Origin of the sequence: Streptomyces sp. NPDC055955 (assembly GCF_042270245.1) — a bacterium.
Lineage (GTDB): Bacteria > Actinomycetota > Actinomycetes > Streptomycetales > Streptomycetaceae > Streptomyces.
The window spans coordinates 1-56,158 of sequence record NZ_JBHJYS010000004.1 but is presented as its reverse complement, the minus strand read 5'-3'; the positions used below and the strand labels follow the sequence as shown (position 1 = coordinate 56,158).

Here is a 56,158-nt window from a genome sequence, read left to right as displayed (position 1 = left end):
GCAGGTCGAGGACGATCTCGCGCCAGCGGACGTGGACGCCCTTCTGGCCTTCCCTGAGGGTCGGGTCGAGGATGGCCTCGTTCCACGACTGCACCCACACCGACCACTCGTCGGCGTCCTCGTCGGTCGTCGTCAGCTGTACCTCGATCAGCCGGCGCAGCTTCTCGACGGTGGTGTCGGCCGTCCTGAACTCCTCTTCGAGGCGCGCGTGGAAGCGGTCGGCGTAGAAGACGAGGGCGGCCCGCAGCGCGTCGTCCTTCGTCGGGAAGTGGTAGTGGACGGTGCCGGTGCTGGTTCCGCACGCGCGGGCGATGTCGGCGACCCGTACCTTGTGGAACCCGCGGCGGGCGATGAGGCGGGCGGTGGCTTCCAGGATCTGGGCGCGGCGGAGGTCGGCGTCCACGGCGTCGGCGCGGCGGCGGGCCGGCTGCCCGCCACCCGCACCGCCGCGCGCGACGGGCGGCTTTCCCGCGCCGGTCCGCAGATACCGCTGCGACACCTTGCCCACCTGCGCGATCGCGGCGACCTCGTGGTCCTGGAGACGGCGGTTGCCGCGCAGGGCCTTGGACAGCGCGGTGGGATCCATGCCCACGCGGTCGGCGAACTCCCGTTGGCTGATGGGCGCCGAGAGCACCACGAGCCGCGCCCGGTCCGCCAGGGTCGCGGTGTCGTCCGCGATGTCCTCCGTCCCGCCTTGGATCGACGTCATTGCGCTGGGTCCGTTCAGCCTTCCGCTTGCGATGAGAGTGCCGACACGACCTCGTCGGCCGCGCGCAGGCCCGACGAAAGGGCACCGTCGATGTAGCCGTTCCACACACTAGCCGTCTCGGTTCCGGCCCAGTGCACCGTCCCGGCGGGTTCCCGCCAGCCGCGACGGCCGTATCCCGTCCAGCCGCCGGGAGTCACGTACGCCTCGTAGCCGCCCTTCGCGAAGGCGTCCCGTGACCAGATTTTCTCCGTGTAGTCGAGCGGACGTGCCGCGCGCTCCCCGACGACGGTGGTGAAGCTCGCCAGTACGGCCGCGCGGCGGCCCGCGTCGTCGAGTTCGCTCCAGTCGGTGACCCGGTCGCCGTACACGAATCCGACGAGCACGCCACGGGAGGCGTCGTCCGGCGAGTTGTCGAACACGACGCCGACCGGCCCGTCGTCGTAGAGCGTGGCCACGCCCGAGAGTCCGGCGGCCCGCCAGAACGGGGTGTCGTACACCGCGTGGACCTTGGCGACGCGTCCCATCGGGCTGTGGGACAGCCAGCCGTCCCTGCTGACGGGGAGCCCCGGGGTGAAGCCGATGGTGCGGACCGCCTGGGGCGGCAGCGCGACGATCGCCCTGCGGGCCTCGTACACGGTGGACGCCGTCCTCACGCGGACGCCGCCCTCGTCGTACTCGATCGACTGCACCTGCTCGCCGAGTCGGACGCGCGCGCCGAGCAGCTCGGCGACGGCGTGCGCCGGGCCCGCCGCACCGGTGACGAAGCGGCTGTCCTGGGCGCAGTCCCGCGTCTCCATGAGCTGCTCGTAGCCGCCGGCGGCGGCGATGTAGAACAGCACGTGGAAGAGGGAGATCTCGTACGGCTCCGCGCACCACAGGCCCTGCACGGCGAGTGCCAGCCGGCGCCGGGCGTCCGGATCGTCGGTCTGCGCACGGAAGAACGACTCGGCCGTCTGGGCGTCCCACTCCGCGCATCGCGGGGTGCGCCAGGGCTGTCGGGTGTCCACGGTCCGGGCGAGTTCGTCGAGGACTTCGCTGACGCGGGTGTACTCCGCGATGCCGGGGCCGTCGGCCGGTGCCGCGCCGAGGTAGGGGACGGTGCCGCCGTCGTGCCACACCTCGACATGCTTGCCCGTCTCCCAGGTCGGGAAGGTGGCGCAGCCGAAGCGGTCGGCGAGGGCGAGCAGATGTGTCTGGGTCGGGCCGACCCACTGGCCGCCGTGATCGAGCGTCACGCCGTCCGCGCGGATCTCGGTGAGCACACGGCCGCCCACCCGGTGGGCGGCCTCGACGAGTGTGAAGTCGACGCCCGCGTCGTGGAGTCGAAGAGCTGCGGCCAGTCCCGCGTAGCCGCCGCCCACGACGACCACCTCGGATTCGACCAGGTCCATTTCGGTCTGTTCCCACATGGCCGCAGAGCATGTCGCAAGACTGATCGGTGAGTCAATCGTTGCGATGAATCTGTCCGGAAACCTTGACACGCCTTTCCTCGCCAGCATCATTGACCCACGCATCAATCTTGCGATTCGCCGCCCACCCCGGACAGGGGGTTCACCCATGGCAACGTCACCTGACACCACTTCGGAAGCCGCACCCGACAGCTCGCAGGAAAAGGGCCTGCGCACCGGTGCCCTCGGCATGACCACGAGCCTGATCCTCTCGGTGGCGTCCGCCGCCCCCGCCTACAGCCTCGCCGCGACCCTCGCGTTCATCGTCGCCTTCGTCGGATTCCAGGCGCCGTCGATCGTCGTGCTCGCGTTCGTCCCGATCCTGTTCGTCTCCTTCGGCTACGCCGCCCTCAACCGCCAGGAGCCGGACTGCGGAACCATCTTCACCTGGGCCACCCGCGTCCTCGGCCCGCGCGTCGGCTTCATGGGCGGCTGGGCGATCATCACCTCGTTCACCCTGGTGATGGCCAGCCTGGCCCAGGTCGCCGGCCAGTACGTGTTCATCCTCTTCGGCGCGAAAGGCATCGGATCCGACCCGTCCAGCCCCTGGGTCCTCCTGGTGGGACTCGGCTGGATCGCCCTCATGACGGCCGTCTGCTACCGCGGCATCGAGGTGGCCGCCGCCGTCCAACGCGCCCTGCTCTTCCTCGAGTTCGCCATGCTCGCCGTCTTCTCCGTGGTCGCCCTCGTACGCGTCTACACCGGGAACGCCGCCGCCGGCGCACGCCATCCGCACTGGTCGTGGCTCAACCCGTTCGAGATCTCCTCACCCAGCGCATTCGTCAGCGGCCTCGTCCTGATGCTGTTCATCTACTGGGGCTGGGAGACCGCGCTCACCGTCAACGAAGAGACCACCGACCGGCACCGGACACCCGGCGTCGCCGCCGTCTCCTCCACAGTCATGCTGCTCGTGCTCTATCTCGTCGCGACCGTGGCGACCCTGGCCTTCGCCGGCATCGGCACGACCGGCGCGGGGCTCGGCAACCCCGACAACTTCGGTGACGTGTTCTCCGCCATCGGCAAGGCCGTCTTCGGCGACAGCGGCCTCGGCTCCTTCCTCTGGCATCTGCTCGTCCTGATGGTGCTGTCCTCCGCCGCCGCGTCCACCGAGACGACCGTGCTCTCCCTGGGGCGCACGCTCCTGGCCATGGGCGGCCGCGGAGCCGCGCCGCGCATCTTCGCGAAGGTCCACCCGCGCTACTCGATCCCGCAGTTCAGCACCATCGCCACCGGAGCCGCGGGAGCGATCTGCTATGTCGTCATGAACTTCCTGAGCGACGGCCAGGTCATCGGCGACGCCGTCTCCTCCTGCGGGCTCATGATCGCGTTCTACTACGGCCTCACAGGCCTCACCTCGGCCTGGGCCCACCGCGCCGAGTGGCGACAGGGTGCCGCCGACTTCTGGCTGCGCCTGACCTTGCCCGCGATCGGCGGCCTGACCCTCGTCGCGGCCGGTCTGTGGAGCCTGAAGAACGACTGGGACCCGGTGAACAGCTACACGTCCTGGACCCTCCCCTTCGCACCCCACTGGCGCATCGGCGGAGTCTTCATCATCGGAGTCGGGACTCTCCTCCTCGGCTACCTGCTGATGCTGGCGTACGGGCGCGTCGCGCCACGGTTCTTCACCGGCACGCCCCAGGAGAGCGCGGCCGTCGCCGAGCACCGACCCCCGCGCGAGCGCCTCCCTCAGTGAATGTCACAGCCCCTCAGCAACCCTCCCACCACGGAGTTCGTCATGCCCTTCCCCGTACGTGACGCACTCGGCCTCTCCGCCGAGCAGCACGACTTCATCCGGCTCGCCCGCGACTTCGCCGCCGCCGAGATCCGCCCCCGCGCCCGCGCCGTCGACGACGCCCAGACCGAGTCACCGCTGGACCTGTGGGACAAGGCCGCCAGGACGGGCCTGGCCGCTTTCATGATCCCCGCGGAGTTCGGCGGCGGCGGAGTGACCGACATGGTCACGCAGGTGCTCGTCCAGCAGGAGCTGTGCCACGGCGACATCGGCATCGGGAACCTGCTGACCTCCAGCGGCTTCTTCGCCGACCCCGTCCTCGAGCTCGGCACACAGGCGCAGAAGGAGCGCTGGCTGCGGCCGCTCACCACCGACACGCCCCCGTTGACCGCGCTCGCCGTCACCGAACCTGACCACGGCTCGGACGCCGCCGGCATCCGCACCCGCGCGGTGCGCGACGGAGACCACTACGTGCTCAGCGGCCAGAAGGCGTGGATCTCCAACGCCCCTTACGCACAGCGGTTCGTCGTGTTCGCCACGGTCGACCCGTCGCTCCGCGCGCGTGGCGTGACCGCGTTCGTCATCGACCGGGACACGCCCGGACTGACCGTGGGCAAGCCGATGCGCAAGATGGGGCAGCGCGCCATCGTCAACGCCGAGGTGTTCCTGGACAACGTACGCGTCCCCGCCGCGGACCGGCTCGGCGCAGAGGGCCAGGGTTTCTCCGGGCTGATGCGCACGTTCGACGCCTCCCGGATCCTGATCGGCGCCTCCTGCGCGGGCCTGTGCCGTGCCGCTCTCGACCTGGCCGTGGAGTACGCCCAGGAGCGCGTGCAGTTCGGCGTGCCCGTCATCGAGCACCAGGCGGTCGCGTTCCGTCTCGCCGACATGGCGACCCGCGCCGACACCGCCCATCTGGTGACGATGCGCGCGGCGCGCCTCTTCGACCAGGGCGAGAAGGTCACCGTCGAGTCGGCGATGGCGAAGCTGACCGGCTCGGAGAACGCCATGTTCAACACGTGGGCCGCCGTGCAGACGCTGGGCGGCTGGGGCTACTCGCAGGAGTTCCTCGCCGAGAAGTGGATGCGTGACGCGAAGCTGGAGGAGATCGAGGAAGGCACCTCCGACATCCAGCGGCTGGTCATCTCCCGGGCGCTCGCGAAGTCATGACCGCACTCGACGTCTTCCGCGCCCCGGAGTCGGTCGCCGTCGTCGGCGCCACCGACAACCCGGCCAAGTGGGGCCACTGGCTCGCCCGCGGTGCCGTCGCGGGCGCCCACCGGCGCCGCGTGCACCTGGTCAACACGCGCGGCGGCCAGGTCCTCGGCCGCCGCACCCTTCCGGGCCTCGACGCGCTGCCCGAGGTCCCCGACCTGGTCGCCTTCGCCGTCCCCGCCCCCGTCCTCGCCGACGGTGTCTCCCGAGCCGTCGCGCTCGGCGTACCCGGCCTGCTCGCGATCACGGCGGGCGTCGAGGACGAGGCCGCGATCGGTGACGTCGTCGCCGCGAGCGGGACCCGGCTGCTCGGGCCGAACTGCCTGGGCCTCTACGACGCGTCGAGCGAACTGGAGCTGGCCTGGGGCCGGTTCACCCCCGGCAGCCTCGCGATCGTGTCGCAGAGCGGACAGCTGGGACTGGAGATCGCGGGGATGGCCGCGAGCGCGGGCATCGGTGTATCCCGGTTCGTCTCCGTCGGCAGCCAGCTCGACGTGTGTGCCGCCGAACTGCTCGCCGACCTGGCCCACCACGAAGCCACTCGCATCGTCGCCGTCTATCTGGAGAGCTTCGGCGACGGCGAGCGGCTCCTGGACGCCCTGGACCGTCTGCGTGAGGCGGGCAAGCCGGTGCTCCTGCTGACGGTCGGCGCCAGCAGGGCCGCGCGACAGGCGGCCCGCTCGCACACCGGGTCCATGACGTCAGGCATCGACGTCGTGGACGCAGCCTGCCGCACGGTCGGTGCCGTTCGCGTCGACACACCGGCCCAACTCGTGGACACAGCAAAGCTGTTGACCAGTTGCGGGCCGGTGCGGGGGCGTCGGGTCGCGATCGTGGCCGACAGCGGCGGACAGGGGGCCGTCGCCGCGGACACCGCGTCACGACTCGGCCTGACCGTCGCCGAGTTCCCCCCGGCGGTCCAGGAGCGCCTCGCGGAACGGCTGCCGCCGCACGCCGCGGTCGCGAACCCCGTCGACCTCGCCGGCGCGGGTGAGGACGACATCTCCACGTACGCGTCGACACCGGCGGTCCTCGCCGACAGCTCGGTCACCGACGCCGTCGTGCTCAGCGGCTACTTCGGCAGCTACGGTCGCGACATCCCCGAACACCAGGCGGCCGAGTCGCAGGTCGCGCGAGCCATCGGCTCCCTGGCCGCCGAGCGGGCGATTCCGGTCGTGGTCCACTCGATGGCCGAACACACCAGAACAGTACGGGAGTTGAACGCGGCGGGGGTCCCGACCTTCGCCGACGTCGAGGCGGCGCTGCGGGCGGTGGCGACGGCGCACCGCTTCACTCAGGCACCCCGTCCGCGCGCAGGCCGTACACCCGCGCAGGGGCGTCAAGCACCTCCAGGCAGCGGGTATCTCGCCGCCCGGCGCGTGCTGTCCGACAAGGGGATCCCGTTCCCGCCCGCGGTCGGGATCGCGCCGGGTGCGCCTGATCCCGGCGGCGCGATGCGGTCCCTCTCGCCTCCGGTCGTACTCAAAGCCGACTGGCTGGAGCACAAGACGGAGCACGGCGGTGTCGCGACCGGGCTCGGCGACACCGCCGCGCTCGGCGTCGCGTACGACGACATGGTGGCGCGGCTCGGGTGCCACGGGTACGTGGTCGAGGAGATGGACCGGCGCACCGACGTGGTCGAAGTGATCGTCGCCGCTCGGCGCGACCCGTCGTTCGGTCCGGTCGTCGTGGTCGGCGCCGGCGGAGTCCAGGCGGAGCTCACCCAGGACGTCGCGCTCGAACTCGCCCCCTGCTCCCACGCGACCGCGCGCGAGATGATCCGCCGGCTCCGGTCCTGGCCGCTGCTGGCCGGCTGGCGCGGCAGACGGCCGGTCGACGTCGACGGCTTGGCGGCGGTCGTCGTCGCCGTCTCCGAGCTGATCGCCGACCGCGGCGACCTCGGCGAGATCGAGCTCAACCCGGTCCGCGTCTCACCGGAGGGAGCCCTCGCGGTCGATGCCCTCGTCATCGGGGTACCGGTCCCCGACAGCCCTTGCCCTGCCTGACCGGGTTCCGGCCGGCGACCACCGGCCGGAACCCGGTGTTCACAAATTCGACCACGTAGAGGTCTAGCCGCAGACCATTAAGTGTCGGCACTCTTGCGCCCGTTGTGTCAGGACGTACGCGTGAGACAAGGGTGAACCGATGACACCGATCAGCCGCAGAGGTTTTGTCGCGCTGGGCGCCGGGATCGCGGCCGGCGCCGCGCTGCCCGCCACCAGAGCGGACGCAGCCACCACGGGCACCGTCAAGGACGTCAAGCACGTGGTGATCCTCATGCAGGAGAACCGCAGTTTCGACCACTACTTCGGCCGCCTCAAGGGCGTCCGCGGGTTCGGCGACCGCAGCGGCATCACGCTCTCCGGCGGGCAGCCCGTCTTCAACCAGCCGAACGGGACGGGCCGCCAGTACCCGTGGAAGCTCAGCTCCACCCCGGCCGCGGGCGGCGTGGACGGCGAGACACTCGCCCAGTGCAACGGCGATCTTCCGCACAGCTGGACCTCCCAGCACTCCGCGTGGAACAAGGGCCGGCTCGACCACTGGGTCGCCGGCGTCGGCAACGTGCGCAGCCTCGGCTACCTGGACCGGGGCGACATACCGTTCCACTACGCGCTGGCCGACAACTACACCGTCTGCGACGCCTACTTCAGCTCCACCCTCAGCGCCACCGGGCCCAACCGCACCTATCTGTGGAGCGGCAAGGTCGACGGCTCCAGCTACGACGGCGGCGACGAGTCGGGGCTGACCTGGGAGACGTACGCCGAGGCGCTCCAGCGGGCCGGTGTCACCTGGAAGGTCTACCAGAATGCCAATGACAACTACGGCGACAACGGTCTCGCCTACTTCTCGAAGATCGCCGGCGCCGCGCCCGGTGACCCGCTGCACGACCGCGGCATGGCCTCCGTCCCCGCGGTGACCGGTTCCACGCCGGACGACATCGCCGCCGCGATCAAGGCGGACGCGCTGGCCGGCAACCTCCCCCAGGTCTCCTGGGTCGTCGCCAACCAGGCGTTCTCCGAGCACCCCTACGCCCCGCCCGGCGACGGAGCCCACTTCGTGGACCTCGTCTACCGCGCCCTGGCCGCGTCCCCCGAGGTGTTCGACTCCACCGTCCTCTTCCTCAACTACGACGAGAACGACGGCTTCTTCGACCACGTGCCCCCGCCGTCCCCTCCCGCCGGCACAGCGGGTGAGTTCCTCGACGGAACCCCCTTCGGTCTCGGCTTCCGTGTCCCGATGGTCGTCATGTCCCCGTGGACCAGGGGCGGTTGGGTCTCCTCGGAGGTGTTCGACCACACGTCCGTCCTGCGGTTCATGGAGACCTGGACGACCGCGCTCGGCACCCCGGCGACCTGCCCCAACATCAGCGCGTGGCGCCGCAGGGTCACCGGCGACCTGACCGGCGTGTTCGACTTCACCCGGCCCGTGTACGGAATGCCGTCCGGCCTGCCCGCCACCAAGGTCATCGGGTACGACACCTGCGGCCCGCTGCCCAACCCCGCGCCGCAGACGAACGCCCTGCCCAGCCAGGAACCCGGCACCCGCCCCGCGCGCGCCCTCCCGTACCAGCCGAACGGCAACCTCGACCACTTCGAGTTCGGCGCCGCAGGCAAGATCCTCGCGTGGTTCTCCATGGCGAACCAGGGCTCCCCGGCACGCAGCGCCGCCCACCTCTCCATCCACCCGAACGCCTACCGCGACACGACGCCGTGGCAGTACACGGTCGACGCGGGCGGCACGGCCACGGACTTCTTCAACATCGGCACGGGATCCGGGGCGGGCGCCTACGACATCACGATGGCGGGACCGAACCGTTTCCTGCGCCGCTTCACGGGCGATGCCACGAAGGCGGGCAAGGCGATCGAGGTCGCCGCCCGGTACGCCGTGGAGTCCGGCACCGGCAAGATGGCCATCTGGTTCAAGATGGTCAACTCGGGTTCCGCGTCAGCCCAGTTCACCATCACGTCGAACAACTACCGTACGGACGGGCCGTGGAACTACACGGTCCCCGCCGGCGGCTCGACGGAGGACTTCTTCAACGCCGTGGCGAACCAGAACGGTTGGTACGACTTCACGATCACGTCCAGCACGGACACGACGTGGTCCCGCCGCTACACGGGCCACATCGAGACCGGCGCGGCGTCCGTCAGCGGCTGATCCCCCGGCCGCGCCCGCGGCGAACGACGCGGGTGGCGGGGCGGCGGGGCGGTCGGTCAGATGGCCGGTCGGCGGGGCAGTCGGCCAGATGGCCGGTCGGCGGGGCAGTCGGCCAGAAGGCGGGGCGGTCGGTCTGACGGCCGGTCGGCGGGTCGGTCGGTCAGCCGTCGATCGGCCGGTCGGGAGCATCCAGCCCGGCCGGCCCGCTCCCCTTCACCGGCTGACCGATCACCAACTGATACTGATCGCTTTTGACCGTTTCTCGCGAGGGGGTGGGGCCGCGCGCAGCCGCACGGCAGGATGGGCGCGTGGTAGGCAACCTCCCCGTCATGACGACCAGTTTCGTCGGCCGCGACAGCGAACTGACCGCTGTCGCACGGTCGTTGGAGGAACACCGGCTGGTCACGCTCACCGGCAGCGGCGGTGTCGGAAAGAGCCGGCTCGCGCTGCGCACCGCCGAGGAGGTGCGGGGCGCGTACGCGGACGGGGTCTGGTGGGCCGATCTCTCCCATCTCTACGACGACCGGCTGTTCACCGCCACGGTCTCCGACGCCGTCGGTCTCTTGGACCACAATCCGCGTGCCCCCATCGAGGCGCTGAGCGAGTGGCTGGCCGGACGACGCGTCCTCCTCGTCCTCGACTGCTGCGAGCGCGTCCTCGACGCCTGCTGGGGCCTGGTGACCGAACTCCTCACCGTCGCCCCGAACCTGACCGTCCTCGCCACCAGCAGGGAGCCCCTCGCGGTCCGGGGCGAGCACTGCATCGAGGTGACCCCACTGTCGACGGGCGGCGAGGAGGGCGGTTCCGACGAGGCGGTGCGCCTGTTCCGCGAGCGGTGTGCCACGGACGCGCCGGACGTCGCGCTCGACTCCGCCCAGGCCGCCGACACGATCTCCCGCATCTGCCGCCGCCTCGAAGGCATCCCCCTGGCCGTCGAGCTGGCCTGCGCACGACTGCGCGAGAACAGCCTCGACGAGATCGCCGAGCGGCTGACCTCCCGCCTGGACACCCTCGTCGACGACACGATCTGGCCCAAGCGCCACCGCGCCCTGCGCACCGCGATCGGCTGGAGCCACGAACTGTGCGCGCCGCTCGAACGCCTTCTGTGGGCCAGGCTCTCCGTGTTCCACGGCCCTGTCGACGAGGCGGACGCCCAGTCCGTCTGCGCGGGCGGCCCCCTCGGCGCGGACGAGATCCCCACGCTCCTGGAACGGCTCGCCGACCAGTCGGTCCTGCAACGGGACGGCACCCGCTTCCGGATGCTCGACACGCTGCGCGAGTACGGTGCCCTGTGGCTCCACGAACTGGGCGAGCAGCACGCCGTGGCCGAGCGCCACGCCGCACATTTCGCCGGCATCGTCGAGCAGGCCGAGGCCGGCTGGCTCAGCGACCGGCAGGTCGCCTGGTACAACCGCATCTCCGACAGTCACGCCGACGTACGCGCCGCGCTCGACCACCTCTTCACTCAGGACGCGGACACGGCCGTCGAAATGGCGGGACGCACCGGCCTGTTCTGGCCCTGCTGCGGACACCTGTACGAGTCCCGTGACTATCTGGAACGCGCCCTGCGACTCGACACGCCCCAGGGTCCGTCCCGCACCCGCGCCCTGTGGGCGCTCGGCATCACCCTCACCCTCCAGGGCGACCACCAGACCGCCCTGCGGGTCGGCGAGGAGTGCGCCCTCGCCGCGCAGCAGGACGACACCCCCGAATCCGTACTCTTCGCCGCCCACACCCTCGGCCTCACGCACCTCATGACGGGGCACCCGCAGGACGCGTACGACGTCAGTGAGCACGCCCTGAGCACGTACGCCCGCACACCGCCGACCGGTGCCCCCCAGCTCTGCTGCTTGGTGATCAGAGCCTTCGCCCTTTCCGCCCTGGGCCGCCTCGACGAGGCGCACGAGAAGGCCAGCAGCCTGCGCCGCCTCAGCCACGAGTACGGCGAACACTGGGCACGGTCCTACGCGGACCACCAACTCGCCTTCATCAACCTCCTCCAGGGCCGCCCGCACGAGGCCGAGATCCACGCCCGCGCCATGCTCACCAGCAAGCACAACCTCAACGACAACCTGGGGATCGCCCTCGGCCTCGACCTGCTCACCGGCGCCAACGCGGCCCAGGGCAACGGTCTCGAAGCCGCCCGCACCTCCGGTACCGGCCACGCCTACTGGCGCATGCTCGGCCACCCGAACCGCGGCACCCCGGAGCTCTCGGAGATCCGCGACCAGTGGGAGCAACAGGCCCGGAAGGCGGCAGGTGACACCGCGTACGACACGGCGTACCACCGCGCCTTGACGGACGACGCCGAACACGGTCTCGCCCACGCGCTCCAGGGACACGCCAGTCCCTGACCCCGCCGCACGAGACGGAGCACGCCGTTCGCCGACCGTAGGACCATTTGTGTACCCCGGCCCGCCGACACGTCCGCAGGCTCGAACGGTGGCACCGTCCGCCATACGCTCACGCAGTGTTCAACATGCCCGCTCTGGTCAAACGCCTGGTCATCGGCCGCGCCATGCGCAGCGAGGAGCTGAGCGAGACACTCCTTCCCAAGCGCCTCGCCCTGCCCATCTTCGCCTCCGACCCGCTCTCGTCGGTGGCGTACGCGACCCAGGAGATCCTGCTCGTTCTCACCCTGGGCGGACTCGCCTACCTGCACTTCACGCCGTGGATCGCCGCGGCCGTGGTGGCGCTGATGGCGGTGGTCGTGCTCTCGTACCGGCAGGTCGTGTACGCGTATCCGAGCGGCGGCGGCTCCTACGAGGTCGCGTCCACCAACCTGGGGTCCTCGGCCGGTCTCGTGGTCGCCGCCTCGCTGCTGGTCGACTACGTGATGACGGTGGCGGTGTCCGTCGCCTCCGGTGTCGACAACATCATCTCGGCGCTCCCGGCACTGAACGACTACCGCGTCCTGCTGGCCGTCGGTTTCGTCGCCCTTCTCACCGCGATCAATCTGCGGGGCGTACGCGAGTCGGGCAAGACCTTCGCCGCACCCACCTACCTCTTCGTCGGCGGCGTACTGATCATGGTGATCACCGGCCTGATCCGGTACGCCCTGGGGGACGCGCCCGTCTCCGAGACCGCGGCGTACGGCATCACGCCCCAGAAGTCCGACACACATCTCGCGGGCCTGGCCCTGGTGATGCTCGTGCTGCGCGCCTTCTCTTCGGGGTGTACGGCGCTGACCGGCGTGGAGGCGATCTCCAACGGCGTACCGGCCTTCCGCAAGCCCAAGTCCAAGAACGCCGCCGCGACTCTGGTGGCCATGGGCGTCATCGCCGTCGTCATGTTCGTCGGTGTGACGGCGCTCGCGCTGATCAGCAAGGTGCACATCACGGACGACGCGTGCCGGCTGACGGGACTCGACGGGGACTGCGGGAGCTACACGCAGCGCACGGTCATCGCGCAGGTGGCGGCCGCCGTGTTCGGTGGTGAGCACAGCGTCGGGTTCTTCTTCATCCAGGCCGCCACGGCTCTCGTCCTGATCCTGGCCGCGAACACCGCTTTCAACGGCTTCCCGATGCTGGCCTCGATCCTCGCCAAGGACCGTTTCCTGCCGCACCAGTTGCACAACCGGGGCGACCGGCTGGCCTTCTCCAACGGCATCCTCGCGCTGGCCGTCGTCGCCGCCGCGCTGCTCTGGGGATTCAAGGCGAACGTCACCAGCCTGATCCACCTATACATCCTGGGCGTGTTCACCTCGTTCACCCTGTCCCAGCTGGGCATGGTGCGGCACTGGAACCAGGAGCTGGCGACCGAACACGACCCCGCGGCCCGCCGCCGCCACCACTCCGCCCGCGCGATCAACACCGTCGGCGCGTGCGTCACCGGCCTCGTCCTGCTGATCGTGCTCGTCACCAAGTTCACCGAGGGAGCCTGGCTGGCCGTGCTCGCCGCCACGGTGCTGTGGCTGATGATGCGCGGCATCCGCCGCCACTACGACACGACGTCCGCCGAACTGGCCGTCGAGGACCCGCACGCCGAACTCGTCTCCCCCTCAAGGGTCTTGGCGATCGTCCTGGTCTCCAGGCTTCACAAGCCCACGATGCGCGCCCTGGCCTACGCGCGGGCCTCCCACCCCGACCGGCTGGAGGCGCTGACCGTGTCCGTCGACCGCGACGAGGCCGCCGCCCTGCGCGAGAGCTGGGACGAGTACGGCATCGACGTACCGCTGAAGGTCATCGACTCCCCGTACCGCGAGGTGACGAGGCCCGTCGTCGAGTACGTGCGCGCCATCCGCCGGGACAGCCCCCGCGACATCGTCGCCGTCTTCATCCCGGAGTACGTGGTCGGTCGCTGGTGGGAGAACCTGCTCCACAACCAGTCGGCGCTCTGGCTCAAAAGCCGTCTTCTGTTCACGCCCGGCGTGATGGTAACGAGCGTGCCCTGGCAGCTCACCTCGTCCGCGCACGCCAACCGCCCGGTGCGCCGGGCACCCGGTTCCGTGCGCAGGGGCGAGCCTCAGCGCCCGTGGGCCGGTGCGGGCCGATCGCGCGGCACCGGGCACGACTGACGAACCGAGGTACGCCATCGATTCGGTGTCGCACGGCGCCCCACAGACGGCATTCCGCCAAACCTGACGCAAATGGGCATTGGACCGGCACCCATCAACAGGTAAGCAGGGGGCATGTACCTTCTGCCGATGAAATTTGGACCGCTCAACGCAAAAATCGAAGTCCTAGTAGTGGCCCTCATCCTCTTCGCCGTCGTCTTCCTCTGGTTCAAGCGCTTCCTGCCCCGCATCAACGAGGTGCTGGCCGAGCGCGCCGACCGTACCGAAGGCGCCCTGGAGCGCGCCGAGGCGATCCGGGCGGAGGCCTCCGCCGAGCACGCCGGCGCCCAGGCCCTGCTCGCCGAGGCCCGTCGCGACGCCGCCAGGATCACGCAGGCGGCACGTGAGGAAGGTGCGGCGCTGATAGCTGCCGCCCGTGAGGACGGACTGCGCGAACGCGAGACGCTCCTCGCCGACGGCCAGACCCTGATCGAAGCCGAACGGGCCGCGGCGGAGGCCGAACTGCGCCTCACCGTCCCCGAACTGGCCGCCGAACTGGCGAGCCGCATCATCGGGGAGCGCGTCCCGGCGAAAGCTCCGACGAACCCCTGAAACGCGCTCGCCGCACGGAGCCACCACGCACCAGGGCCCGGATCCATCGGATCCGGGCCCTGGTCGGCAGTAGCGGGGACAGGATTTGAACCTGCGACCTCTGGGTTATGAGCCCAGCGAGCTACCGAGCTGCTCCACCCCGCGTCGGTAGACACCACCGTACGCCATCGGAGCAGCTACTTCTGACCACCACCTGCCAGGACGGCAGGCACCGCCACCGCCAGGGGCTACGCGCCACTCGCCCTGAGCATGTCCTCACGCTCGACGATCTTCACGCGCGCACGGCCCTCCGGCTCGCCCAGCGCCTTCTCCGCGGCGTCGAGGCGGTACCAGCCGTCCCATGTCGTGTAGCGCACGTTCCGCTCCTCGAGGAACGCGTCCACGGCCTCCGGGTCGGGCGCGGAGGGGGTGCTCAGGCGGCCGTTCTCGCGGTCGTCCAGGAGGCTGGCGACCGTCTCGTTGGCGTCGCCCTTGGTGTGGCCGATCAGGCCCACGGGGCCGCGCCGGATCCAGCCGGTGACGTAGGTCGACTGCAGGTGCTCGCCGGACTCCTCGATCACCCGGCCGGCCTCGTCCGGAACGGTGCCCGACGCCAAGTCCCACGGCAGCTTGGGGAGTTCGTCGGACAGGTAACCCACGGCGCGGTAGACGCCCTTGACGTCCCAGTCCTTGAACTCGCCGGTTCCCTTGACGTTGCCGGTGCCGTCGAGCGCGGTCCGCTCGGTGCGCAGGCCGGTCACTTCGCCGTTCTCGCCGAGGATCTCGGTCGGGGACTCGAAGAAGTGCAGGAACAGCTTGTGCGGCCGGTTGCCGACGTCGCGGATGGCCCAGTTCTCGAGGGTCTTGGCGACCATGTCGGCCTGCTTGTTGCCGCGCCGGGTCGCGATCGAGCCGTCGTCGTAGTCGATGTCCTCGGGGTCGACGATGACCTCGATGTTCGGGGAGTGGTCGAGCTCCCGCAGCTCCATCGGGCTGAACTTCGCCTGCGCCGGACCGCGGCGGCCGAAGACGTGGACCTCCAGGGCCTTGTTCACCTTGAGGCCGTCGTAGACGTTCGGCGGGATCTCGGTCGGCAGCAGCTCGTCCGCGGTCTTGGCCAGGATGCGGGCCACGTCGAGCGCGACATTGCCGACACCCAGGACCGCGACCTTCTCCGCTTCGAGCGGCCAGGTCCGCGGCACATCGGGGTGACCGTCGTACCAGGAGACGAAGTCGGCTGCGCCGTACGAGCCGTCGAGGTCGATGCCCGGTATGTCGAGCGCGCGGTCGGCCGTGGCTCCCGTGGAGAAGATCACGGCGTCGTAGAACGAGCGCAGGTCGTCCAGGCTGATGTCGCCCGGGTAGTCGACGTTGCCGAAGAGACGGATCTGCGGCTTGTCGAGGACCTGGTGCAGGGCCGTGATGATGCCCTTGATCCGCGGGTGGTCCGGCGCGACGCCGTACCGGATGAGACCGAACGGGGCCGGCATCCGCTCGAAGAGGTCGATGGACACACCAGGGTCTTCGGCCACCGCGGATTTCAGCAGCGCGTCAGCGGCGTAGATACCGGCGGGGCCGGCTCCCACAACGGCTACCCGCAGAGGGCGAGGCATGATCAGGTTCCCTTCGTGGCATGGGCACTCATCGGGAATCCTAAACTAAGGCAAACCTTAGTTAGTAGTCGGGCTGGGTCTATGACCCCATAAGGCGACCTTATGGCTTCCTGCGGGTGCGCCTTATGGCCCGCCTCGCGCATCCACGGGGTTGTCCTAGGGGTACCACCCGGCAGGGTGCCCGCAAGAAGTGGCCCGGCGTCGCCGGAAAAACGGCAACCGCTGGCGCGAGGGCCGGCAGGTGAAGCGGCAGTATTGCCGCCGCGGCCGCCCGGCCCCGAATTCTGTTCCCGCGCAGCGAGGTCGACTGGTAGCGTCCCGTGCACGTATTCGACCGAGGAGGTGAGTCCCGTTACCGCTGTATCAGGCTGGGTGCTCTCCTCCCGCGCGGTGGTGCGGTTCACCTGACATAGGTGGCTCCGGGAGTGCCCGCAGGCATCCCGAAAGGCAATGAACCTATGCGACAGCTCCCCCTCGACGACGTCACCACCTTCTCCGCGCACGACGGCACCAAGCTCGCGTACCGCACCTTCGGCGACGGAACTCCCTTGATCTGCCTGCCCGGTGGACCTACGGATTCCGAGTATCTGGGCGATCTCGGAGGCCTGGGCGCGCACCGGCAGTTGATCAGGCTCGACCTTCGGGGCACGGGCCTGTCGGGCGTACCGGAGGATCCGACGTCGTACCGCTGCGACCGGCTCGTCGACGACATCGAGGCCCTGCGCGAGCATCTCGGTCTGGAACGGATGGATCTGCTCGCACACTGCGCCGGCGCGAATCTGGCCGTCCTGTTCGCGGGCCGCCACCCGGAACGCATCAGCAGCCTCGCGCTGATCACGCCCAGCGTCCGGGCGGTCGGCCTCACGATCACGGGCGATCTGCGGACCGAGACCGCGCGGCTGCGCCGGGGCGAACCATGGTTCCCGGCGGCGTTCCGGGCCTTGGAGGCGGTCGTCGCCGGCAACGCGACCGATGAGCACTGGAAGGCCGTCGCCCCGTTCTCGTACGGCCGCTGGGACGCAGCGGCGCAGGCGCATCAGGCCGCCGGGGACGAGCGGATGAACGGGGAGGTGGTGGCGGCCTACGGCGCCGCGGGTGCCTTCGACCCCGATGCCGCGCGCGCCGCGCTGGCGCGGTTCACGGCTCCGGTGTTCCTGCTGGCGGGCGAGGTCGACCTCGGGGCGCCTCCGCGCACCACGGCCGCGTTCGCGCGGCTGTTCCCGGACGCCGAGTTCGTCGTCCAGGCCGGAGCCGGACACTTCCCGTGGCTCGACGACGCGGACCGGTTCGTGACGGCCACGGCGGGCTTCTTGGGGTAGCCGGAGAGGGGCGTCCGGACGTCCGGGGCCTACGGCCCACGGACCAGTGACGCGAACGCACCCCTCCGCAGGTCAGTTGTCGGAGTAGCTGAAGTCGCCCACGGTCCAGGCGCTCACGTCCTGGATCGCGACGCGGTACATGCCGCCCGTCTCGGGGATGCCGACGGTGCCCTGAAGGATCCGGGCCACATGGAAGTGCAGATGGGTGGGGGCGAGGCCGTCACCGGCCCCGCCCCGCTTCCGTTCATCGGGCTTCTCGCCGGCGGTGAAGATCTCCGAGAAGGAGCCGAGGCGGTCCGAGTCCGTCAGGACCTCCGAGACGCGCTGCCTCCACACGGCCTCCGGGGCGAGGCGTCCGGTGATCACAGCACCGCTGGTCACCACAGTCAGGGACATCTGATTGCTCTGCCCGGACTCCACCATGCCGGCGATATCGACGAGCAGTTCGTCAGGGTTCGACATGAGAGCGGATTCTAACGGCAGACACCTCCCGGGAAGGCTCCGACGCCCCAACTTCCCCGGGGGCAGGGCATCAGCGGTTCGGGCTCACCTGCTCCGCCTCACGCGCTCCGCCGCACACGTCACGGCCGGGGCCACGGCCGGCCGCCCAGGCGTTCGATGTCCATGTTGAAGCGCCTCAGGTAGGTGGTGAAGGCCGCGATGTCCTCGTCCGCCCAGTCGGCCATGACGCGGTCCAGGCTGCCCACGATGTGGTCGCGCTCCTCGTCGAGGACGCGCGCGCCCTTGTCCGTGATGCGGAACTTGCGGGCCATGCCGCCCTCGGGATCAGGGATGCGCTCCACCAGTCCGGCACGCATCGCGGCGGCGGTCTGCCGGTTCAGGGTGGAGGCGTCGAGCCCGAACGCGTCGCTGAGCTCGCCGATGGACATGGGCCCCTGCATGCGAATGCGACTCAGCAGGATGTAGGCGCTGCGCTCGAGAGTGCCGTTCTCGGGGCGCCCGCCTTTGTGGTGAACGAGTCCGTGCCGGCTGAGCAGCATCTGCTCGTACTCGAGCTCGTACGTGGGCCTGGCCATGCGTCCGCTGCCTCCTGCTGTCGTTCCGCGGCGTCGCACCGCGCGTTCGTGCACACCCCCGCGCCCATCGTCCCACAGCCAAATGTATCCACCACACAATGTGCTCCATGCATTCAATGTGTACGATGCACAACGCGCCTCGGTGACCCGACGGACCTGCCGACCGGCAGCCGACCGACCTCACCGCCGACGCCCCAGATCCCTGCAGACGCCCACCCCACCGATGCCCCCGCAGGCACCCGAATCCCGCAGACACGCAAGGAGCCCCTTGATGGACGCCCCCCAGCCGACGGCACGCGCCGGCGGCGTGGTCGCCACTCTGGCTTTCGCCGGTACCACAGCCGCGATCATGCAGACCCTGGTCACCCCGCTCATCGCGGAGCTGCCCAGGATCCTTCACACCACGTCGTCGAACGCCGCCTGGGTCATCACCGTGACCCTGCTGGTGGGAGCCGTGTGTGTGCCGGTCACCGGACGACTCGGCGACCTGCTCGGCAAGCGCCGCATGCTGCTCGTCTGCTCGGTCCCGCTCATGGCGGGCTCCGTGGTGTGCGCGCTGTCGTCGTCCGTCGTGCCCATGATCGTCGGACGCGGCCTGCAGGGCATGGGGATGGGCATGGTGCCGCTGGGCATCGCCCTCCTGCGGGACGTGGTGGCGAAGGAGAAGCTCAGCTCCTCGATCGCCCTGGTCAGCGCGTCCATGGGCATCGGTGGCGGCCTCGGCCTGCCCATCGCCGCCGCGGTGGCCCAGTACGCCGACTGGCGCGTGCTGTTCTGGGGTTCGGCCGTCCTGGCCGCACTGATCGCCACCCTGATCTGGTTCCTCATCCCGGACGTCCCGGCGAGCGCCAAGGGTCAGCGCTTCGACACACCCGGCGCGCTCGGCCTCGGCGTGGGCCTGGTCTGCCTCCTCCTCGCGGTCTCCAAGGGCGCCGAATGGGGCTGGGGATCGGCGACGACGCTCGTACTCTTCGCCGCGGCCGTCCTCGTACTGCTGGGCTGGGGCTGGTGGGAGACACGTACCCGTGACCCGCTGGTCGACCTGCGCACGACGGCCCGGCCCCGCGTGCTGTTCACGAACGTCGCCTCGATCTTCGTCGGCTTCAGCATGTACGCGAGCATGCTCGTGATCCCGCAGCTGCTGCAGTTCCCCGAGGCCACGGGGTACGGCCTGGGTCAGTCGATGCTCGCGGCGGGCCTGTGGATGGCGCCCGGCGGCATCATGATGATGATCGTCTCCCCGCTCGGCGGGAAGCTCACCGATGCCCGGGGCCCGAAGTTCACGCTCATCAGCGGTGTCCTGGTGATCGCCGCCGGATACGGTCTGTCGCTCGTGCTGATGGGCTCCGGCCTGGGTCTCATGGTGGTCTGCATGGTCATCAACAGCGGCGTCGGACTCGCGTACGGCTCCATGCCCGCGCTCATCATGAGCTCGGTCCCGCTCTCGGAGACCGCCGCCGCCAACGGCTTCAACACGCTGATGCGCTCCCTCGGCACCTCGGTCGGCGCCGCGGTGATCGGCGTGATCCTCTCCCAGATGACGACCACCATGGGCGGCTACAGCTTCAGTTCCGAGGCCGGATTCCGTACGGCTCTGATGGTCGGCGGAGGCATCGCGCTCGTCGCCGCGCTGATCGCCGCGGTCATCCCGGCCGTCCGTGCCACCCCCGTCGGAGCGGGCACCGAACCGGCTGCCGCACCGGCCGAGGCCAAGGCGTAGACGGGGTCGGAGAAACTGGACTTGCGGGTCCAATTTCATCGGAGCACAGTCGGCCCCACGGTCCGCCGAACGGACCGCCGAGCCAGGTCGGGCGGTGTTCCCGACCGGCTCGGTCAGCGGGAGAACCAAGACCGAGGAGAGCCGGCCATGACTGGACGACTGCAGGACAAGACCGCACTCGTCACGGGGTCGACCAGCAACATCGGAAAGGCGATCGCCGAGGCGTTCGCCGCCGAGGGGGCCCACGTCGTCGTGTCGGGGCGCGACAGGGAGCGCGGCGAGCGCGTCGTCGAGGGCATCCGTGCGGCCGGAGGGCGGGCCGACTTCGTCGAGGCCGACCTCGACGGCAGCGCGGACGCCTCCCGCCGCCTCGCGGAGCGGGCCCGCGAGGCGGCGGGCGGGCGCCTCGACGTGCTGGTGAACAACGCGGGCATCTACCCGCCCGGAACCACCACCACGACGGACGAGAAGACCTTCGACCAGGTCTACGCGGTGAATGTGAAAGCGCCCTTCTTCCTGACCGCGGATGTCGCCCCGGAGATGGCACGGAAGGGCGGCGGAGTCATCGTCAATCTCGGCTCCTGGATCGCCCGCCTGGGCATCCCCGTGGGGTCGCTCTACAGCTCCACCAAGGGAGCCATGGAGACGCTCACGCGCGCGTGGTCGGCGGAGTTCGGCCCCCAGGGGGTGCGGGTGAACGCGATCTCGCCGGGCGTGATCGTCCCCCGCGCCCCCGAGGGCGGCGAGCCGCATCCGGGCGAAATCATGATGAAGGGGACGCCGTTCGGCACGATCGGCACGCCCGATGCCATCGCGTACGCCGCGGTCTGGCTGGCGTCGGACGAGTCGGCGTTCGTCCACGGTACGGTCGTGGACGTCGACGGCGGCCGCGTCGGCACCGCCGTGATCGCCGCGTAGCACCGGCCGGCACCCGTTCCTGGCGGAACCGTCCCGTCCGCGTATCGTCAATGGCCTAGCGTGGCCCCACAGTTCGAGTGGGCGCCACGCTCGCTCGTTGTCCGCCCCCGGCGATTGAGACGTGATCACGGCATGCCCCTCCGCCCCCACACCCCCCGCCCCGTGCCCTCCCAGGGCGAGCGCGCCCTGCAGGCCCACATGGGTACGAGCGAGCGCGCCGACGACTTCTACGACCGTCAGGTCCAGCCCCGTCTGACGCCGGCGATGAGTGATTTCGTCGCCCGGCAGACCATGGTGTTCCTGTCCACGGCGGACACACGTGGTCACTGCGACGCCAGTTTCCGCGCCGGACCGCCCGGGTTCGTCGCGGTCCTCGACGACCTCCACCTGGCCTACCCGGAGTACCGGGGCAACGGAGTCATGGCCAGCGCGGGCAACATCACCGAGAACCCCCATGTGGGCCTGCTCTTCGTCGACTTCACCCATGACCACATAGGGCTGCACGTGAACGGATCGGCCCGACTGGTCGGCGATCGTGAGCTACGGGCCGCCTTTCCCACGCTGCCCAGGGATCCGGCCCCCGGGCGGCAGGCCGAGATGTGGATACACATCACCGTGCACGAGGCGTACGTCCACTGCTCCAAGCACATTCCCCACCTGGAACCCGCCCACCAGCCGAACCGAAGGGCCCCTGGACGCCCCAAGGACGGCGACTACTTCACCGAGCAGATGTCCCACGCCTACCTGGGACAGAGATAGGTCAAGTCCCAGTCGGTCCACGCCGCTTCCACCGATGGAAGGCATATCGGGAGCGGGCGAGGGCACACGCTCTCCACGGGGCCGACACGAAAGGCAGGGACATGACGGCAAGTTCGGTGCACGCTCATGAAGATGCGCGAGCGCAGGCCACGACGACGCACGACGCCGACGAGACCGTCGGCGCGGGTGAGCTTCCGTGGGTCGAAGACGCCGGCAAGGTCGCGCCCAAGGACGCACGGGATCTCTCCAAGGTGTTCTTCGAGCAGCTCCAGGTACTCGAAGAGGGCACCGAGGACTACCAGTACGCCCGTAACACGCTGATCGAGATGAACCTGTCCCTCGTCCACTTCGCGGCGTCCCGCTTCCGTCACCGTGGCAGTGGCGAGATGGAGGACATCGTGCAGGTCGGAACCATCGGTCTGATCAAGGCGATCGACCGGTTCGACCTGTCGCGCGAGGTCCAGTTCACCTCCTTCGCCGTTCCGTACATCGTCGGCGAGATCAAGCGCTTCTTCCGCGACACCAGCTGGGCCGTCCACGTGCCGCGCCGCCTCCAGGAGTTGCGCGTCGACCTGGCCAAGGGCAAGGACGAACTGGCCACCGTCCTGGACCACGAGCCGACCCCCAAGGAACTCGCCGAGCACCTGGAGATCAGCGAGGACGAGGTCATCGAGGGCATGGTCGCCTCGAACGGCTACACCGCGGGGTCCATCGACATGCCGAGCGATCCCGGCGAGCACCCGACCGACGCCTCGAGGACGTTCGCCGACGTTCTCGGCGAGCCGGATCCGGCCATGGAGACCGTGGAGGACCTCCACACACTGGCGCCGCTCCTGGAACAGCTCGACGGCCGTGAGCGCCGCATACTCGAGATGCGGTTCGGCCAGGAGATGACCCAGGCGGAGATCGGCGCCGAGATCGGCGTGTCCCAGATGCACGTCTCCCGGCTCCTGACCCGCACCCTCACCAAGCTCAGAACAGGCATGTTCGCCTGACACGGAGGGGCTCGACCATGATCAAGGTCGCGGATCTCCGCGAGTGGCGCTCCTACGACGTCGTCGACCCGGACGGCCGCAGGATCGGCACGCTCGAGGCGGTCTACGTGAACACCCGGACCGACGAGCCGGCCATGGCCACGGTCCTGATCGGCCTCCCCACGCGGCACAGGCTCGTCTTCGTACCGCTGGACGGCGCGGTCGTCGGGCCGACCTACGTCAAGGTCGACCACGCGAAGGCGCTGGTGAAGGAGAGCCCGTCGATCGGCACGGACGACGTGCTGCCCGCAGGGGACGAGGAACCCCTGTTCCGGCACTACGGACTGCCGTACGAGCCAGGGGCGAAAGGGGAGCGGCAGCTCGCCCGTCGCTGAGGCGCGCCGCCCCGCACCCATCCGTTCGGCCCGCGGCTACGGATTCGTCATGATGGCCTCGCGGCGCCGGGCCGCGGCCGGCACGACGAAGGGGAGACAGCGTGCTCGTATGGGACGACGATCCGCGATCGGCACTCACGGCACACGTGGGCGCCGAACCGCCGCGGGCCGCGGTGCTCCTCCTGCACGGTGGCCGCTCCGAGGGGACGGAAGCGGTGCCGTGGCTGAGTCTCGCGAGTGCGCGCATGCGTCCGTTCGCCCGGGCCGTAGAGCGGGCGTGCGAGGACCAGGGGCTGCTGGTGGGGAGCGTCCGCTATCGCTGCCGGGGCTGGAACGGTGACCGGGAGGATCCGCTGCGGGACGCGCTGCGGGCGCTGGACGAACTGGCCGTGCGCGCCGGAGACGTGCCGACCGTGCTGGTCGGTCATTCCATGGGCGGACGTGCGGCGCTGCGCGCCGGCGGGCATCGGCTCGTCCGAGGCGTGGTGGGACTCGCTCCGTGGTGTCCGGAGGGGGAGCCGGTGACGCAGTTGCGCGGCCGGCGCGTGGTGCTGCTCCACGGCGACCGGGACCGCACGACGGACCCCGCGGCCTCCGTCGACTACGCCGACCGGGCCTCCGCCGCGGGTGCCGAGGCGTGCACGCTGCTGATGCCGGGCGGCGACCACGCGATGCTGCGGCAGGCCGGTTCCTGGCACCGTCAGACCGGCCGGATCGTGAGCGGTCTGCTCGGGTTCGCGCCGCTCCCCACCGACGTCGACGACCGTCTCGCCCTCGACGGCCGTACGCCGTGAACGTTCTCGCCCGCATGACGTCGCAGGTACACCTCGGGGCGTTCCGCCGAACGGGCGGCAGTGAATCCTTTCGGCTTCTGTCACCGGCGTGACGGGAAGGTCCATCGGCGAAGCTGCCATGGACCTTCCCCGAGCACCGAATGATGAGGCCGTCCATGCGCCGTCGCTCCGCCGTTGCCGCTTCCCTCGCCGCGTTCGCCCTCGCGCTGGCCCTTCCGACCTCCGCCGACGCCGCCACCGGGGACTTCTCGTACCAGTTCGTCGGGCTCAACGGCCGGCCGCAGTCGGTCACCCTCCACGAGCTGCCGAGCCGTCAGTGCGTCACCCTCCCCGAGGTCGCGGACCCGAGCTCCTCCGAACCGGCGTTCGCCCCGCACAACGACACGGACGAGTGGGCCCTGGTCTTCACCGGGCCCGACTGCGAAGGAGACTCCTGGACGCTGCGTCCGCACGGCAGGCCGGCCACCGACGACCTCGAGCTGCGCTCGGTGTTCCTCACCGCTCCGCTCCAGGACTGACCGGTCGGGCAGGCGGAGAGGGGGGCCGCGCCCTGCACCCTCTCCGCCCGCTGGGTCTACGCCGACTGCCGGAGCACCAGTTCGGGCTCGAGGCTCAGAGACGTGGGCTCGGTCCGCGTGCCCTGGACGCGTTCCTGGAGGCGGCGGGCCATCGCTCCCACCGTCTCCTCCACCGGCCGGCGAACGATGGTCAACATCGCTGCGTTCAAAGGGTGTTGGAGCACCGAGGGTGACTGCGTGACTTCACGCGAGCCCCAACAGGCTCACGCTCGCCACTAATTTCTGTGATTCTGGATTTAAGTCTTGACGCATCGTTCACACAGATGAAGCATTCGACCGCAAGAGAGCGCTCCCACCCCCACCATTCGTTCATTTACTGAACTAGGAGAGTCGCCCCTATGCTCACACCCCCCACGGACCCTTCGGCCGCCTCCGGTTCGTCCGCAGCCGGCTCCGCCTCCCCCTCGCGACGCACCGTTCTCGGCGCCATGGCGGCGACCGCGGCCACCGTCCCCGGCCTCCTCGCGCTCGGGTCCCCCGCCTCCGCGGCGCCGGCCGCCGATCCGCTGCCCGGCGGCGGTGACCTGGGCCCGAACGTGATCGTGTTCGACCCCTCCACGTCCGGCATCCAGGCCAAGCTGGACGAGATCTTCAAGCAGCAGGAGTCCGCCCAGTTCGGCACCGGCCGCTACGCGTTCCTGTTCAAGCCCGGCACGTACAACGGCCTCAACGCCCAACTCGGCTTCTACACCTCGATCGCCGGTCTCGGTCTGTCCCCCGACGACACCGCGATCAACGGCGATGTCACGGTCGACGCAGGCTGGTTCAACGGCAACGCCACCCAGAACTTCTGGCGCTCCGCGGAGAACCTCGCCCTCACTCCCGTCAACGGCACCAACCGCTGGGCCGTCGCCCAGGCCGCGCCGTTCCGCCGCATGCACGTCAGAGGCGGCCTCAACCTCGCCCCCGACGGCTACGGCTGGGCCAGCGGCGGCTACATAGCCGACAGCCGCATCGACGGCACCGTCGGGCCGTACTCGCAGCAGCAGTGGTACACCCGCGACAGTTCCGTCGGCGGCTGGACCAACGCCGTCTGGAACATGGTGTTCTCCGGCGTCGAGGGAGCCCCCGCCCAGAGCTTCCCGGACCCGCCGTACACCACCCTCGACACGACGCCGGTGTCCCGCGAGAAGCCCTTCCTGTACCTCGACGGTGCCGACTACAAGGTCTTCCTGCCCGAGAAGCGCACCGACGCGCGCGGCACCACCTGGGGCGGGGGCACGCCCCGGGGCACCTCGCTCGCCCTGACCCAGTTCTACGTGGCGAAGCCCGGTGTCACCGCCGCCACCCTCAACGCGGCGCTCGACCAGGGCCTCAACCTCCTTCTCACACCCGGGATCTACCACCTGGACGCGGCGATGGAGGTGAAGCGCGCCAACGCCGTGGTCCTCGGCCTCGGTTACGCCACCCTCATCCCGGACAACGGTGTCACCGCGGTGAAGGTCGCCGATGTCGACGGTGTGCGCCTGGCCGGATTCCTCATCGACGCCGGTGCGGTCAACTCACAGACGTTGCTGGAAGTCGGCCCTTCCGGGGCGTCCACCGACCATTCCGCCAACCCCGTCCGGCCTTCGCAGCAGGTCGTCGAAGGTCAGGGTGACGGGGCGGGTGACGCCCTTGCCGTGGATCCGCAGCCGCCACTTCATCGCGTCCACCATCGGCACCACCAGGGCGGTGTCGACCCGGTAGAACTCCTCGTTCGGCGTGATGAACGCGCCGATGCCGGGGATCGCCAACTGGGCGCCCGCCGGCGTGGGTTTTCCCGGAGACGCCGGAGCGGGCAGTCTGACGCCGTTGCGCGAGGACACGGCGTTCACGTCCTGCGTGCCGCGAGCCGACCGGGCCAGCAGCCCGGCACCGGTGGAGATGACGGCGGCGGCCGACGCGAGCGTGATGAACCCGCGCCGGTCCCATCCGGGTTCCGTGCTGCCCTCGGGCGGCTCCTCGGTCGGCATGGAACGCACGCGTCCGCTGAGCGCGTACAGGAGCCAGGCACCCACCAGCGCGCCGACCACGGACGGCGCGGCGTCGGCGATGCCCGTCGAGTCGGGACGCGTGGTGGCCGCCAGCGCGCCGATCGCGCCGAACAGCAGGACGCCGGCCGATCCGACGCGACGGTGGCGGACGGCGACGAGTCCCAGGACCATCGCGAGGACGGCCAGCACGGCGACGATGCCGAGCTGCAGAACGACTTTGTCGTGCGTCCCGAAATTCCGGATCGCCCAGTCCTTGAGCGCGGACGGCGTGCGGTCGATGGCCGCGCCTCCCACGGCCACCACGGGGCTCGCCTGGGGACGGACGACGGCCGCCGCCAGCTCGGCGGCGGCCAGGGCGGCGTAACCGGCCAGCAGTCCGCTCAGCGCGCCGAGGCAGTCGCGCCGCCGCGCACCGCGCCGGCCCCCGACATTCCGGTTCTCGCCCGCTCCAGAAATGGGGAAACCTTCCTCGCGGCGTGCCGCCGCACCTCGAGCTTCGTCAGCCCGACCATGCTGGAGGCGATCCCGCACGCATTCAAGCGGACATGCGCGAGCGTACGGGCACAAAAGCCGCGGGAACGCGTCAGGCCGCGTTGCCCCTGAGCCCCCTCCCCTGCCGGTGCCTTCGGACGATGTCCGCGTAGCGGTGACCGCTGCCCTTGATGGTGCGGCGCTGCGTGGTGTAGTCGACGTGGACGAGGCCGAAGCGCTTGTCGTAGCCGTAGGCCCACTCGAAGTTGTCGAGCAGGGACCAGGCGTAGTACCCGGCGAGCGGTGCTCCCTTGCGGGCGGCGGAGGCGCAGGCCGCGAGGTGGTCCTCGAGGTACTCGATGCGTCCGGGGTCGTCGACGGAGCCGTCGGGCCGTACGACGTCGGGGAAGGAGGAGCCGTTCTCGGTGACGTACAGCTTGCGGGCGCCGTACTCGTGGGTGAGACGCAGGAGCAGGGTCTCGATGCCGCCGGCGTCGATCTCCCAGTCCATGCCGGTGCGCGGGACCCCGAGGCGGCGCACCTCGCGGGCGTACGGGGCGGGGCCCGTGGGGTCGTCGGCGACGACGGCCGGCATGTAGTAGTTCAGGCCGAGCCAGTCCAGCGGGGCGGCGATCGCCTCCGAGTCCCCTGCCTGTTCCGGGAGTTCGACTCCGTAGACGTCGCGCATGTCGGCGGGGAAGCCGCGGCCGTGGACGGGGTCGAGCCACCAGCGGTTGGTGTGGCCGTCCATGCGGTGGGCCGCCGCGAGGTCCTCGGGCCGGTCGGTGGCGGCCTGGACGGTGGAGAGGTTGTTGACGATGCCGATGCGCGCGTCGGGCGCCGCGGCGCGGATCGCCCCGGTGGCGAGGCCGTGGCCGAGCAGCAGATGGTACGAGGCGCGGACAGCGGCGGTCAGGTCGGTGAATCCGGGGGCCATGCGGCCTTCGAGGTGGCCGATCCAGGCCGAGCACAGGGGTTCGTTGAGGGTGGCCCACTGGGTGACGCGGTCGCCGAGGCGTTCGGCGACGACGGTGGCGTAGTCGGCGAAGTGGTGCGCCGTGTCCCGCTCGGGCCAGCCACCACGGTCCTGGAGGGTCTGCGGGAGGTCCCAGTGGTAGAGGGTGACGGACGGCTCGATGCCGGCTTCGAGGAGGCCGTCGATCAACTGGTCGTAGAAGTCCAGGCCCTTGGCGTTGACCGGGCCGTCGCCGCCGGGCACGATCCGTGGCCAGGCGAGCGAGAGCCGGTATGCGTTGGTGCCGAGCTGCTTCATCAGCGCGATGTCCTCGCGCCAGCGGTGGTAGTGGTCGCAGGCGACGTCCCCGTGGTCGTCGCCTGCGACCTTGCCGGGGGTGTGCGAGAAGGTGTCCCAGATCGAGGGGGCGCGGCCGTCCTCGGCGACGGCTCCCTCGATCTGGTAGGCGGAGGTGGCCGTGCCCCAGGCGAAGTCCTTCGGGAGAGCGGCGAAGTCGATGGGCTTGGACACTGACGTCCTTTCGGGCGAGGGGTCGGCGGCACGGTCCGGTGCACCGCTCATTTCACGGCTCCGGCGGTCAGACCGGCGACGAGGTAGCGCTGGAGCAGCAGGAATCCGGCGACCACGGGGATGCTCACGACGAGTGAGGCGGCCATGATCTGGTTCCAGTACACGTCGTTCTGGGTGGAGTAGTTCTGGAGGCCGACGGCGAGGGTGCGGGTGGCGTCGGTCGTCAGGACGGACGCGAAGAGCACTTCTCCCCAGGCGGTCATGAAGGCGTACACGGCGACCGCGACGATGCCGGGGATCGCCGCCGGGACGACGACGCGGAACAGCGCCTTGAGCGGTCCGCAGCCGTCCACCATCGCGGCCTCGTCGAGGTCCCTGGGGACCGATTCGAAGTACCCGATGAGCATCCAGATCGAGAAGGGCAGGGAGAACGTGAGGTACGTGAGGATCAGTCCGCCGCGCGAGCCGAACAGGGCGATCCCGGTGGACTGGCCGATGTTGACGTAGATGAGGAACAGCGGCAGCAGGAAGAGGATGCCGGGGAACATCTGGGTCGACAGGACCGTCACCGTGAAGACGCGCTTGCCGCGGAACTGGTAGCGGCTGACGGCGTAGGCGGCGAAGACGGCGATCACGACGGAGCAGACCGTCGCGGCGCCGGCCACGATCAGCGAGTTCCAGAAGTACTTCGCCAGCGGGACCGTCTTCCAGATGTCGAAGTAGGGCTGGATGGTGAGCCCGCTGGGCATCCAGCGGAACTTGCCCGACACGTCCTCCAGCGGTTTGAGCGAGCTGGAGATCATGACGTAGACGGGCAGCAGGACGAAGCCCGTGAGCAGGGTCAGGAAGATCCGGCGGGACCAGATGAAGGAGCGCGGGGACGCCATCGGCGAGCGCGGCGCGCCGCGGGGGACGGTGGGGCTAGCCACGGGAGACCTTCCTCCCTCGTGAGGTGAGCGCCAGGTAGATCCCCGTCACCAGGAGCAGGAACAGCAGCAGGAGTACGGACATGGCCGCGCCGGTGCCGAAGTTCCAGGTGGCGAAGGACGACTGGTAGATATGCACGGAGATGAGGTCGGCCGCCTCGGGCGCCGCCCGCCCGAACAGCACGAACGGTGTGTTGAAGTCGTTGAACGTCCACAGGAACAGGACGAGTACGAGGACCTGGTTGACCGGGCGCAGCGAGGGAAGGGTGATGCGCCGGATCTGCTGCCAGATGCCCGCGCCGTCCATGGCGGCGGCCTCGTAGAGCTCCTTGGGAATGTTCTGGAGCCCGGCCATCACGATGAGGAAGGCGAACGGCCAGCCTTTCCACACCGACACGGTCAGCAGCGCGAAGAAGCTGTTGTCGCCGATGAGCCAGAAGGGATGTCCGTCGGTGAGTCCGAGTTGGTCGTGGAGCACGTGGTTGACCAGACCGTTGTCCCTTTGGAACATGAACGCCCAGGTGATCACCGCCGCGTAGACGGGCAGCGCGTACGGCACCAGGAACAGGGTGCGCAGGAAGCCGCGGCCGGTGAACGTCTCCTGCATGAAGACGGCCGCCGCCGTGCCGAGGAGCCAGCACAGGCCGACCGACATGAGCGTGAAGACGCAGGTGACCCAGAAGGAGTGGAGCAGGGCCTTTCCGACGGGCTCGTTGAAGTCGACGGCCACGTCGAAGTTGGCGAGGCCGGCCCAGGGAGCCGTGCCCCAGTCGTGCAGGAAGTTCTGGGTCAGCTGCTTGAAGGCCATGACGAAGCCCATGGCGATCGGCAGCAGGTGGACGAGGATCTCGAGCAGCAGCGCCGGGAGCAGCAGCAGGTACGGAAGCCCCAAGCGGCGGATGCGCCCGGGGCGGCGCGGCTTGCGCGTCGCCCCGGGGGTGTCCTCACGCACCGCCGGATCCCCCTTCGGGGAGTTCACGATGGTGGTCATGGGCACGTCGCTCACTGACTGGCCATCTGCTGCTGAGCCTTGGTCAGCTCGGCCTTGACGTCCGCCGTGGAGAGCTTCTTGCCGTTCGCGGCCTGGGCGAAGAGGTTCTTGACGGCCGTGCCGACCGAGGTCTCGAACTGGGACTCGTTCGACACCTGGGGCAGCGCGGTGGCGCTGGTCGCGAGGGTGTCACGCAGCACCTTGAGCTCCGGCCTGTCGAACGCCGGGTCGCTCTGGGCGGCCTTGACCGGGGGGATGGAGCCGTAGGTCTTGCAGAGCAGTTTCTGCTCGGCGTCGCTGGTCATGAACTTCACGAACTTCAGCGAGCCGTCGATGTTCTTGGTGTTCTTGAAGACGGCGAGGTTGATGCCCGCCACCATCGAGTTGGTGGCCTTGCCCGGGCCGGGCTGACCCGACTGCACCGGCACCGGGGCGACGCCCCACTCGTCGTCCTTCATGCCCTGCGACTTGAACGTGGTGGCCGCGGCCTGCCACAGCACCATGGCGGTCTTGCCCTTGGAGAAGTCGCTGAGGGACTGGTTCTTCGCGTACTCGGCGTTGCCCGGCGCGATGATCTTGTCCGTGGCCATCATGTCGACGTACTGCTTGACGGCCGCGACCGCGGCGTCGTTGGTGAAGTCGGCCTTGCCGTCCGCGGTGAAGAAGTCGCCGCCGTGCTGCTTGGCGAGGACGAACACCTGGTGGATGTTGTTGGAGAGGTTGGAGCCCTCGGCGCCGAGTCCCCACTTGCCGCCCTTGGATATCTTCGCGCCGTCGGCGGTGAGTTCGTCCCAGGTCTTCGGCGGCTCGGTGATGCCGGCTTCCTGGAACATCGCCTTGTTGTAGTAGAGCGCGTAGGCCATCGAGTACAGCGGTACGGCGGCCGGGTCCTTGCCCGGCGCGCCCGTCGAGCCGAGCGCCGATTCGACGAAGCGGTCCCTGCCGCCGACCTTGTCGAAGTTCTTCTGGTCCCACGGGAGGAGGGCGCCGGTCGCCTGGAGCGAGGACGACCAGGTGTTGCCGATGTTGAGGACGTCGGGACCCTCACCCGAGGTGGTCGCGGTGAGGATGCGGGTGAGCAGGTCCGACCAGGGGACGACCTCCAGCTTGACCTTGATGCCGGTCTGCTTCTCGAACTTGGCGAGTTCGGGCTGGAGGATCTTCTTGTCGGCCTCGATGTTCGGCCCCTGGTTGGACGCCCAGTACGTCAGGGTCTTGGGCGACTCGTTCGACCCCTCGTCGGCTGAACCCCCGCCGCAGGCGGTCGCCGCGGCCAGCAGGGAGACGACGACCGCGCTGCTGGCGACTGCTCGAATTCTTCGCATGGCTCCAGGTGTCCCTTCCTCAGGAGCGTCCAAGCCGGGGCGCGGGTCTGCAGGCCGAGACGCTCGGCGTTCAGTTCCTGAAGTCACCCACGACTTAATTTAGGCTGTGAGTTAAACCGCGCGGAAAGGTCGCGTCAAGGGTTTGTGCAGGGGTACGTTGCGTCTGTCGCAGGTCGGAGAGGAGCCCAGATGGATCGGCGGAGCAGACGCACGGTGAGTGACCTGCGGAGAGCCAACCGAGCAGTGATACTGCAACAGTTGTATTTCGACGGCCCTACAAGCCGCCAGGCGCTCGGCCCTCTCACGGGTCTGAGTTCAGGATCCGTCAGCAACGTCGTGGCCGAACTCGCCGCCGACGGGCTGGTGGAGGAGGCCGGCAGCCTGGATTCCGACGGCGGCCGGCCGCGCATCCTACTCCGTGTCAGCCCGCGCAGCGGCAACCTGATCGGCATCGACGTCGGCGAGACCCGCGTCCGCGTGGAGGTCTTCGACGTGACCCTCACCGAACTCGCCCGCGCCGACATACCGTTGACGGGCGACGGGTACGACGTCGCCGTCATCGTGGAACACATCCGCAGCGGCATCGAGCGGGTACTCGCCGAGGCCGGCGTGCCGGCGGACGACCTTCTCGGGATCGGGATAGGCGTTCCCGGCGTCGTCGAACGGGTCCCCGGGTCCGGGGCCGTGGTCCACTGCCAGACCATCGGCTGGGACGCGGTCCCCCTGGAGTCGCTGCTGCGATCGTCCTCCCAACTCCCGCCCGGCGTGCCGTACTTCATCGACAACGGCGCCAAGACGCTCGGGCAGGCGGAGATGTGGTTCGGCGCCGGGCGCGGAGCGCGCAGCGCCGCGATCGTCCTCTTCGGCACCGGGGTCGGCGCCTGCCTCTTCGCGGACGGCAAGGGGCGGGCGCTGGAGTGGGGCCACCTGACGGTGCAGGCCGGCGGGCGGACGTGCCGCTGCGGCGCGCCGGGCTGCCTGGAGGCGTACGCGGGGGCCGAGTCCGTACTGGAGCGGTGGCGCGAGGCCGGTGGACGGCCGCCCCGGCACGCCGACGAGGAGACCCGGCTGGCGACGCTGCTCGCCGCCGCCTGCCCGACGGACGGGACCGATCCCGACCCGGTGGCCTACGAGGTCATGGCGAAGACGGCCGAATACCTGGGCGCCGGGCTGTCCGACCTGATCAACCTCTTCCAGCCGGAGCGCATCCTGATCGGCGGCTGGGCCGGGCTCCAGTTCGGCTCCCGTTTCCTCGACGACGTCCGGAGGCACACGACGAAGTACGCCCTGTCCTACCCGGCCGGCAAGGCCACCATCGAGCTGGGCAAGCTGGGCCCCGACGCGGTCACCGTCGGTGCGGCGACCCTTCCCCTGGAGGACTTCTTCGCCCGCGGCGGCCGCCGCGACACCCCGGCCCAGGAACCGACACCGCCCGCCTGGCGCACGGCACTTGAGGGCCGCGTCCTCGGGTGAGCCGGGTCCGCTTCGTCACACGACGGCCGACCGGCGCGCGAGGTCTTCCAGCAGCGCCACCGCCTCTTCCGCCCGCTCGTGCGGGACGAAGAGGTGGTCGTGGTGGAAGCCCGCCACGACGTTGCAGCTCAGGCCCGCGGCGGCGAGCTCCTGAGCGACGGCCGCGGTCAGGCCCACCGCCTCCAGCGCCGAGTGGACGCGCAGGGTGATCCACCCCGCCACGTAGTCGTGGGCGAGACCTGCCGCGTCGGCCTGCTCCAGGGGGACCACCAGCGTCAGGGCCTCCCGCTCGGCGACGGTCACCGCGGGGGTGACGCCGGGCGGAACCGCGCCGTCGACGGTGGTGAAGACGTAGCGCCCCGGGTTCAGCTCCGGCCGCATACCGCTCAACAGCGCCCGCAGATCTCTCTCTCCACTCATGATCACCAGAGTAGGCGGCGCGCACGACCGCGCAGCTCGCACGCCGCGATCCACCTCATCGAGGGCACGACCGACGGCCAGGCACTTCAAGGACACCCGCATCGACGGAGCGGGCAATTGCGCCCTGTAGATCCAGGCACCGGGCACCGCCACCTTCGAGAACGGGACGGCCACACCACATCGCCCAGAGCAACCCGTGCCGCGCAGCTCTCCGAACCGCAGGCGCACACAGGTCGGTGACGCAGGACGCCCAGGACCGGCCCCACCGAGGTGACGTCAGGCCGCCGGTGGGGTCGGCAGGGGCCGGTTGGGCGCCATGGCCCAGCGCACCAACGAAGTGACGCCGCGGCCGAGCGGACGGACGGCCACGGTGTCGACCAACGGCAGCCGCGGCAGGCGCAGTTCCGCCGCGGCCCAACTGGGCAGCAGGGAAACGGCGTTCGCGGCGAGGACCCCGTACGGGAGCCGGGCGACCAGCGGCACCGGCGGGTTGAGGAGGAGGAAACGAGCGGCGCCGCGTGCCTCCGGCGTCGCACGCAGCTCACGCCGGTACGCCGTCAGCCGCGCGGCGAGCTCCTCCCGGTTCGTGGGCGGGTCCACGACGCCGAGCGCGGTGGCCACGCGCGCCGCGTCGGCGACGTATCCGTCGTACTCGTCGCCGGTCAGCGGGTGGGCGCCGTACCGCTGATGAGCGCGCAGGAAGCTGTCGACCTCCGCGATGTGGACCCAGCCGAGCAGATGCGGGTCCCCCGCGTGGTAGACCTCGCCGTCAGCGGTCACCCCGCGCACCCGGGCGTGGACAGCCCGCACCCGGTCGCAGGCCTCTTGGGCGCCTTCGGCAGGGCCGTATGTCGTCATGGCCAGGAAGGTGCTCGTGCGCTGGAGTCTGCCCCAGGGATCACCCCGGAAGCCGGAGTGGGCGGACACCGCGGCCATGGCGAGGGGGTGGAGCGACTGGAGCAGCAGAGCCGAGATCCCGCCGATGAACATGGACGCGTCCCCGTGCACCGTGCGGATGGGGCGGTCCGGGCCGAACCAGCGGGGTCCTGGGGTCTGATGGATACGAACGCGGTTCTTCGGCCCCTCGGGGCCCGCCACGCGGGCGAAGAGGTTCTTTCCCAGCCGCTCCTGCACCCCGCGGCCGTCCGGTCCGGTCAGTCTCATGGTGACGTGACGTCCCTTCGGATACGCGTATCCAGCCTACTTTGTCCGGTCGCGGCAGGTCGCGTGTGTCCGTCCCGGCCACCCGGGGAGACGGCGCGACGGTGGTGCGGCAAGGATGGGGTCATGATGCAGCATTCCGGCGGCCAGGAGGAACGGCCTTGAGCGCGACGATCCGCACCGCGTCCTATCCCACCGGCACAGAGCACAAGTCCCTCGACATCCACAACTCGCCCCGGACCGACGGCCCTTGCGTCCTTCTGTGGCACGGGATCGGGAGCGACGAGCGCGATGTGATGGCCCCGCTGGCCCAGGACATCGCCGCACTGGGCCTCACCGTCCTCGTCCCCGACTGGCGTTCGGACACCCCCGACGAGGGCCGCGCGCATCTCACCGATTCGCTGCGCTTCGCCCGCGACTTCGCCGGCGACTCCCGTGAACTGGTCGTCGCCGGGTGGTCGGCGGGTGCGGGCGCCGCACTGGGGGTGGCCCTTGCTCCGGAGCTCTTCGGCGGCCGGCCGCCCGCCGCGGTCGTCGGGATCGCGGGACGCTACGAGCGCCCGGCGCGCACCACGGGCGCGGTGCCGCTCCAGGCGCTCTCGCGCGCGACGGCCCAGGTACCCGTACACCTCGTGCACGGCACGGAGGACGCCTCCGCCCCCGTCGAGTCCTCGCGGGAACTGCACGCAGCGCTGCGCGCGCAGGGCTGGGACTGCGCACTGGGCGAACAGGCCACTGATCACGCCGGGGTGCTCGGCTGCGTGTACGACCCGGCTGCGGACCGCTGCGTCGCCGGTGCCTCCGTCCGCGCCTTCGGCCTGGCGACGGCCCGGGCAGTGGCAGCCGTCGCCCGGTCGGTGTAGCCCGGGGGCTTTGGCGGCCTTCACACACCACTCCCCGATGCGGGCACACAGGGACACCGTCACTGGTCGCGGCGCAGCAGGTCCTCGTACGTCTCCCTGCGGACCACCGCGCGGGCCTCGCCGTCGTGGCAGAAGACGACGGGGGGACGGCGGGCACCGTTGTAGTTGTTGGAGATCGAGTAGCAGTACGCGCCGGTGACCGGCACCGCGATCAGGTCGCCGACGGCCGGGGCCCGCAGCGGTACGTCACGGATGAGCGTGTCGCCCGACTCGCAGTGACGGCCGACCAGGTCACAGGGCTCGCCACCGCCGACGCGGGAGGTGACGGTCGCCTCGAAGCGCTGGCCGTACAGCATCGGTTCGAGGTTGTCGCCCATGCCGCCGTCGACGGCGACGAGAGGGCGGGGACGGCCCCGCTTGACGGTGACCGCGCGGTAGAGGGTGAGCGCCGACTCGGCGACCAGGGACCGCCCCGGCTCGATGATCAGCCGGGCGTTCGCGGGGAGGTGGGCGCGGGCGGCGTCGGTCAGGGTCCGTACGTACGCGTCGACGGTCGGTGCCTGATCCGCGTACGTGTAGCGGACACCCAGGCCGCCGCCCAGGTCGTACACGGCGTGCTCGCCCAGCTCGCCGAGGGCGGCGACGGCCTCGACGGCGCGGGCGAACGGGGCGGTGTCGAGGAGCTGCGAGCCGACGTGGACGTGCACGCCGTCGAGGCGCAGCCGGTCACTGGCGCGCAGCCGGGCAGCGGCCCGCACGGCGTCGGGCACGGAGAGCCCGAACTTGGAACCGGCATGGCCGGTGGCCATCGCCTCGTGGGTGTCGGCCTCGACGTCGGGGATGACACGGATCAGCACGCGCTGCTCGTCCGTGACGATCTTCTCCAGCCGGTCGATGTCGTCGAAGTTGTCCACGACGATCGTGCCGGCTCCGGCGCCGACCGCCATGGCGAGTTCCTCGTCGGTCTTGGCGTTGCCGTGGACGACGAGCCGGGCCGGGTCGGCGCCCGCGGCGAGTGCGGCCACGAGTTCCCCGCCGCCCGCGACGTCCACGCCGAGCCCCTCCTCGACCATCACCCGGACGACGGCGGTACACGGGAAGGACTTCGAAGCGAAGACGACTTGTCCGTTCGGCCAATGGCGGCTCAGGGCGTCCACGTACTCGCGCGCGCGGGCCCTGAGGGCACCCTCGTCGACGATGACGGCCGGGGTGCCGAAGCGCTCTGCGAGGTCGTCGAGGCGGCATCCACCGACGACGATCTCGCCGTCCGGGGCGAGATGTGTCCCGTTCGGGAAGAGTCCGACGATATCTGAGGTGGCGGTCGTGGCGCTCATGGGCGATGGCTCCTGTCCCTGGTCGATGGGCCTATCCTGACGGCTTCCCCCGTCGCCTTCACCGGCGTCCCGCCCCAGGAATCGAGGCCACCATTGTCTGATCGGACAATCCCCGACGGCCGCGCCGCCGGCTCCTTGCGCCTCCTGGTCGGCTCCACCGGCCCCCTCCGCGTACTCGCAGCGCCCGACGGCCTCGACGTCCCCGTGCGGGGCACGGTCATCCACGACCCGGGCGACCCGCTGCCCGCGGCCCCGTCGGCACTGCTGCTGCTCGTCGGGGCCGACGTGGCCGATCCGCGTACGGGCACCGTGCTGCGCCGCGCGGCGGCGGAGGGGTACGCGGGGGTGGTCGTCAAGTGCCGTGGCCAGGAGGCGGACCGGCTGACGGCCGAGGCCGAGCGGTGCTCCCTGGCCGTGCTCGCGGCCGGCGACGCGGTGCCGTGGCGGTACGTGGATGCGGAGATCGGCTGCGCGCTCGCGGCGTACGGGGTGGGTGACCTGTCCCCCTCGGCCCCCGCCGGAACCGAGGAGCTGTTCTCGCTGGCCGACGCCGTGGCGGCCGTCGTGGGCGGCTCGGTCGCGGTCGAGGACCTGGACCAGCATGTCGTCGCCTACTCGAACGTCCCCGGCCAGCGCATCGACAGCCTGCGCGAGCGCGGCATCCTGGAGCGGCGGGTTCCCGACGACCCCGGCCAGCGGCAGCAGTACCGCGACGTGCTGGCGGCCGACGGCGTGGTCCGGTTCCCCCGGGCCCGCGACGAGCTGGCGCGTGCGGCGGTCGCCGTGCGCGCGGGGACGCTGCCGTTGGGGACGCTGTGGGCGATCGAGCCGGAGGGCGGCCTGTCGGAGCGGGCCGAGTCGGCGCTGCGGGACGCGGCGCGGCTGGCGGCCCCGCACCTGCTGCGCGCGCTGAACGCGACCGAGGCCGAGCAGCGCATCCGCCGGGACACGCTGCGCGCCGTCTTGGAGGGGTACGGGCCACCGGCCGACGAGGCCGCGTCGCGGCTAGGGCTCGGCCAGGGGGAGCGGGTGTGCCTGGCCGCGTTCGCCCCGGACGAGGGCAGCGCCCTCATCGCCCACCTCGAGTCCTCCCTGGTCCGGTACTGCGCGGCGCACCTCCCGTCGGCGACGGTGACGGCATCGGCACGTGCGGTGTACGTGCTGCTGGCCTCGCTCTCGCCCGCCGCCGCGAGGAGGTTCGCGGACGGTGCGCTGGGAACCGTGCGGGCCGCCCTCGGCACGCCGGTACGGGCCGTGGTGACGCGGGCGTACCCGGATCTGCTGCGGGCCGGTGCGCTGCGGCGCGAGGCGGACGACATCCTCCGGGCCACCGACGGCGGCGGGGCCGGCGCGCCCACGGCGGCCGCGGAGGACGTACGCCAGGTCGTCCTGCTCAACCGGCTTGCCGACGAGCTGCGCCGGGAGCCGTGGCTGCGGCTGCCCGGGGTCGCCGCGCTGCTGGCGCACGACGCGGAGCAGGGCACCGACTACGCGGCGACGGTCACGGCCTGGCTGGACGCGACCGGAGACGTCGCGAACGCCGCGGCCGGCCTGCGGGTGCATCCCAACACCCTGCGCTACCGGCTGCGGCGCGTACGCGAACTCTTCGGCCTGGACCTCGACGACCGCGACGTGCGGCTTGCCGCATGGCTCGAACTCAGGCTTGCGCAGCGGAGGTTGTGACGCCCGGCCTCCGCCTCGGGCCTGCCCAGAGGAAGTTGTGACGCCGGCCTGCCTCTCAGGCTTGCCCAGCGATGGCCGAGACGTCGGCCCCTGGCTCAGGCTTGCGCAGCCGTGGTCGAGACGTCGGTCGCCGCGTGATCGGGCACGGCGGCCCGCTCGCGCAGGCAGGAGTGGCGACGGCCGAACATCAGGTAGAGCACCGCCGCGAGCACCAGCCACCCACCGAAGAGCGCCCACGTGATACCCGGGAGCAGCCACGCGAGGTAGAGGCAGGACGCCGCGGACACGATCGGCACGACCGGGTACAGGGGCACCTTGTACGGCCGCGGCGCGTCGGGCGCGATGCGGCGCAGGACGACCACGGCCGCCGCCACGGCCACGAACGCGACCAGGGTTCCCATGCTGGTCAGGTCGGCCAGGTACTGGAGCGGCACGAACGCGGCCAGCGCTCCGACGCCGGCGCCCACGATCCAGGTGTTGCCCACCGGCGTGTGCCGCTTGCGGTCGACACGGCGGAAGATCTCGGGAACGAGCCCGTCGCGGGCCATCGAGAAGAGGATGCGCGTCTGCCCGTACAGGGTCACCAGCACCACGCTGAAGATCGACACCACGGCACCGGCCGACAGCAGCACGACGGGCCAGCCCGCGCCCGTGACGTCGCGCAGGATCTCGGCGAGAACCGCCTCGCCCGCGTCGGCCTGCGCACCGAACCGGCCGGTGGGCTGGGCGCCGACCGCGGCCAGGGACACCAGGATGTACAGCACCGTGACCGCGCCGAGCGTCAGGAGCAGCGCGAGCGGGATGGTGCGCCGCGGATTGCGGACCTCCTCGCTCGCCGTGGCGACGGTGTCGAAGCCGACGTAGGAGAAGAAGACGGCGGAGGCCGCAACCCCGATGCCGGACGCTCCGTGCGGCGCGAAGTCGGCGAAGTGACCGGCCTGGAAGGCGGTGAACGCCACCGCGACGAACAGCACGAGGACGCTCAGCTTGACGCACACCATCACGGCGTTGAGGCGTGCGGACTCGCGCGTGCCGCGCGCCAGCAGCAGGGAACACAGGAGCACCACGACGAGCGCCGGGACGTTCACGACTCCCCCGGCCCCCGGCGGCTGGCTGATCGCGTCCGGCAGCGTGAACCCGAAGAGCGCGTCGGTGAGTTCATTGAGGTACTGCCCCCAGCTCACGGCCACGGTGGACACCGCGACGCCGTACTCGAGGATGAGACACCAGGCGACCAGATACGCCGCCCCCTCGCCGAGGGAGGCGTAGGTGTACGAGTACGTACTGCCCGCCACCGGGATCGCGCCGGCCAGTTCGACGTAACAGAGCGCCGCCAGTCCGGCGACCACCGCCGCGACGACGAAGGAGAGCACCACGCCCGGTCCCGCCTTGGGGACCGCGGTGCCGAGCACGAAGAAGATACCGGTGCCCACCACGGAGCTGATCCCCAGCAGGGTCAGCTGCGTCAGCCCCATACTGCGCCGCAGACCGGCCGGCCCCGAGGCCTCGCCCTCCGCCTCGCCGATCATGCTCTCCAGCGGCTTGCGGCGGCACAGTTGACGGGCCGTCACGCGCATGCGTCCTCCTGGGTGTCCCACGCCCCGCGGTGGATCGCGAGGGGCTGCGGGGGATGCTGCGGCACCCGGAGCGCCGGCTCAACGTCGGATCGGTACAAGAGCGGCAGGACGCTTTGGCCGATGCGACAGGTGGGCGAGCTTCGCGCCGTATCGCCGGGGCGCCGGTGGCCACGCAGGCGAAAGCGCGGGTGAAGGCGCAGGTGAGAGGGCAAGTGAAGACGCCTTCTCCGATTGGCAGTTGATGTCCCCCTTTGTGCGGTGATTACGGCGTTCGGGTGCTGTGTCGGTCAGGACGCAACCAACCTGCGGCCCGGCAGCCTCCTGACCGACACAGACCGACACAGTCCGACCGTCGTGAGGAAGTGCCATGAACTCTCCTGCCACCGTCCTGCCGACCCCCGACCTGGACGCGGGCGACGACTTCCTGCTCCCGCTGCCCGACCCGGCGCAGCGCCTGGACCTGACACCACCGGCCCCCACGTGCCTGACCTCCCGTGACCGGCACCGTCTCAGCCTGAACGCCACGCTCACCACCGCCGGGATCCCGCCCCACCCCGACGACATGGAGGCCATCGACGCGCTCAGCGCCCTCGACGACACCGTCGCGCTCGCCGTCCAGAGGTGGCTCATGTCCCGCCCCGCCGCCCTGCTCGGGTGACGTGACGCACCGGCCCCGCCCCCGCCGCGGACGCCTTACAGCGGCTGGTCCATCCGCACCTGCATCGGCCGCATCCCGATGGCCTCGTAGAACGGCCGTGCCGCGGCGTTGAACTCCCATACGCTCGCGACCAGGCGTCGGCATCCGGCTCGGCGACCCACTTCACGGACGGCTTCCACCAGCGCCGCGCCGACCCCGGTCCGAGCGGCGGCGGGGTCAACGGCCAGATGCTCCATGGAGACCACCGCGGCGGGCAGGGTCATCACGGATGCCTCCCGTCTCTCGACGCGGCAGAACGTGTAACCCACCACTTCACCCTCGCCCGACTCGGCGACCAGGAGGGTCGCGGCCTCGTCCCTCGACCAGCCCCGGAAGCGCTCCGCCATCGCTGCCTGCGACGGCTCGCTGACGAACAGGTCCGGCCGGTGCCGCGCGTGCAGCCTCTGGACCATGCCGCTGAGACGGACCATGGCGTCGATGTCACCGGGGCAAGCCTCGCGGATCCTCGTCATCGCTCCATGGTCCTGACAACTTCCGTCGGCCACCAGCCGGATTCCGGCCCGGCGCGGCTCCCTCCTCGCGGGGAAACCGCCGGTCGCGCCCTGCGCCGACAGCGCACCGCGACGGCGGGGCCATGGGGACATCTGATGCAGGGTCAGCTGCCCCGGGGGTCGTCCACCGCGACGCCGGACGGCCGGCGCTCACTGAACGCCACATGCCTCTGCAGACTCACGTGCCTCTGTTCGGTACGTCGCAACGCCCCCGCTCCGGGTGAGCGGGGGCGTTGCGGCGTCGACGCGTCAGCGCCTCAGGCTCGACTCGGCCACGCGGGCGGCGATGGCGTTCACCTCGTCCTGGGGCAGCCCCGCCTCGCACACGATGGTCATCACACGGCCGTCGTCCAGCGTGGCCCGCCGCACCCCGACACCCAACGGCACGGACGGTTCCCGCCGCGTCTCCACTTCAAGTTCCTGCTCGGGCATGCGCGCTCCAACCCTCGACGAGAGGCCACGGTAAGCACAGCCGGGAACACGGGTCACGCCAGCCACACAGGCGCATCACACAAACGAGCCCACACGTTCCACGCGGACGGAGCACCGCGAGCGCCGACCGTCAGGACGCCCGGCGCACACCCGCGAAGACGGTGGTGGCCGAGAGCACGAACGCGTCGGGGCGTCGCAGGATGCCCTCCGGCGCCGCGTCGTCGAGCAGGACGTCGAGCGTCTTGCGGTCGTCGGCGTCCAGGGACTCGCTCATCACGTCGCGCAGCCGGGTCAGTTGGTTGCGCAAGAACGTGCGGGCCGTCTCCCCCAGGGGCGCCGGCAGGTCGAGCAGGTACGTGAAGCTGCCGACGTCCGTGAGCCCTGCCCGGGCGAGCATCGCGGGCCAGTCCTCGACCGTGCTGATACTGCCCGGCAGCTCGGAGCGCATCCGCTCGAACCAGTACTCCTGCAGGGCGTCGAGCCGCGCCTGGAAGCCCGGCGTGCCGATACCGATGTCGCGGGGGAGGCAGCGCATCGGCAGTCCGCCCTCGGCGACCGCGAGCATGCCGCCGGGCCGCAGCGCGCCGGTGAGCGCGTCCAGGACCGCCTGCTGATCACCGATGTGGTGCACGGCCTTGCTGCTCCAGACCAGATCGGCCTCGCCGAGAGCGCCGCCCGCGTGGCCTTCGCCGCCCTCCAGATCGCCGGGCAGCTCCGCGTGGCGGATCCTCACCCTGTCGCCGAGGCCGAGCCGCTCGGCTCGTGCCAGGGCGCGGTCGAGGAGTGCGGGGGCGCCGTCCACCGCGACGACTTCGGCGTCGGGGAAGGCCTCGGCGAGCGCACAGGTCATCACGCCCGGGCCGCTGCCGATGTCGAGAATGCGGTGGACCTGCTTGTCCGGGCCGAGCTGTTCAGCGAGCCGGGCCGCCGTCTGCCGCAGGACCGGGAGGTGCAGATCGCCGCTGTTCTCCAGTGTGTCGGACATGGCCTCCCAGTCGATCTCGGTGCTGTCGGGACCGTGGTCATGCCCGTGACCGTGACCACGTCCGTTCCCGTGTCCGTGGCTCTGCGCGGAATTGCTGTGTGTGCTCATGGCCAGGAGCGTGCACCCGTCGCGCGTGAACGGCAATCTGTGTTGCCATTTCCGGGACAGCTGGGCGAGATGCCCACAGGGACGATGTAGGACGTGGAGGACACGGACGACATGGAGGACACAGACGGCATGGGCGGCAGGGACGACGCGGTCGCACCAGGGCCCTATCAGGCGGTCCTCGACGAGGTGGCCCCGCGGCTGAGACGGCTGCGCGACCGGCGCGGTCTCACCCTGGCGGCGCTCTCGGAGGTCACCGGCATCTCCAAGAGCACCCTTTCCCGTCTCGAGTCCGGGCAGCGCCGCCCGAGCCTCGAGCTGCTGCTGCCGCTGGCCGGCGCGTACGGTGTGCCGCTGGACGAGCTGGTCGGCGCTCCCGAGGTGGGAGATCCCCGGGTCCGGCTGACGCCACGCCCGATGCCGAGCGGCGGCACGTTCGTCCCCCTGACGCGGTCGCCCGGCCCTCTTCAGGCGTACAAGATGGTCATCGCCGACCGGGGCTGCGAGCCGGATCTCCGTACACACGAGGGCTACGAGTGGCTGTATGTGCTGGACGGCCGGCTGCGGCTGGTGCTCGCCGAGCACGATCTGGTTCTCGGCCCCGGTGAGGCCGCCGAGTTCGACACCCGGGTGCCGCACTGGTTCACCAGCGCGGACGGCCGGCCCGTCGAACTTCTCAGCCTGTTCGGGCGCCAGGGGGAACGGATGCACGTCCGTGCCAAGCCCCACCGGTGAGCCGCCTCCCCCGGGCGGGCCCGGCGCCCGGCACGGCTAAGGTTCCGATGTGTCGTCGTACAGCATTGGCCAGGCCGCGCGCCTGCTCGGGGTGAGTGGGGAGACCGTGCGTCGGTGGGCCGACAGCGGCCGGCTGACCATGGGGCGGGACGGGACGGGGAACCGTGTGATCGACGGTGCCGGCCTCGCGCGGTTCGCCAAGAGCCGGGCCGCCGAAGCCGATCGGGGCGTGGCCGAGGCGCCGCGCACGTCGGTGCGCAACTCGTTCACCGGGATCGTGACGGCGCTCAAGGCCGACGACGTCGTGGCGCAGGTGGAGATCCAGGCCGGCCCGCACCGGATGGTGTCGATGGTGACGCGTGAGGCCGTCGAGGAGTTGGGCCTCGCCGTCGGGGTCACCGTCACCGCTCGCGTGAAGTCGACGAGCGTGCACGTCGACCGGTCGTGACCGGAGTCTCACGGCTCAGCAGCGCGGCCCGGAGGTCGGCGCGGTCGTAGAGCCGGGAGAGATCACGGCCGGTGAAGTGCTCGATGCGCTGGATGCGGTAGTGGACGGTGTTGACGTGCAGGTGGAGGGCCTCCGCCGTACGCGCCCATGAGCCGTCGCAGGCGAGGAATGTCTCCAGGGTCTGCAGCAGCGCGGACGCGGACGCGTTGGTCTCGTCGAGCAAGGGACCCAGCACGGTGCGGCTGAACGCGGCGCGCACCTCGGCGGGTACGCCGGTGAGCAGCGTTTCCAGGCCGGTGAGCGAGGCCGCGTCGGTCAGCCGCGAGGTGCCGGGCGTGGTGGCGCGGGCCGAGGTCAGGGCGTAACGGGCCTCGGACAGCGCGCCGTTCAGGTTCCGGGGTGCGGCGGCCGGGAGGGCGATGCCCGCGTACAGCGGGTCGGACGGCTCGCCGGCCGTGAGCAACGGCCATACGTCGGCCAGCGCTTCGCTCACGGCCTCCGCCCCGGCGATGACGGCGAACGCCGTGCCGTCGGGGAGCCGGCCCGCGGCGGCGCCGGTGTGCGGGACATGAGCGGCCGCCTCGGTCAGCGCGCCCTGCGCCGCGTCCTCGCGCCCCGAGCCGACTTCGGCGACGACCACGCGGTACGGGCCCACGTCCGGGAGCCCGCAGCCGCGCAGCGCGGCTTCGAGGACGGCCTTGTCGGTGTCGGGCGCGGTGAGCAGTGTGCCGAGTTCGCGCACCGCGCGGTCCCTGTCGGCCCGGCGGCGGGCCCGGATTTCCTGGCATCGGCCGAGGACCTCCGCGATCTCGTGCAGCATGCGCGGCGGGGCGTCGTCGGCGTCGGGCACGTGCAGATGCCAGCGCTCGTAGGGCGAGACCGTGTGGGTGTCGGCGTGGACGGGCACGGTGACGGACGTCCGGCCGAGCGGCGGAGCGGCCTTGGTTCCCGAGGAGTTGTGGCTGTGCCCGTGTGCGGGGGTCGTGCCTGGCGCGATCAGGGCGGCGGCGTCCCGCGTCGGGAGATCGGCCGAGGCGGCGGTGGCGGCCACGGTGCGTCCCGTCGGTGTGAGGACGTAGGCGACCGGCCGGTCGAGGTGGGCGAAGGCGGCGTCGACGATCGCGGCCGGGTCCGCCTCCTGCGCCAGGAGGCGGCTCAGCGTGGTGCGCACGTTCTCGGGCAGGGCGTGGTGGCGGCTGAGTTCGCCCCACTGCTGGAGGTACACCGTGTCCGTGATGGCGCGGAACATGATGTGCGCCGGGACCGCCGCGACGGGGAGTCCGTGGCGGCGGCACGCTTCGACGAGGTCGTCCGGGACGGCGCCGTGGGTCTCCTCCCCCGCGAGGAGCACGGCGGCCCCGGCCGTGCGCAGCGCGGAGACGAACCGGTCCGCCTTGGCCCGCCCGCTGCGCTGTGTCCACCACACCAGGCCGCTGAGCACGACCTCGGCCGGCCGCACGAAGCGTGCCGGGTCCTCCAGGTCGGTGACGGTCACGCCGCTGATCTCCTGCCGCAGGTGCGGTTCGTCGGCCCAGAGCAGGCGCAGGCCGAGTGACTCGTCCCTCAGGAGATGTTCGATGTGCATGTGCTCTGACTCCCTGTGTACCCGGGGACGCAGGAAAGCGGCACCCCGTTTCTCACATTCGCCAGGCGAGTGCGAGTCATCGCATCGTAAATGCCAGAGCGCGCGAGCGATATGGGTCTTGGTTGAACATCCAAGGACCCGCCCCTGGGAGGTGGAGATTCCGTGCTGCGAACCAGCCGTCCGGACACCGGTACGTGCGGCCCGTCCGCCCCCGGCGGCACGATCCGGAAGCGGCGTGTCCGCGTCCACTCGTAAAGAACGACCCTCAAACGACCCCCGGCATGTAGTGAAAACCGGCCGGTAGATCGTCACCGTAGAGACAGGTCCTCCTCCGAGGTGCGGCGACGCGCTCAGGAGCGGGACCGTCCGCCTGTTCCGGCAGCGGTCACACCGTGTGGCCGTCACACATGCCGGTCCGACCACAGGAGCGAAGTGAGGCGATACGTGATCCAGGTGCGCGCCGTCGACGCGAAGGTCCGCGCCGAGCGCACAGGCGCGCCCCCGCCCGCTCCCGCCCGGTCGCTCCTGTCACGGAGGCCCGCCGGATGAAGTGTCGGCGGCGGACGTCCGCGATCCGCCACCCATCAGCGAACGCGCGATTCACCCACTGACCGAAGGGTCCTCTCAGGGCTTCGCTGCCTGGGGCGGCGGGCCGGACCGCGATCGACCGCGCGCGAACACCACGTCTTCCTGTTCCTCGTTTTCGTATGTCCACCAGACGGCCGGCCCGGCCACGAGCCCGTCGGGGCGGGACCGGGATCCAAGCGGCCTGCGTGTAAGGAAGGGTTACAGATGGACGGCTACTTCATGACGGAGCGTCACGAGATACTGCGGGCCGAGGTCCGCGCCTTCGCCGAGGCGAAGGTGGCTCCCCGGACAGCGGACATGGAGGCATCGCGGGCCGTCGAGCACGAACTGTCCCGGCTCATCGCCAAGGAGGGCTGGCTCGGTGTCACCATCGACCAGGGCTACGGCGGCATGGGCATGGGCCATCTGGCGAAGACGATCATCATCGAGGAACTCTCGCGCGTCAGCGGCGCGATGGGCGCCATGGTGCAGGCATCGCAGCTCGGCGTCGCCAAGATCATCCACTTCGGCGACGAACGGCAGAAGCTGAAATGGTTGCCGGCCGTCGCGGCCGGCGACTGCCTGCCCACGATCGCGGTGACCGAGCCCCAGTCCGGCGGACATGTTCTCGGCATGGAGTCGACGGCGCGGCGCGAGGGTGACGAGTACGTGCTCAACGGACGCAAGGTCTTCGTCGGCAACAGCCACGTGGGCGACCTGCACGGAGTGGTGGTGCGCACCGGCGAGGGATCCACCGGTCTGTCCGCGTTCCTCGTGGAGTCCGACCGTCCCGGATTCTCGCTGGCCCCGCACCGGCCCGCGATGGGCCTGCACGGATTCAGCTTCGGCGAGATCCGCTACGACGAGTGCCGTGTCCCCGCCGAGAACCTGCTGGGCCACGAGGGCCAGGGCCTCGACGTGGCGTACTCCTCCAGCGTGCTCTACGGCCGACCGAACCTGACCGCCGTGTCGCTCGGCATCCATCAGGCGCTCCTGGAGGAGACGACCCGCTACACGTCGGAGCAGTTGCGCTACGGCAAGCCGCTCAGCGCGCTGCCCACGATCCGCCAGAAGCTGGGCGAGATGCAGTCACGCCTGATGACCGCCCGCCTGGCCGCTTATCACGCCGTGCACCTGCTGGACTCGGGGATCGCCTGCGACGCGGAGCTGATGAACGCCAAGTACCTCAACGTGGAGTCCGCCATCGACTCGGCGCGGGCCGCCATGGAGATCCACGCCGCGTGCGGCCTGTTCCCCGACCGGCCCGTCGAGCGCTTCGCCCGGGACGCCTCGCACATCTACGCCCCGGCCGGCACGTCCGACATCCAGCTGTACCGGCTGGCCGAGGTCGCGCTCGGCACGTCCCTCAGCGACTGGTCGAGCCGGCTCGCCGCTCCGCGCGTTCCCGAAGCGGCGGCCGTGTAGCGACGTCAGGGGCGGGGCTGCCCGGCGCGCTCGTAGATGCGCACCATGGCCTGGTCGCGGAACCTCTTGATCAGGTCGAGGGAGCCGCGCGCCGTCGCCAGGGCGCGGGGCTCGGTGCCCACCGCGCAGACGGTGCCGAGCGCGATGCCGGTCGCCTCGTCGATGAGCGGCGCCCCGAGGTACACGCGAATGCCCAGTTCGTCGACCACCGGGTTGCCGGCGAACCGGGGCGCCGCGTACACGTCGGGCAGGACGAGCGGGATGCGGCGGCTGATGACCTCGGGGCAGTAGCCGTGGTCGCGGGCCATCACACGGCCGACCTCGGGCCCGCCCGTCGCGTCGTGCGGGCCGAGGGTGTTGGGCAGGCCCTGCGGCGTGTGCAGTCCGGCGAAGAACTGCTGGTCGGTGATGAGGTTGACCATGGCGTACGGCGTGCCCGCAGCCTCGGCGAGTTCCGAGGCGAGGGCGTCGAGGTCGGCGGCGGCCTCGCCCAGGCCGAGCTGGGCGAGGCGTTCGACGCGCGCGTCGAGTTCGGTGTCGGGGGCTGTGATGTGCAGCCCCGTCTCAGCGTCAAAGGGCACGGTGCGGGTTCCCGTCGAAGGAGGCGGCGGAGGAGGGCAACGAAGGTGAAGGGGTGGGGGCGGGCGGCTCGAGAGCGGGCTCGGACGCCGACGCGGAGCGCAGCGACAGCGTGAGCGCGTACTCGACGAGCTTGATCAGGACCTGCTGGGTGGAGAACGGGGCGCGCGCGTCGAACATGATGACGGGGACGTCGGGGTTCAGCTCGATCGCGGACTGCACCTCCTCCGCCGTGTAGCGGTGGGCGGTGTCGAACTCGTTGACCGCCACGACGAAGGGCACGCCCCGGTCCTCGAAGAACTCGACGGCGCTGAAACAGTCGTCGAGGCGCCGGGTGTCGGCGAGGACGACGGCTCCGATGGAGCCGAGGGCGAGGTCGTCCCACATGAACCAGAAACGGTCCTGACCGGGCGTGCCGAACAGCAGGAGCTGCAACTGCTGGCGCCACAGGGTGATGCGGCCGAAGTCCATGCTCACGGTCGTGGTGGTCTTGTTCTCCACACCGACCAGACTGTCGGTGGCCGCGCTGGCCGTGGTGAGGATCTCCTCCGTGGTCAGCGGTTCGATCTCGCTGACCGTGGCGACCATCGTGGTCTTGCCCACGCCGAAGCCGCCGGCGATGAGTATCTTCAGCGCGGTCAGTGGGATGTCGTCAGAGGCTTCGAAGGCCTTCAAGTGCCGCCTCCAGGAGGAGTGGGTCGCTTCCGTCCGCCTCTCGCGGGGGATGCGCGGGAACGAGTACGTGGGAGTCGAGCAGATCGGACAGAAGGATCTTGGTGACCTGTACGGGGACCCCCAGCCGGCCGGCGATCTCGGCGACCGACCGCGGTTCCCGGCCGCACAGTTCGAGCACTTGGGCGCTCTCGGGGCCGAGTCTGTCCACGATCGAGGGGGCGAGGCCGGGGGCAGCCCGTACCCGGGACACGAGTCCCAGGGCACGGGCCGGGCGGGTGCGGCCACCGGTCAGCGCGTAGAGGCGCAGCTGAGCGGTGTCCTCGGCCAGCCAGGGCTCGTCGGTGAAGTCCGGCACCGTCAGTCGACCAGAGCGCCGGAGGGCCCCGGTGCGGTGCGCGCGGGCGTGCCGAGGTGGCCCCTGACGCTCTTCACGAGCATCGCGATCTCGTAGCCGACCACTCCGACGTCCGCGCTCTTGTCGGTCAGCACGCCGAGTACGCCGTTGACGCCGGCCCGCGAGACGAACAGATAGCCGCCGTCGCCCTGCACGATGACCTGCTCGACACCGCCGAAGGCTCGCTGGATGGTGCCGAGACCACCGCCGAGGGAGCACATGCCGGTGGTGATCGCGCTCAGCCGGTCCGCGTCGTCGTAACCGAGACCGTGGCTGTGCCGCATCACGCCGTCGCTGGAGGCCAGGACCGCGCCCGTCACGGCGGGCACCCTGGCGGCGAGGTCGGCGAGCAGCCAGTCCAGGTCCTGGTCGAATGAGGGCTGGGTCATCGGTACTCCTGGGAGTCATGGCGCTGAGTGGGTGCCACCGGGAATCCGGGGGTGGCCCCGTCGTCCTGCTCGGCCCGCTGCAGTCCCGCGGTGAAGCGGGCGAGCAGACCGGCGTCGATCGCCTCGCCGTCGCCGTGGTCCGCGGCCGGTCCCTGCTCGCGCAGTTGGGGGGAGATGTGTGAGCGGCGTTCCTTGTTCCGCTGGGCCAGGACCGGGCGCCCTGTGGGGTCCTCGGCCGGCGCGGCGGCGGGGGCGGCGGGCGCGCCGGGCACCTGCCGCTGAGGAAGGGGCGGCTGGGTGGTCACGGCCGTGGCCTCCCGGGGTGTGTGCGGCCGCGCGGGATCCACCGCCGCGGGCAACGGCTGGGCCCGGCGGCTCGCGACCGGGGCGGGCGCGCGGGCCGGCTCCGGCTCGGCGGGGGCCGTCGGAGCCGCGGGCTTCTGCGCCGCCTTCTGCCCGGCGCGGGACTCGCTGAGCACCGAGTGCGACAGGACCACGACGGCCTGGACGCCTCCGTAGAGGTTCTCCTGAAGCTGTACGGCGAGCCCGCGCCGCCTGGCGATCTTCGCGACCACGAACAGGCCGGTGCGACCGTCCTGCAACTGCTGGTCGACATCGAAGAGTTCGGGCTGGGCGAGGAGACGGTTCATTTCGTCCCGCACCTCGGCGGGCATGCCGAGGCCGCGGTCCTCGATCTCCACGACCATGCCGGACGCGGCCATCTGGGCGCGGATCATCACCTGCGTGTGGGGCGGCGAGAACTTGGTGGCGTTCTCGGCGAGTTCGGCGATGAGGTGGATGATCTCGACGGCGGAGTGGCCGAGGACCTCGTAGCCGGACGGCGGCGGCAGCACGCGGACGCGGGGGTAGTGCTCGATCTCGGCGACGGCCTGGCGCAGCACCGTGGCGAGCGGGACCGGGGAGCTGAAGTGGCGGGGCACGGCGCCGCCGAGGACCGCGAGGCTCTCCACCGCGCGGTGCACGCGGGTGACGAGGTGGTCGATGGTGTAGAGCCGGTCGAGGTGCTCGGGGTCCTCGACGACCCGCTCGGCGTCGTCGAGTTGCTTCAGCGCGCGCGTCACGAGGAGCTGCAGCCGTCGGGCGATGTTGACGAAGGCGTCCACCTGCTGGCGCGTGCCCGCGTGGATCACTGCGGTCTGCGCCGTGTGCTGGAAGTGCCGCAGGTGCTGCTCCAACGCGCCGAACGCGTGCGTCGCGGCCGTCTCGGGGACGGGCGCGGGGACGTCGGGGCGCTCGCCGCCGCGCAGTTGTTCCGCGGTCCGGGCGACGCTCTGGTGCCCTTCGGCGGCGAGCGACGTCAGGTGCTTGATCCACTCGCCGACCGCCGCGTCGTTCTCGGCCCGCTGCCGGACGAGCGCGTCAGCGGTGCCGTGCGCGGCTCGCCGCGCGACGGCGAGGACCGCCGCACAGCACACCCCGGCCGAGACCCCCGCACCCCACACCATCGGTCCGGAGGCCCCCGCCGCGGAGACGGCGAACGCTCCGCCCGCGAGGACGGCCACCGTTCCGGCGGGGGCCATGCCGAGCATCGTGGTGCGTCGGCGCAGGCCACGCTCGGTCCTCAGGTCGGCCGGGGCGGCCTTGCCGGCTCTCCGGCCGCTGCGGTGGGCGCCGGATGCGGTGGCGTCCGACGAGTAGTGAGACATAGGCGTCCTCAAGACGAGCGGGGGCAGCGCCGGCGCGCCGGCGTCCTTGTACGTGTCGGCCGCGCCTGCGGTCGTCCGAACCTCCTTGTGGTGGAGGCTCGTTGTGACTGGCGTGCATCTTGTCCAGGGTGGCTGTCGCGTGGCAAAACGGCCTCCGCGACGAACATCAACTCTGTCGGTCCGGCCCGGGCGGAGCTACGGGAAACCAGGGTCGTTCCGGGGTCGTTTCCCTCTTCCAGGTGTGAGATCGGCACCCGCCCGGCACGCCTACCGCCGGGTAGTCGCGCGCGGCGCCCCTCCCCCCGGGCCAGGGCCACACCTCCAACGACCCGCAAACGACCCTGCTCTCCCCGGCGGCCAGACCGGGCCCGATCACGCGCCCGGTCCCCGACTCCACCGTCACCCTCAGTCGTCGAACCCGCCCGCGAAGCGCAGTACCCGTTCGAGTTCCTCGACGGAGATGAGGCGGCTGCGCGGGCGCAGCATCCCTGCGATGCCGTACGCGCCCAGCTCGCGGCAACGCCGCACCAGCCAGCCCCAGTCGAGGTCGAGATGATGGGCGAGCGACCGCAGCCGCTCCTGCGAGCTGTCGCCCTTGGTGACGCTCTGACTGCGGGCGTGGTCGACGACCTGGGCGTAGGCGCTCACCTCGGCGAGGCTGTCGGTGGTGTCGACGTGCCAGATGCCTTCGGAGCCGAGCCAGTTGGCGGAGATGACACGGCGTCCGGGCACGAGTACGAAGCCGTCGATGCGCTTGTACTCCGGCTCGGCGCACACCGAGATCGTCTGCCCGCCGCGTTCCATCATGGCCACGGCCAGCCACAGCAGGATCCGCTCGTAGCGCTGGCTCGCCCCGGCGTCCGTCGCCGGGATGCAGAACACGCGCTCCGGAGCGGGGCCGTCGTCGGCGAGACGCTCCTGGAGCGCGTGACGGAACTGCGTCCACGACGCGAAGAACAGCCACACCGCCGCTTCCTCCCCCGTCCGCACCGGGCTCCAGAAGACCGGCGGCGTACTGCCCTCGTCGAGACGCCGGATGATGTGCTCGGCACAGAAGTACATGCCGAGCCAGGCGCTGCCGACATTGGTGAGCTCCGGCACGGCGGACCGGGCGACCGCCGAACGCCGCTGCGCCCACAGGGGTTCCAGGGTCTGCTGTTCGGCGTGCAGCACATGGTCGTTGGCCAGCAGACTGTCGTCCAGGTTCAGCATCGCCCACAGCAGCCCGTACGTGAGGTCGTCGATCTTGTACGGGGTCGAGATCGGCAGCGTATCGGCGGTGACCGCCAATTGACGGCGGGCGTGGGCGGCGTCGATGGCGTACAGACCCTCGTCGCCGAGGGTGCCGAGCACCAGCGCGCGGCGGGTGGCCCGAGTGAAGGCCCGTACGTGCGCGTGGTGGTGGGCTCCGATGGCCACGCGGCCGTCCTGCTCGTCGGCCTCGTAGAGCTGGACGGCGACGGAGGTCCCGTCGAAGAACCGCTGGCCGTCCAGGTGCCACACACCCTCCATGCCGGACGCCCGGCCCAGGGGGTCCAGATAGGACGTGTCGAACATGGAGTTCAGGAGGCGCGCCGCGTCCCGCGCGGCGCTGGGTGCTATCTGCGGCAGTACGACGCCGCGCTCCACCGCGGGCCGCAGCAGCGTCTCCACATCGACGCCGAGCATGAACTCGAGGACCGCTGCGGCGTCGCTGCGGGGTATCTGGTCGCCCGAGAGCCAGCGCTTCCAGGTGGCCTGGGAGGCGGTCACCGTCGCCAGGTCGGGGCGGTTCAGTTTCGCGGCTGCCAGCTGTGCGGACCGGGTGAACTCTTCTTCGAACGTAGCGAAGTGGCCGCAGCCCCGCTCCGTCAGCAAGGCTCTTAAGAGCGTACGGGGGCGCATCGATTCACTGTCTCCACGTCTAAGAGAGTCGCGAGCCCCCCGTGGCTCGCCGATTGTCCGGCCGGATTCGGTCAGTCCGTGGTCACGGATCCCGATGCGGACACGGACACGTTCGAGCCGACAGGGCCCGGGCCGCGGAGATCAACTTCTTCATGCCGAGCATTATGCATACGGATCGTCAAACCATGGGCATTGGTTGCGGAATTGGTGTATCGACCACACGTCGACGTTATGGCTGAAATATCACCGACCCCGGTCAGCCGTGCCTGATCCGGTTCCACTTCGGCAAGACCGTGATCACGGATGCGAACAGCAGGGCGAGCATCCACAGAAGGCCGACGGTGCCAGGAACGGCACCGTCAGAACACCCGGTTCAACACCACGACAGTGATCGTTCGTGCAACTGTCACATCGCCCTCCCCCCGGCAGGCACTCGGCCTGACCACAGGCTGCAGGCCCGCTCGTCGCCGCTCACAGCGGTCGAGACGCCCGACGAGCCGGCTCCGGGCGAGCCCCGCCGGTGCGCTCGGGGACGCCCGCGGACGCACCGCCACGTCCGGATGGCCGGCGTGGAAGAACGTGAGCAGGCAGGACAGGTCCGGCAGCCGGACCACCGCGAGGAACCCGATGTGCGGGGTGCCGCACACGAATCCCCTGCTCGTCCGCAAGGCGTCCAGCGCTCCCCGGGCGATGTCGAGGACGGCCCGCGCCTCGGGAAGCAGCGCCGCGTCCGCGCCCGTCGGCTCGACCCGCTGCGAAGAGCCTCGGGGACACTAGTTCACCGGCAGGGCGAGCGGCCCGTCCGTGCCGAAGGCCAGGGTGTTGAAGCGGTCGCCCATGCGCCGGTGGGTGGCGGCGTCCGGGTGGAGCTGGTCCGGCAGCGGCAGCTCGGCGAAGTCCGCCTCACCGTAGAGGTCGCGGCCGTCGAGGTAGTGCAGGTGCGGGTCCTCCGCCGCCCGCTGCTTCACGACGCGCGCCAGTTCGTCCCGGATGACGTTGAGCGTCAGCTTTCCCGCCACCCGCTCCGCGGGCTCACCCGCGGCCACGAACTGCAGCCTGCCCGCACTGAGGTTGCCGAAGTCCGGGATGCTGGGGCCCGGGGTGTCCTCGTGAATGGCGCAGTAGATCGGCGACACGACCAGCAGCGGAGCGGTCGGGTGCCCCTCACGGATCGTGTCGAGGAAGCCGTGCACCGCCGGAGCGAACGCGCGCAGGCGCATGAGGTCGGCATTGACGATGTTGATCCCGATCTTGACGCTGATCACGTCCGCCGGGGTGTCCCGCAGGGCACGCGCGGTGAACGGGTCCAGCAGAGCACTGCCGCCCAGACCGAGGTTCATCAGCTCCACGCCACCGAGGGAGGCGGCCAGCGCCGGCCAGGTCGTGCTGGGGCTCGCGGCGTCCGAGCCGTGGCTGATCGAACTGCCGTGATGCAGCCACACCTTGCGCCCGCTGTCCGGCGCGGCATCCACCGGGGCGTCGGCGCACAGGGCGACCAGCTCGGTGATCTCGTTGTACGGCAGCCAGATCTCGACGTCCTTGACGCGGTCGGGCAGCCCGGTGAACCGCACGGTACCGACGGGGCCGGGCCGGGTCTCCCTGGTTCCGGTGGTCATGTCCATCATCTGCACGTTGCCGCCGGTGACGCCGGCCTGCGCGGCCAGGCGGCCGTCGACCAGCAGGTCGTACACGCCGTCGGGACGAGGCGGAGCGCCCTTGTAGGCCATCTTGGTGCGGAGCGCGTGCAGCTCGATGACGGTGGCCCGGGTGCGGAACACCAGCCGTACGCCGGAGGGCTGGGCCTCCGCCATGGCCAGTTGCGCGTCGGAGCACTGTGCCCGGGCCCGCGCGGGCAGCCGGTGCGGGAGCACGCCGCGCTCGGTGCGCTCCACCTCGTACGCGCCACGCACGAGGTCCGCGGTGACGGGAGTGGTGGTCCAGTGGTCGTTCATATGCATTGCCTCAACCCTGTTGATCAATATGCCTGAGTGGCTGGATGCGTTCGGCCGCCGTCCATGCGTCCGTGGTCGAAACGCGGGGCCGCGGTCAGGGTGCGGGCCAGTTCCGCAGCGTGGCGTCGAGCGAGTCGAGGATCCGCGACCAGCTCTCCTGCGAGTCGGGTGCGCTGTGGCTGAACCCTCCCTGCATCTCCAGGCTCACGTAGCCGTGGAAGACGCTGCCCAGGAGCCGGACCGCGTGGGTCTGGTCCGGCTCCGTGAGGTCGTAGCCCCGCAGGATCGCCCGCGTCATCTGGGCGTGCCTGACGCCGGCGCTGGCGGCCGCCGTCTCCGGGTCGAGCCGCAGCTGGGCCGCCGCGTAGCGACCGGGGTGTTCCCTGGCGTAGTCGCGGTAGACGTTCGCGAAAGCGGTGAGGGCGTCTTTGCCCGCGCGACCGGCGAGCGCCGCCGCTCCCCTGTCGGCGAGTTCCTCCAGGGCGAGCAGCGCGATCCCGGTCTTGAGCTCCTGGGAGTTCCTCAGGTGCGAGTACAGGCTCGCGACCTTGACGTCGAACTGCCTCGCGAGCGCCGAGACGGTCACCTGGTCGAACCCGACCTCGTCGGCCAGCTCGGCACCCGCGCGGACCAGGCGTTCCCTGGTCAGCCCCACTCGCACCATCACCTTCACCCCAATCAACGAAATCGATTATGCAGTTACCTAATAGCTTTAGGCAAGTCCGCGCACACCTTAGGGAACACGGGCGGGAGTGGTGGCATGGGCTACGTCATTACCGGTCGCGTCCTTGGGTAGGCGGCCGGATGATCGTCTGGGTGGGCCCGCTCATCCAGGCAGGACCGAAGCACAGCGACACCTGGGAGGTAGCAATGTCCTCGAAGCGACGCCGCAAGAAGAAGGCCCGCCGCAAGCACGCCGCGAACCACGGCAAGCGCCCCCAGTCCTGAGGGCCCTCGCTGGACGGGTCAGGGGCGGCGCCGTACCT

At 70.7% G+C, this 56,158-nt stretch carries 50 protein-coding genes and 1 tRNA gene (1 of these 51 cut by a window edge); 24 read left to right on the top strand and 27 right to left on the bottom strand.

The features are described from left to right. Positions 1 to 709: the 5' portion of a TetR family transcriptional regulator C-terminal domain-containing protein gene (locus ACFC96_RS08915; protein ID WP_376611038.1), read on the bottom strand. Its footprint begins 182 nt before the window's first position; only the first 709 of its 891 coding nucleotides appear in the window; it begins with the start codon at positions 707 to 709; the stop codon falls past the left edge of the window. 14 nt (positions 710 to 723) lie between these two features. Continuing rightward, on the bottom strand, positions 724 to 2,118 hold the full coding sequence (locus tag ACFC96_RS08910) for a flavin monoamine oxidase family protein (protein WP_376611036.1): 1,395 nt from the start codon (positions 2,116 to 2,118) through the stop codon (positions 724 to 726). A gap of 148 nt (positions 2,119 to 2,266) precedes the next feature. Here ACFC96_RS08910 and ACFC96_RS08905 point away from each other — a divergent pair, with 148 nt between their 5' ends. The 7 genes from ACFC96_RS08905 (at position 2,267) to ACFC96_RS08875 (ending at position 14,369) form a co-directional block, all read left to right on the top strand. After that, positions 2,267 to 3,850, top strand: a complete 1,584-nt coding sequence (locus ACFC96_RS08905) for an APC family permease (protein ID WP_376611034.1) — start codon at positions 2,267 to 2,269, stop codon at positions 3,848 to 3,850. 42 nt (positions 3,851 to 3,892) lie between these two features. Then, a complete protein-coding gene (locus tag ACFC96_RS08900) occupies positions 3,893 to 5,059 on the top strand; it encodes an acyl-CoA dehydrogenase family protein (protein ID WP_376266837.1) in 1,167 nt (388 codons plus the stop codon). After that, positions 5,056 to 7,110: an acetate--CoA ligase family protein gene (locus ACFC96_RS08895; protein ID WP_376611032.1), complete on the top strand. Its 2,055-nt coding sequence runs from the start codon at positions 5,056 to 5,058 to the stop codon at positions 7,108 to 7,110. The genes ACFC96_RS08900 and ACFC96_RS08895 overlap by 4 nt, the downstream gene beginning before the upstream one ends. Positions 7,111 to 7,249: 139 nt before the next feature. Beyond that, positions 7,250 to 9,262 (top strand): phosphocholine-specific phospholipase C, encoded by a 2,013-nt coding sequence (locus ACFC96_RS08890; protein WP_376611030.1) that lies wholly within the window; start codon positions 7,250 to 7,252, stop codon positions 9,260 to 9,262. A 329-nt stretch (positions 9,263 to 9,591) separates the two neighbouring features. Then, on the top strand, positions 9,592 to 11,616 hold the full coding sequence (locus tag ACFC96_RS08885; RefSeq protein ID WP_376611028.1) for an NB-ARC domain-containing protein: 2,025 nt from the start codon (positions 9,592 to 9,594) through the stop codon (positions 11,614 to 11,616). Between the two features lie 125 nt (positions 11,617 to 11,741). Then, positions 11,742 to 13,778: an amino acid permease gene (locus ACFC96_RS08880; protein WP_376266934.1), complete on the top strand. Its 2,037-nt coding sequence runs from the start codon at positions 11,742 to 11,744 to the stop codon at positions 13,776 to 13,778. Positions 13,779 to 13,907: 129 nt separating this feature from the next. Then, positions 13,908 to 14,369, top strand: a complete 462-nt coding sequence (locus tag ACFC96_RS08875) for a hypothetical protein (protein WP_376611027.1) — start codon at positions 13,908 to 13,910, stop codon at positions 14,367 to 14,369. Positions 14,370 to 14,439: 70 nt separating this feature from the next. Here ACFC96_RS08875 and ACFC96_RS08870 read toward each other — a convergent pair. Both ACFC96_RS08870 and ACFC96_RS08865 read right to left on the bottom strand, forming a co-directional pair. Continuing rightward, positions 14,440 to 14,513: transfer RNA gene (locus ACFC96_RS08870), tRNA-Met, on the bottom strand. An 83-nt stretch (positions 14,514 to 14,596) separates the two neighbouring features. Next, entirely contained in the window at positions 14,597 to 15,961 is a 1,365-nt protein-coding gene (locus ACFC96_RS08865) for an FAD-dependent oxidoreductase (protein ID WP_376611025.1), read from the bottom strand. A 458-nt stretch (positions 15,962 to 16,419) separates the two neighbouring features. Here ACFC96_RS08865 and ACFC96_RS08860 point away from each other — a divergent pair, with 458 nt between their 5' ends. Beyond that, the gene (locus ACFC96_RS08860) at positions 16,420 to 17,280 is read left to right on the top strand and encodes an alpha/beta fold hydrolase (protein ID WP_376611023.1); all 861 of its coding nucleotides are present in this window, start codon (positions 16,420 to 16,422) and stop codon (positions 17,278 to 17,280) included. Positions 17,281 to 17,352: 72 nt separating this feature from the next. Here the strand turns inward: ACFC96_RS08860 and ACFC96_RS08855 are convergent, their stop codons facing one another. After that, positions 17,353 to 17,742, bottom strand: coding sequence for a hypothetical protein (locus tag ACFC96_RS08855; protein WP_376266858.1), 390 nt, complete (start codon positions 17,740 to 17,742; stop codon positions 17,353 to 17,355). Between the two features lie 119 nt (positions 17,743 to 17,861). Further along, entirely contained in the window at positions 17,862 to 18,317 is a 456-nt protein-coding gene (locus ACFC96_RS08850) for a MarR family transcriptional regulator (protein ID WP_340458707.1), read from the bottom strand. Positions 18,318 to 18,588: 271 nt separating this feature from the next. Between ACFC96_RS08850 and ACFC96_RS08845 the strand changes: the two genes are divergently transcribed. From ACFC96_RS08845 to ACFC96_RS08815, 7 genes are all read left to right on the top strand, one after another. After that, entirely contained in the window at positions 18,589 to 20,037 is a 1,449-nt protein-coding gene (locus tag ACFC96_RS08845) for an MFS transporter (protein ID WP_376266861.1), read from the top strand. Positions 20,038 to 20,184: 147 nt separating this feature from the next. After that, positions 20,185 to 20,955, top strand: a complete 771-nt coding sequence (locus ACFC96_RS08840; RefSeq protein WP_376611021.1) for an SDR family NAD(P)-dependent oxidoreductase — start codon at positions 20,185 to 20,187, stop codon at positions 20,953 to 20,955. A gap of 132 nt (positions 20,956 to 21,087) precedes the next feature. Continuing rightward, positions 21,088 to 21,714: a pyridoxamine 5'-phosphate oxidase family protein gene (locus ACFC96_RS08835; RefSeq protein ID WP_376266866.1), complete on the top strand. Its 627-nt coding sequence runs from the start codon at positions 21,088 to 21,090 to the stop codon at positions 21,712 to 21,714. 101 nt (positions 21,715 to 21,815) lie between these two features. Continuing rightward, positions 21,816 to 22,709: an RNA polymerase sigma factor SigF gene (locus ACFC96_RS08830; protein ID WP_340461117.1), complete on the top strand. Its 894-nt coding sequence runs from the start codon at positions 21,816 to 21,818 to the stop codon at positions 22,707 to 22,709. 17 nt (positions 22,710 to 22,726) lie between these two features. Next, positions 22,727 to 23,083: a PRC-barrel domain-containing protein gene (locus tag ACFC96_RS08825; protein ID WP_376611019.1), complete on the top strand. Its 357-nt coding sequence runs from the start codon at positions 22,727 to 22,729 to the stop codon at positions 23,081 to 23,083. A 101-nt stretch (positions 23,084 to 23,184) separates the two neighbouring features. Further along, entirely contained in the window at positions 23,185 to 23,877 is a 693-nt protein-coding gene (locus tag ACFC96_RS08820; protein WP_376266871.1) for an alpha/beta hydrolase, read from the top strand. Positions 23,878 to 24,032: 155 nt separating this feature from the next. After that, positions 24,033 to 24,395: a hypothetical protein gene (locus ACFC96_RS08815; protein WP_376611017.1), complete on the top strand. Its 363-nt coding sequence runs from the start codon at positions 24,033 to 24,035 to the stop codon at positions 24,393 to 24,395. Between the two features lie 56 nt (positions 24,396 to 24,451). On the opposite strand, the gene ACFC96_RS08810 is transcribed toward ACFC96_RS08815, so the two are convergent. Further along, entirely contained in the window at positions 24,452 to 24,592 is a 141-nt protein-coding gene (locus ACFC96_RS08810; protein ID WP_376611016.1) for a hypothetical protein, read from the bottom strand. A gap of 201 nt (positions 24,593 to 24,793) precedes the next feature. Between ACFC96_RS08810 and ACFC96_RS08805 the strand changes: the two genes are divergently transcribed. Then, a complete protein-coding gene (locus ACFC96_RS08805) occupies positions 24,794 to 27,034 on the top strand; it encodes a hypothetical protein (protein ID WP_376611014.1) in 2,241 nt (746 codons plus the stop codon). On the opposite strand, the gene ACFC96_RS08800 is transcribed toward ACFC96_RS08805, so the two are convergent. From ACFC96_RS08800 to ACFC96_RS08785, 4 genes are read right to left on the bottom strand one after another with little or no spacing between them, the layout of a single operon-like run. Beyond that, complete coding sequence (locus ACFC96_RS08800) at positions 27,015 to 28,439, bottom strand: GH1 family beta-glucosidase (protein WP_376611012.1); 1,425 nt, start codon at positions 28,437 to 28,439, stop codon at positions 27,015 to 27,017. The two genes, ACFC96_RS08805 and ACFC96_RS08800, sit on opposite strands and share 20 nt — an antisense overlap. Further along, positions 28,436 to 29,275 carry a carbohydrate ABC transporter permease gene (locus ACFC96_RS08795; RefSeq protein ID WP_266569547.1) on the bottom strand — a complete coding sequence of 280 codons (840 nt, stop codon included), beginning with the start codon at positions 29,273 to 29,275 and terminating at the stop codon, positions 28,436 to 28,438. Before ACFC96_RS08795 ends, ACFC96_RS08800 begins: the two co-directional genes overlap by 4 nt. A gap of 34 nt (positions 29,276 to 29,309) precedes the next feature. After that, a complete protein-coding gene (locus ACFC96_RS08790) occupies positions 29,310 to 30,305 on the bottom strand; it encodes a carbohydrate ABC transporter permease (RefSeq protein ID WP_376611010.1) in 996 nt (331 codons plus the stop codon). 11 nt (positions 30,306 to 30,316) lie between these two features. Beyond that, positions 30,317 to 31,630 (bottom strand): ABC transporter substrate-binding protein, encoded by a 1,314-nt coding sequence (locus ACFC96_RS08785; protein ID WP_376611008.1) that lies wholly within the window; start codon positions 31,628 to 31,630, stop codon positions 30,317 to 30,319. A 189-nt stretch (positions 31,631 to 31,819) separates the two neighbouring features. Here ACFC96_RS08785 and ACFC96_RS08780 point away from each other — a divergent pair, with 189 nt between their 5' ends. After that, the gene (locus tag ACFC96_RS08780) at positions 31,820 to 33,103 is read left to right on the top strand and encodes an ROK family transcriptional regulator (protein ID WP_340460987.1); all 1,284 of its coding nucleotides are present in this window, start codon (positions 31,820 to 31,822) and stop codon (positions 33,101 to 33,103) included. Between the two features lie 15 nt (positions 33,104 to 33,118). Here ACFC96_RS08780 and ACFC96_RS08775 read toward each other — a convergent pair whose 3' ends face one another. Together ACFC96_RS08775 and ACFC96_RS08770 are read right to left on the bottom strand one after the other, a co-directional pair. Continuing rightward, positions 33,119 to 33,523 carry an ACT domain-containing protein gene (locus ACFC96_RS08775; protein WP_376611006.1) on the bottom strand — a complete coding sequence of 135 codons (405 nt, stop codon included), beginning with the start codon at positions 33,521 to 33,523 and terminating at the stop codon, positions 33,119 to 33,121. A gap of 276 nt (positions 33,524 to 33,799) precedes the next feature. After that, positions 33,800 to 34,687: an oxygenase MpaB family protein gene (locus tag ACFC96_RS08770; protein ID WP_376611004.1), complete on the bottom strand. Its 888-nt coding sequence runs from the start codon at positions 34,685 to 34,687 to the stop codon at positions 33,800 to 33,802. 158 nt (positions 34,688 to 34,845) lie between these two features. On the opposite strand from ACFC96_RS08770, the gene ACFC96_RS08765 reads away from it, so the two are divergent. Next, the gene (locus ACFC96_RS08765) at positions 34,846 to 35,547 is read left to right on the top strand and encodes an alpha/beta hydrolase (RefSeq protein ID WP_376611002.1); all 702 of its coding nucleotides are present in this window, start codon (positions 34,846 to 34,848) and stop codon (positions 35,545 to 35,547) included. A 59-nt stretch (positions 35,548 to 35,606) separates the two neighbouring features. On the opposite strand, the gene lysA is transcribed toward ACFC96_RS08765, so the two are convergent. Beyond that, the gene (lysA, locus tag ACFC96_RS08760; RefSeq protein WP_376611000.1) at positions 35,607 to 36,881 is read right to left on the bottom strand and encodes a diaminopimelate decarboxylase; all 1,275 of its coding nucleotides are present in this window, start codon (positions 36,879 to 36,881) and stop codon (positions 35,607 to 35,609) included. 93 nt (positions 36,882 to 36,974) lie between these two features. Here lysA and ACFC96_RS08755 point away from each other — a divergent pair, with 93 nt between their 5' ends. Beyond that, on the top strand, positions 36,975 to 38,564 hold the full coding sequence (locus ACFC96_RS08755) for a PucR family transcriptional regulator (RefSeq protein WP_376266898.1): 1,590 nt from the start codon (positions 36,975 to 36,977) through the stop codon (positions 38,562 to 38,564). A 95-nt stretch (positions 38,565 to 38,659) separates the two neighbouring features. Here the strand turns inward: ACFC96_RS08755 and ACFC96_RS08750 are convergent, their stop codons facing one another. Next, complete coding sequence (locus tag ACFC96_RS08750) at positions 38,660 to 40,141, bottom strand: APC family permease (RefSeq protein ID WP_376610998.1); 1,482 nt, start codon at positions 40,139 to 40,141, stop codon at positions 38,660 to 38,662. 367 nt (positions 40,142 to 40,508) lie between these two features. Between ACFC96_RS08750 and ACFC96_RS08745 the strand changes: the two genes are divergently transcribed. Then, entirely contained in the window at positions 40,509 to 40,799 is a 291-nt protein-coding gene (locus tag ACFC96_RS08745) for a hypothetical protein (RefSeq protein ID WP_376266904.1), read from the top strand. A gap of 35 nt (positions 40,800 to 40,834) precedes the next feature. Here ACFC96_RS08745 and ACFC96_RS08740 read toward each other — a convergent pair whose 3' ends face one another. The 3 genes from ACFC96_RS08740 to ACFC96_RS08730 form a co-directional block, all read right to left on the bottom strand. Beyond that, positions 40,835 to 41,311 (bottom strand): GNAT family N-acetyltransferase, encoded by a 477-nt coding sequence (locus tag ACFC96_RS08740; RefSeq protein ID WP_376266907.1) that lies wholly within the window; start codon positions 41,309 to 41,311, stop codon positions 40,835 to 40,837. A gap of 288 nt (positions 41,312 to 41,599) precedes the next feature. Then, entirely contained in the window at positions 41,600 to 41,782 is a 183-nt protein-coding gene (locus tag ACFC96_RS08735; RefSeq protein ID WP_340460504.1) for a hypothetical protein, read from the bottom strand. Positions 41,783 to 41,912: 130 nt separating this feature from the next. Continuing rightward, positions 41,913 to 42,875, bottom strand: coding sequence for a methyltransferase (locus ACFC96_RS08730; RefSeq protein WP_376610996.1), 963 nt, complete (start codon positions 42,873 to 42,875; stop codon positions 41,913 to 41,915). Positions 42,876 to 43,004: 129 nt separating this feature from the next. Here ACFC96_RS08730 and ACFC96_RS08725 point away from each other — a divergent pair, with 129 nt between their 5' ends. Next, positions 43,005 to 43,607, top strand: a complete 603-nt coding sequence (locus tag ACFC96_RS08725; protein ID WP_376266941.1) for a helix-turn-helix domain-containing protein — start codon at positions 43,005 to 43,007, stop codon at positions 43,605 to 43,607. Positions 43,608 to 43,656: 49 nt separating this feature from the next. Beyond that, positions 43,657 to 44,055, top strand: coding sequence for a molybdopterin-binding protein (locus ACFC96_RS08720; RefSeq protein WP_376610994.1), 399 nt, complete (start codon positions 43,657 to 43,659; stop codon positions 44,053 to 44,055). Here the strand turns inward: ACFC96_RS08720 and ACFC96_RS08715 are convergent. Further along, positions 44,009 to 45,640 (bottom strand): PucR family transcriptional regulator, encoded by a 1,632-nt coding sequence (locus ACFC96_RS08715; protein WP_376610992.1) that lies wholly within the window; start codon positions 45,638 to 45,640, stop codon positions 44,009 to 44,011. The two genes, ACFC96_RS08720 and ACFC96_RS08715, sit on opposite strands and share 47 nt — an antisense overlap. A gap of 792 nt (positions 45,641 to 46,432) precedes the next feature. On the opposite strand from ACFC96_RS08715, the gene ACFC96_RS08710 reads away from it, so the two are divergent. After that, positions 46,433 to 47,632, top strand: a complete 1,200-nt coding sequence (locus tag ACFC96_RS08710; RefSeq protein ID WP_340459331.1) for an acyl-CoA dehydrogenase family protein — start codon at positions 46,433 to 46,435, stop codon at positions 47,630 to 47,632. 5 nt (positions 47,633 to 47,637) lie between these two features. Here ACFC96_RS08710 and ACFC96_RS08705 read toward each other — a convergent pair whose 3' ends face one another. The 8 genes from ACFC96_RS08705 to ACFC96_RS08670 all read right to left on the bottom strand — a co-directional run bounded on the left by ACFC96_RS08705 (position 47,638) and on the right by ACFC96_RS08670 (position 55,836). Beyond that, the gene (locus tag ACFC96_RS08705; protein ID WP_376266921.1) at positions 47,638 to 48,213 is read right to left on the bottom strand and encodes a GAF domain-containing protein; all 576 of its coding nucleotides are present in this window, start codon (positions 48,211 to 48,213) and stop codon (positions 47,638 to 47,640) included. After that, positions 48,203 to 48,886, bottom strand: a complete 684-nt coding sequence (locus ACFC96_RS08700) for an ATP/GTP-binding protein (protein WP_376610990.1) — start codon at positions 48,884 to 48,886, stop codon at positions 48,203 to 48,205. The genes ACFC96_RS08705 and ACFC96_RS08700 overlap by 11 nt, the downstream gene beginning before the upstream one ends. After that, positions 48,864 to 49,241, bottom strand: coding sequence for a DUF742 domain-containing protein (locus ACFC96_RS08695; RefSeq protein ID WP_376266927.1), 378 nt, complete (start codon positions 49,239 to 49,241; stop codon positions 48,864 to 48,866). Before ACFC96_RS08695 ends, ACFC96_RS08700 begins: the two co-directional genes overlap by 23 nt. Positions 49,242 to 49,243: 2 nt before the next feature. After that, on the bottom strand, positions 49,244 to 49,669 hold the full coding sequence (locus tag ACFC96_RS08690) for a roadblock/LC7 domain-containing protein (protein WP_340459337.1): 426 nt from the start codon (positions 49,667 to 49,669) through the stop codon (positions 49,244 to 49,246). Continuing rightward, positions 49,666 to 51,336 carry a sensor histidine kinase gene (locus ACFC96_RS08685; RefSeq protein WP_376266930.1) on the bottom strand — a complete coding sequence of 557 codons (1,671 nt, stop codon included), beginning with the start codon at positions 51,334 to 51,336 and terminating at the stop codon, positions 49,666 to 49,668. Before ACFC96_RS08685 ends, ACFC96_RS08690 begins: the two co-directional genes overlap by 4 nt. A 405-nt stretch (positions 51,337 to 51,741) precedes the next feature. Further along, on the bottom strand, positions 51,742 to 53,193 hold the full coding sequence (locus ACFC96_RS08680) for a hypothetical protein (protein ID WP_376266932.1): 1,452 nt from the start codon (positions 53,191 to 53,193) through the stop codon (positions 51,742 to 51,744). Positions 53,194 to 53,993: 800 nt separating this feature from the next. Further along, entirely contained in the window at positions 53,994 to 55,178 is a 1,185-nt protein-coding gene (locus tag ACFC96_RS08675) for a GDSL-type esterase/lipase family protein (protein ID WP_376610989.1), read from the bottom strand. Positions 55,179 to 55,266: 88 nt separating this feature from the next. Next, positions 55,267 to 55,836 (bottom strand): TetR/AcrR family transcriptional regulator, encoded by a 570-nt coding sequence (locus tag ACFC96_RS08670; protein ID WP_376610988.1) that lies wholly within the window; start codon positions 55,834 to 55,836, stop codon positions 55,267 to 55,269. A gap of 140 nt (positions 55,837 to 55,976) precedes the next feature. Here ACFC96_RS08670 and ACFC96_RS08665 point away from each other — a divergent pair, with 140 nt between their 5' ends. Further along, positions 55,977 to 56,120, top strand: coding sequence for a 50S ribosomal protein bL37 (locus ACFC96_RS08665; protein ID WP_376253720.1), 144 nt, complete (start codon positions 55,977 to 55,979; stop codon positions 56,118 to 56,120). Positions 56,121 to 56,158 lie beyond the last annotated feature (38 nt).

Coding starts and splice junctions, on each gene's coding strand:
- ACFC96_RS08785 (WP_376611008.1), bottom strand. CDS start 31,630: ATGCGAAGAATTCGAGCAGTCGCCAGCAGCGCGGTCGTCGTCTCCCTG.
- ACFC96_RS08905 (WP_376611034.1), top strand. CDS start 2,267: ATGGCAACGTCACCTGACACCACTTCGGAAGCCGCACCCGACAGCTCG.
- ACFC96_RS08830 (WP_340461117.1), top strand. CDS start 21,816: ATGACGGCAAGTTCGGTGCACGCTCATGAAGATGCGCGAGCGCAGGCC.
- ACFC96_RS08865 (WP_376611025.1), bottom strand. CDS start 15,961: ATGCCTCGCCCTCTGCGGGTAGCCGTTGTGGGAGCCGGCCCCGCCGGT.
- ACFC96_RS08910 (WP_376611036.1), bottom strand. CDS start 2,118: ATGTGGGAACAGACCGAAATGGACCTGGTCGAATCCGAGGTGGTCGTC.
- ACFC96_RS08810 (WP_376611016.1), bottom strand. CDS start 24,592: ATGTTGACCATCGTTCGCCGGCCGGTGGAGGAGACGGTGGGAGCGATG.
- ACFC96_RS08790 (WP_376611010.1), bottom strand. CDS start 30,305: ATGACCACCATCGTGAACTCCCCGAAGGGGGATCCGGCGGTGCGTGAG.
- ACFC96_RS08730 (WP_376610996.1), bottom strand. CDS start 42,875: ATGAGCACACACAGCAATTCCGCGCAGAGCCACGGACACGGGAACGGA.
- ACFC96_RS08715 (WP_376610992.1), bottom strand. CDS start 45,640: ATGCACATCGAACATCTCCTGAGGGACGAGTCACTCGGCCTGCGCCTG.
- ACFC96_RS08850 (WP_340458707.1), bottom strand. CDS start 18,317: ATGGCCAGGCCCACGTACGAGCTCGAGTACGAGCAGATGCTGCTCAGC.
- ACFC96_RS08855 (WP_376266858.1), bottom strand. CDS start 17,742: ATGTCGAACCCTGACGAACTGCTCGTCGATATCGCCGGCATGGTGGAG.
- ACFC96_RS08675 (WP_376610989.1), bottom strand. CDS start 55,178: ATGCATATGAACGACCACTGGACCACCACTCCCGTCACCGCGGACCTC.
- ACFC96_RS08895 (WP_376611032.1), top strand. CDS start 5,056: ATGACCGCACTCGACGTCTTCCGCGCCCCGGAGTCGGTCGCCGTCGTC.
- ACFC96_RS08780 (WP_340460987.1), top strand. CDS start 31,820: ATGGATCGGCGGAGCAGACGCACGGTGAGTGACCTGCGGAGAGCCAAC.
- ACFC96_RS08665 (WP_376253720.1), top strand. CDS start 55,977: ATGATCGTCTGGGTGGGCCCGCTCATCCAGGCAGGACCGAAGCACAGC.
- ACFC96_RS08795 (WP_266569547.1), bottom strand. CDS start 29,275: ATGGCGTCCCCGCGCTCCTTCATCTGGTCCCGCCGGATCTTCCTGACC.
- ACFC96_RS08685 (WP_376266930.1), bottom strand. CDS start 51,336: ATGTCTCACTACTCGTCGGACGCCACCGCATCCGGCGCCCACCGCAGC.
- ACFC96_RS08890 (WP_376611030.1), top strand. CDS start 7,250: ATGACACCGATCAGCCGCAGAGGTTTTGTCGCGCTGGGCGCCGGGATC.
- ACFC96_RS08725 (WP_376266941.1), top strand. CDS start 43,005: ATGGGCGGCAGGGACGACGCGGTCGCACCAGGGCCCTATCAGGCGGTC.
- ACFC96_RS08880 (WP_376266934.1), top strand. CDS start 11,742: ATGCCCGCTCTGGTCAAACGCCTGGTCATCGGCCGCGCCATGCGCAGC.
- ACFC96_RS08690 (WP_340459337.1), bottom strand. CDS start 49,669: ATGACCCAGCCCTCATTCGACCAGGACCTGGACTGGCTGCTCGCCGAC.
- ACFC96_RS08710 (WP_340459331.1), top strand. CDS start 46,433: ATGGACGGCTACTTCATGACGGAGCGTCACGAGATACTGCGGGCCGAG.
- ACFC96_RS08800 (WP_376611012.1), bottom strand. CDS start 28,439: ATGAGCGGTGCACCGGACCGTGCCGCCGACCCCTCGCCCGAAAGGACG.
- ACFC96_RS08750 (WP_376610998.1), bottom strand. CDS start 40,141: ATGCGCGTGACGGCCCGTCAACTGTGCCGCCGCAAGCCGCTGGAGAGC.
- ACFC96_RS08885 (WP_376611028.1), top strand. CDS start 9,592: ATGACGACCAGTTTCGTCGGCCGCGACAGCGAACTGACCGCTGTCGCA.
- ACFC96_RS08740 (WP_376266907.1), bottom strand. CDS start 41,311: ATGACGAGGATCCGCGAGGCTTGCCCCGGTGACATCGACGCCATGGTC.
- lysA (WP_376611000.1), bottom strand. CDS start 36,881: ATGAGCGCCACGACCGCCACCTCAGATATCGTCGGACTCTTCCCGAAC.
- ACFC96_RS08805 (WP_376611014.1), top strand. CDS start 24,794: ATGCTCACACCCCCCACGGACCCTTCGGCCGCCTCCGGTTCGTCCGCA.
- ACFC96_RS08840 (WP_376611021.1), top strand. CDS start 20,185: ATGACTGGACGACTGCAGGACAAGACCGCACTCGTCACGGGGTCGACC.
- ACFC96_RS08900 (WP_376266837.1), top strand. CDS start 3,893: ATGCCCTTCCCCGTACGTGACGCACTCGGCCTCTCCGCCGAGCAGCAC.
- ACFC96_RS08860 (WP_376611023.1), top strand. CDS start 16,420: ATGCGACAGCTCCCCCTCGACGACGTCACCACCTTCTCCGCGCACGAC.
- ACFC96_RS08775 (WP_376611006.1), bottom strand. CDS start 33,523: ATGAGTGGAGAGAGAGATCTGCGGGCGCTGTTGAGCGGTATGCGGCCG.
- ACFC96_RS08835 (WP_376266866.1), top strand. CDS start 21,088: ATGCCCCTCCGCCCCCACACCCCCCGCCCCGTGCCCTCCCAGGGCGAG.
- ACFC96_RS08735 (WP_340460504.1), bottom strand. CDS start 41,782: ATGCCCGAGCAGGAACTTGAAGTGGAGACGCGGCGGGAACCGTCCGTG.
- ACFC96_RS08875 (WP_376611027.1), top strand. CDS start 13,908: ATGAAATTTGGACCGCTCAACGCAAAAATCGAAGTCCTAGTAGTGGCC.
- ACFC96_RS08770 (WP_376611004.1), bottom strand. CDS start 34,687: ATGAGACTGACCGGACCGGACGGCCGCGGGGTGCAGGAGCGGCTGGGA.
- ACFC96_RS08745 (WP_376266904.1), top strand. CDS start 40,509: ATGAACTCTCCTGCCACCGTCCTGCCGACCCCCGACCTGGACGCGGGC.
- ACFC96_RS08825 (WP_376611019.1), top strand. CDS start 22,727: ATGATCAAGGTCGCGGATCTCCGCGAGTGGCGCTCCTACGACGTCGTC.
- ACFC96_RS08670 (WP_376610988.1), bottom strand. CDS start 55,836: ATGGTGCGAGTGGGGCTGACCAGGGAACGCCTGGTCCGCGCGGGTGCC.
- ACFC96_RS08845 (WP_376266861.1), top strand. CDS start 18,589: ATGGACGCCCCCCAGCCGACGGCACGCGCCGGCGGCGTGGTCGCCACT.
- ACFC96_RS08815 (WP_376611017.1), top strand. CDS start 24,033: ATGCGCCGTCGCTCCGCCGTTGCCGCTTCCCTCGCCGCGTTCGCCCTC.